Annotated in this window: 43 protein-coding genes and 1 pseudogene (1 of these 44 running past the window's edge); 16 read left to right on the forward strand and 28 right to left on the reverse strand. The window is 73.7% G+C overall.

Translation table 11 applies throughout. The annotated features are described in order from the left end of the window. Positions 1–88 precede the first annotated feature (88 nt). A pseudogene (locus tag ACH4SL_RS36035) lies at positions 89–1486 on the forward strand (purine-cytosine permease family protein); the annotation flags it as partial. A gap of 269 nt (positions 1487–1755) precedes the next feature. Further along, positions 1756–5730, forward strand: a complete 3975-nt coding sequence (locus ACH4SL_RS36040) for an Ig-like domain-containing protein (protein WP_398454219.1) — start codon at positions 1756–1758, stop codon at positions 5728–5730. Positions 5731–5801: 71 nt separating this feature from the next. Here the strand turns inward: ACH4SL_RS36040 and ACH4SL_RS36045 are convergent, their stop codons facing one another. Genes ACH4SL_RS36045 through ACH4SL_RS36060 form a run of 4 tightly spaced genes read right to left on the reverse strand, consistent with a single transcriptional unit; the run spans position 5802 to position 8560 of the window. Continuing rightward, positions 5802–6773 (reverse strand): aldo/keto reductase, encoded by a 972-nt coding sequence (locus ACH4SL_RS36045; RefSeq protein ID WP_398454221.1) that lies wholly within the window; start codon positions 6771–6773, stop codon positions 5802–5804. A gap of 30 nt (positions 6774–6803) precedes the next feature. Next, on the reverse strand, positions 6804–7673 hold the full coding sequence (locus tag ACH4SL_RS36050) for a fructosamine kinase family protein (RefSeq protein ID WP_398454223.1): 870 nt from the start codon (positions 7671–7673) through the stop codon (positions 6804–6806). Beyond that, positions 7670–8131, reverse strand: a complete 462-nt coding sequence (locus ACH4SL_RS36055) for a low molecular weight protein-tyrosine-phosphatase (protein ID WP_398454225.1) — start codon at positions 8129–8131, stop codon at positions 7670–7672. Before ACH4SL_RS36055 ends, ACH4SL_RS36050 begins: the two co-directional genes overlap by 4 nt. A 30-nt stretch (positions 8132–8161) precedes the next feature. Next, complete coding sequence (locus ACH4SL_RS36060) at positions 8162–8560, reverse strand: cupin domain-containing protein (RefSeq protein ID WP_398454228.1); 399 nt, start codon at positions 8558–8560, stop codon at positions 8162–8164. A 550-nt stretch (positions 8561–9110) separates the two neighbouring features. Here ACH4SL_RS36060 and ACH4SL_RS36065 point away from each other — a divergent pair. Beyond that, the gene (locus ACH4SL_RS36065) at positions 9111–9782 is read left to right on the forward strand and encodes a helix-turn-helix transcriptional regulator (protein WP_398454230.1); all 672 of its coding nucleotides are present in this window, start codon (positions 9111–9113) and stop codon (positions 9780–9782) included. Then, complete coding sequence (locus ACH4SL_RS36070; RefSeq protein WP_398454233.1) at positions 9779–10207, forward strand: hypothetical protein; 429 nt, start codon at positions 9779–9781, stop codon at positions 10205–10207. Before ACH4SL_RS36065 ends, ACH4SL_RS36070 begins: the two co-directional genes overlap by 4 nt. A gap of 215 nt (positions 10208–10422) precedes the next feature. Here ACH4SL_RS36070 and ACH4SL_RS36075 read toward each other — a convergent pair whose 3' ends face one another. Then, positions 10423–11220, reverse strand: coding sequence for a uracil-DNA glycosylase (locus ACH4SL_RS36075; protein ID WP_398454235.1), 798 nt, complete (start codon positions 11218–11220; stop codon positions 10423–10425). Between the two features lie 170 nt (positions 11221–11390). Between ACH4SL_RS36075 and ACH4SL_RS36080 the strand changes: the two genes are divergently transcribed. Continuing rightward, positions 11391–11747: a DUF488 domain-containing protein gene (locus tag ACH4SL_RS36080; RefSeq protein ID WP_398454237.1), complete on the forward strand. Its 357-nt coding sequence runs from the start codon at positions 11391–11393 to the stop codon at positions 11745–11747. A 72-nt stretch (positions 11748–11819) separates the two neighbouring features. Here ACH4SL_RS36080 and ACH4SL_RS36085 read toward each other — a convergent pair whose 3' ends face one another. Continuing rightward, the gene (locus ACH4SL_RS36085; RefSeq protein WP_398454240.1) at positions 11820–12257 is read right to left on the reverse strand and encodes a VOC family protein; all 438 of its coding nucleotides are present in this window, start codon (positions 12255–12257) and stop codon (positions 11820–11822) included. A 326-nt stretch (positions 12258–12583) separates the two neighbouring features. On the opposite strand from ACH4SL_RS36085, the gene ACH4SL_RS36090 reads away from it, so the two are divergent. Then, positions 12584–13189: a GPP34 family phosphoprotein gene (locus ACH4SL_RS36090; RefSeq protein ID WP_398454243.1), complete on the forward strand. Its 606-nt coding sequence runs from the start codon at positions 12584–12586 to the stop codon at positions 13187–13189. Between the two features lie 20 nt (positions 13190–13209). On the opposite strand, the gene ACH4SL_RS36095 is transcribed toward ACH4SL_RS36090, so the two are convergent. From ACH4SL_RS36095 to ACH4SL_RS36105, 3 genes are all read right to left on the reverse strand, one after another. After that, positions 13210–13731: an O-acetyl-ADP-ribose deacetylase gene (locus ACH4SL_RS36095; RefSeq protein WP_398454246.1), complete on the reverse strand. Its 522-nt coding sequence runs from the start codon at positions 13729–13731 to the stop codon at positions 13210–13212. 139 nt (positions 13732–13870) lie between these two features. After that, the gene (locus ACH4SL_RS36100) at positions 13871–14305 is read right to left on the reverse strand and encodes a universal stress protein (RefSeq protein WP_398454249.1); all 435 of its coding nucleotides are present in this window, start codon (positions 14303–14305) and stop codon (positions 13871–13873) included. Positions 14306–14419: 114 nt separating this feature from the next. After that, the gene (locus ACH4SL_RS36105) at positions 14420–14668 is read right to left on the reverse strand and encodes a DUF6480 family protein (RefSeq protein WP_398454252.1); all 249 of its coding nucleotides are present in this window, start codon (positions 14666–14668) and stop codon (positions 14420–14422) included. Between the two features lie 208 nt (positions 14669–14876). Between ACH4SL_RS36105 and ACH4SL_RS36110 the strand changes: the two genes are divergently transcribed. Next, positions 14877–16007 (forward strand): N-acetylmuramoyl-L-alanine amidase, encoded by a 1131-nt coding sequence (locus ACH4SL_RS36110; RefSeq protein ID WP_398454254.1) that lies wholly within the window; start codon positions 14877–14879, stop codon positions 16005–16007. A gap of 88 nt (positions 16008–16095) precedes the next feature. Here ACH4SL_RS36110 and ACH4SL_RS36115 read toward each other — a convergent pair whose 3' ends face one another. Next, entirely contained in the window at positions 16096–20274 is a 4179-nt protein-coding gene (locus ACH4SL_RS36115) for a beta-galactosidase (protein ID WP_398454256.1), read from the reverse strand. A 330-nt stretch (positions 20275–20604) separates the two neighbouring features. On the opposite strand from ACH4SL_RS36115, the gene ACH4SL_RS36120 reads away from it, so the two are divergent. Further along, complete coding sequence (locus ACH4SL_RS36120) at positions 20605–22629, forward strand: NPCBM/NEW2 domain-containing protein (RefSeq protein WP_398454259.1); 2025 nt, start codon at positions 20605–20607, stop codon at positions 22627–22629. Positions 22630–22689: 60 nt separating this feature from the next. Here the strand turns inward: ACH4SL_RS36120 and ACH4SL_RS36125 are convergent, their stop codons facing one another. The 6 genes from ACH4SL_RS36125 to ACH4SL_RS36150 form a co-directional block, all read right to left on the reverse strand. Next, on the reverse strand, positions 22690–23628 hold the full coding sequence (locus tag ACH4SL_RS36125; protein ID WP_398454262.1) for a hypothetical protein: 939 nt from the start codon (positions 23626–23628) through the stop codon (positions 22690–22692). 54 nt (positions 23629–23682) lie between these two features. Further along, positions 23683–24651, reverse strand: coding sequence for an SCO2521 family protein (locus ACH4SL_RS36130; protein WP_398454406.1), 969 nt, complete (start codon positions 24649–24651; stop codon positions 23683–23685). Positions 24652–24655: 4 nt separating this feature from the next. Beyond that, positions 24656–25672: an SCO2522 family protein gene (locus ACH4SL_RS36135; RefSeq protein WP_398454264.1), complete on the reverse strand. Its 1017-nt coding sequence runs from the start codon at positions 25670–25672 to the stop codon at positions 24656–24658. Continuing rightward, complete coding sequence (locus tag ACH4SL_RS36140) at positions 25669–26586, reverse strand: SCO2523 family variant P-loop protein (RefSeq protein ID WP_398454266.1); 918 nt, start codon at positions 26584–26586, stop codon at positions 25669–25671. Before ACH4SL_RS36140 ends, ACH4SL_RS36135 begins: the two co-directional genes overlap by 4 nt. A gap of 3 nt (positions 26587–26589) precedes the next feature. After that, the gene (locus ACH4SL_RS36145) at positions 26590–28431 is read right to left on the reverse strand and encodes an SCO2524 family protein (protein WP_398454269.1); all 1842 of its coding nucleotides are present in this window, start codon (positions 28429–28431) and stop codon (positions 26590–26592) included. Between the two features lie 79 nt (positions 28432–28510). After that, complete coding sequence (locus tag ACH4SL_RS36150) at positions 28511–29326, reverse strand: SCO2525 family SAM-dependent methyltransferase (RefSeq protein ID WP_398454271.1); 816 nt, start codon at positions 29324–29326, stop codon at positions 28511–28513. 299 nt (positions 29327–29625) lie between these two features. On the opposite strand from ACH4SL_RS36150, the gene ACH4SL_RS36155 reads away from it, so the two are divergent. Further along, entirely contained in the window at positions 29626–30192 is a 567-nt protein-coding gene (locus ACH4SL_RS36155; RefSeq protein ID WP_398454274.1) for a GNAT family N-acetyltransferase, read from the forward strand. Positions 30193–30223: 31 nt separating this feature from the next. Here ACH4SL_RS36155 and ACH4SL_RS36160 read toward each other — a convergent pair whose 3' ends face one another. The 4 genes from ACH4SL_RS36160 to ACH4SL_RS36175 form a co-directional block, all read right to left on the reverse strand. After that, positions 30224–30973, reverse strand: a complete 750-nt coding sequence (locus tag ACH4SL_RS36160; protein ID WP_398454277.1) for a hypothetical protein — start codon at positions 30971–30973, stop codon at positions 30224–30226. Continuing rightward, the gene (locus ACH4SL_RS36165; RefSeq protein ID WP_398454280.1) at positions 30970–31893 is read right to left on the reverse strand and encodes a hypothetical protein; all 924 of its coding nucleotides are present in this window, start codon (positions 31891–31893) and stop codon (positions 30970–30972) included. Before ACH4SL_RS36165 ends, ACH4SL_RS36160 begins: the two co-directional genes overlap by 4 nt. A 70-nt stretch (positions 31894–31963) precedes the next feature. Beyond that, positions 31964–32476, reverse strand: coding sequence for a peptide-methionine (S)-S-oxide reductase MsrA (gene msrA / locus ACH4SL_RS36170; RefSeq protein ID WP_398454282.1), 513 nt, complete (start codon positions 32474–32476; stop codon positions 31964–31966). Between the two features lie 64 nt (positions 32477–32540). Further along, a complete protein-coding gene (locus tag ACH4SL_RS36175) occupies positions 32541–33659 on the reverse strand; it encodes an isoafricanol synthase (protein ID WP_398454284.1) in 1119 nt (372 codons plus the stop codon). Between the two features lie 357 nt (positions 33660–34016). Between ACH4SL_RS36175 and ACH4SL_RS36180 the strand changes: the two genes are divergently transcribed. Further along, on the forward strand, positions 34017–36953 hold the full coding sequence (locus tag ACH4SL_RS36180; RefSeq protein WP_398454287.1) for an ATP-binding protein: 2937 nt from the start codon (positions 34017–34019) through the stop codon (positions 36951–36953). A gap of 168 nt (positions 36954–37121) precedes the next feature. Here the strand turns inward: ACH4SL_RS36180 and ACH4SL_RS36185 are convergent, their stop codons facing one another. Further along, the gene (locus ACH4SL_RS36185) at positions 37122–38951 is read right to left on the reverse strand and encodes an adenylyl cyclase (protein ID WP_398454290.1); all 1830 of its coding nucleotides are present in this window, start codon (positions 38949–38951) and stop codon (positions 37122–37124) included. A 758-nt stretch (positions 38952–39709) separates the two neighbouring features. Between ACH4SL_RS36185 and ACH4SL_RS36190 the strand changes: the two genes are divergently transcribed. Then, complete coding sequence (locus ACH4SL_RS36190; protein ID WP_398454409.1) at positions 39710–41035, forward strand: dicarboxylate/amino acid:cation symporter; 1326 nt, start codon at positions 39710–39712, stop codon at positions 41033–41035. Positions 41036–41105: 70 nt separating this feature from the next. Here the strand turns inward: ACH4SL_RS36190 and ACH4SL_RS36195 are convergent, their stop codons facing one another. Further along, positions 41106–42029 (reverse strand): EamA family transporter, encoded by a 924-nt coding sequence (locus ACH4SL_RS36195; RefSeq protein WP_398454292.1) that lies wholly within the window; start codon positions 42027–42029, stop codon positions 41106–41108. 79 nt (positions 42030–42108) lie between these two features. On the opposite strand from ACH4SL_RS36195, the gene ACH4SL_RS36200 reads away from it, so the two are divergent. Then, positions 42109–42999, forward strand: coding sequence for a LysR family transcriptional regulator (locus tag ACH4SL_RS36200; protein WP_398454411.1), 891 nt, complete (start codon positions 42109–42111; stop codon positions 42997–42999). Between the two features lie 179 nt (positions 43000–43178). On the opposite strand, the gene meaB is transcribed toward ACH4SL_RS36200, so the two are convergent. The 3 genes from meaB to ACH4SL_RS36215 are packed head-to-tail and all read right to left on the reverse strand — an operon-like array spanning position 43179 to position 48221. Next, positions 43179–44183: a methylmalonyl Co-A mutase-associated GTPase MeaB gene (meaB, locus tag ACH4SL_RS36205; RefSeq protein WP_398454294.1), complete on the reverse strand. Its 1005-nt coding sequence runs from the start codon at positions 44181–44183 to the stop codon at positions 43179–43181. A gap of 7 nt (positions 44184–44190) precedes the next feature. Beyond that, positions 44191–46383 carry a methylmalonyl-CoA mutase gene (scpA, locus tag ACH4SL_RS36210; protein ID WP_398454297.1) on the reverse strand — a complete coding sequence of 731 codons (2193 nt, stop codon included), beginning with the start codon at positions 46381–46383 and terminating at the stop codon, positions 44191–44193. Then, positions 46380–48221 carry a methylmalonyl-CoA mutase family protein gene (locus ACH4SL_RS36215; RefSeq protein ID WP_398454300.1) on the reverse strand — a complete coding sequence of 614 codons (1842 nt, stop codon included), beginning with the start codon at positions 48219–48221 and terminating at the stop codon, positions 46380–46382. Before ACH4SL_RS36215 ends, scpA begins: the two co-directional genes overlap by 4 nt. Positions 48222–48415: 194 nt before the next feature. Between ACH4SL_RS36215 and ACH4SL_RS36220 the strand changes: the two genes are divergently transcribed. Next, positions 48416–49534, forward strand: a complete 1119-nt coding sequence (locus tag ACH4SL_RS36220) for a HesA/MoeB/ThiF family protein (RefSeq protein WP_398454303.1) — start codon at positions 48416–48418, stop codon at positions 49532–49534. A gap of 189 nt (positions 49535–49723) precedes the next feature. After that, entirely contained in the window at positions 49724–52588 is a 2865-nt protein-coding gene (locus ACH4SL_RS36225) for a carbohydrate-binding protein (RefSeq protein ID WP_398454305.1), read from the forward strand. Positions 52589–52649: 61 nt separating this feature from the next. Here the strand turns inward: ACH4SL_RS36225 and ACH4SL_RS36230 are convergent, their stop codons facing one another. Both ACH4SL_RS36230 and ACH4SL_RS36235 read right to left on the reverse strand, forming a co-directional pair. Further along, on the reverse strand, positions 52650–53285 hold the full coding sequence (locus ACH4SL_RS36230) for a maleylpyruvate isomerase family mycothiol-dependent enzyme (protein ID WP_398454308.1): 636 nt from the start codon (positions 53283–53285) through the stop codon (positions 52650–52652). 493 nt (positions 53286–53778) lie between these two features. Continuing rightward, positions 53779–54357 carry a DoxX family protein gene (locus tag ACH4SL_RS36235; protein ID WP_398454310.1) on the reverse strand — a complete coding sequence of 193 codons (579 nt, stop codon included), beginning with the start codon at positions 54355–54357 and terminating at the stop codon, positions 53779–53781. 148 nt (positions 54358–54505) lie between these two features. Here ACH4SL_RS36235 and ACH4SL_RS36240 point away from each other — a divergent pair, with 148 nt between their 5' ends. Next, complete coding sequence (locus ACH4SL_RS36240) at positions 54506–55387, forward strand: oxygenase MpaB family protein (RefSeq protein WP_398454313.1); 882 nt, start codon at positions 54506–54508, stop codon at positions 55385–55387. Positions 55388–55610: 223 nt separating this feature from the next. On the opposite strand, the gene ACH4SL_RS36245 is transcribed toward ACH4SL_RS36240, so the two are convergent. Then, on the reverse strand, positions 55611–56618 hold the full coding sequence (locus ACH4SL_RS36245) for a MerR family transcriptional regulator (RefSeq protein WP_398454315.1): 1008 nt from the start codon (positions 56616–56618) through the stop codon (positions 55611–55613). 174 nt (positions 56619–56792) lie between these two features. Here ACH4SL_RS36245 and ACH4SL_RS36250 point away from each other — a divergent pair, with 174 nt between their 5' ends. Beyond that, on the forward strand, positions 56793–57671 hold the 5' portion of the coding sequence (locus tag ACH4SL_RS36250; RefSeq protein ID WP_398454317.1) for a serine/threonine-protein kinase. 759 nt of this gene lie beyond the right edge of the window; the window shows 879 of its 1638 coding nt (coding positions 1–879); it begins with the start codon at positions 56793–56795; its stop codon lies beyond the right edge, outside the window.

A 57671-nucleotide genomic window follows, 5' to 3' on the forward strand; every position in this document is an offset into this window, starting at 1 on the left:
CCGCCCTGCGCGTACCTCACGAACCCAGAGCTACCGGAGCCCACCCACCGCCGTCAGGCGAACGGCTCCGACATCACTCAATCAAGTTCAGTACTCGATCGACATGGACCTGCTGACCCGGGGCGCCGGATTCGGCTATCTCGGCTCCACGCTGACGTCGATCATCTATGCCAGCTTCACCTTCATCTTCTTCGCCCTCGAAGGCTCGATCATGGCCCAGGCGCTCGACCTGGGTCTGCACATCCCGCTGGCCGTCGGCTATCTGATCTGCGCGCTGATCATCCTGCCGCTGGTGTTCTACGGGATGACCGCGCTGTCGAAGATGCAGGTGTGGACGCAGCCGGTCTGGCTGGTGCTGATGGTGGCGCCCTTCGTGTCGATCGCGGTCCAGGACCCGCACGCCTTCTCGCGGTTCACCCACTTCGCCGGCAACTCGCCGACGGGTTCGTCGGTCAGCCTGCTGGGGGTGGGCGCGGGCGCCGGTGTGGCGCTGTCGCTCATCGCGCAGATCGGCGAGCAGGTCGACTACCTGCGCTTCATGCCCGACAAGACGGCCGCCAACTCCCGCCGCTGGTGGAGCGCGGTGCTGGCCGCGGGGCCGGGCTGGGTGGTGCTGGGCGCGGCCAAGCAGATCGGCGGCGCCTTCCTCGCCTTCTACATCGCCGGGCACGTCGGCCTGAGCACCGCGAACGAACCGATCCAGCAGTTCGTCTCGGGCATCCACACCTTCGCCGCGCCGGTCGCGCTGGGGCTGGCGACCTTCTTCGTGATCCTCTCCCAGATCAAGATCAACACGACCAACGCGTACTCCGGCTCGCTGTCCTGGTCCAACTTCTTCTCCCGGCTCACGCACCGCCACCCCGGCCGCGTCGTCTACATCTTCCTCAACGTCGGGATCGCGCTCGCCCTGATGGAGGGCGGCGTCTTCGGGTTCCTCAACACCGTGCTGGGCTTCTACTCCAACGTGGCCATCGCGTGGATCGGCGCGGTCGTCGCCGACCTGGTCATCAACAAGCCGCTCGGGTTCAGCCCGTCCTACGTCGAGTTCAAGCGCGCGCACCTGTACAACTTCAACCCGGTGGGCTTCGGTTCGATGCTGGTGGCCTCCGCCGTCTCCATCGCCGCCTACTTCCACGCCTTCGGCGAGTACGCCAAGGCCTTCTCGCCCTTCATCGCGCTGCTGGTCGCGATGGTGCTGTCGCCGCTGCTGGCGGTGGCCACCAAGGGCCGCTACTACATCGCGCGCGTCGACGACCAGCCCGAGCCGCTCTTCGCCGAGGACGGGCTGCTGTCGGCGGTGACGCTGACCTGCTCGGTGTGCGCGGAGGACTTCGAGCGCCCGGACGTCGCCGGCTGCCCCTTCCACGCCGGGGCGGTGTGCTCGCTGTGCTGCAGCCTGGAGAAGGACTGCCACGACATGTGCAAGTCCGCCGGGCGCGGCGGCGGCCCGGTCGACCTCGGGATGCCCGCACCCGCCGGCGGCTGACCGCCCCCGGCGAGACCGGCTCCCGGACGTCCGACGTGCCGGCCCGCGGCTGCTGCCGCGGGCCGGCACTTTGCTTGCGTCAGGGGTCTTTACGGCGTCCCCGTCGATGGTCTAGAACGACAGTCATCCGATGTTATGGCAGTCGCGTCGCCCGTTTGGGCACACGGCTGCCGTACCGCGCAGGGAACCAGTCAGGAAGCGGGCACATTCATCGGACAACTACGGCATCGCCGTAGACCGAGAGCCGTATCGACGCCCTGGAGGGCATCGTGCAGATATCACCCCGCCGCCCCCGGCGGGTTCCGTACAGACGGGCCGTCGCGCTCTGCACGGCCGCGCTCACCGTCCTCGCGGGCGCGGCCGTGCTGGACGCGGGCTCCGCCGCCGCGGCCACCGGGCCCACCACCGCGTGGCAGCACGGGCAGTTCGCCCTCGACCCGTCCGGCGTGGTCAGCCGCTCGAACCTCGTCCTCGGCGCGCCCAACCTGAACCCGACCGCGTCGGTGCCGCTGGGCAACGGCGCGCTGGGCGTGGCCGCGTGGGCGGAGAACGGCTTCACCGCCCAGCTCAACCGCTCCGACACCATGCCCGACCGCAAGTCGCCGGGCCGGCTCACCATCCCCGGCCTGTCGGTCATCTCGCACGCCGCCGACTTCCACGGCGAACTCGACCTCACCGACGGGGTGCTGCACGAGTCCGGTGGCGGCATGTCGCTCACCGCGTGGGTGTCCACGGACAAGGACGAGCTGGTCGTCGACGTCTCCGGCGCCGACCCGGCCGTCCCGCAGACCGCGAGCATCAGCCTGTGGTCGCCGCGCAAGCCCGCCGCCGCCGTGTCCGGCACCGTGGGCACCCTCGCCGAGACCTGGACGGACCAGGCCCCGCCGATCGGCACCGGCAAGACCTTCGGCTCCCTCGCCGCGATCACCGCCGGCGGCCGGCAGGTGAGCACCTCGGTCGCGAGCCCCACCGAGGTGAAGGTCGGCTTCACCCCGCACGCGGACGGCACCTTCCGGGTCGTCGTCGCCTCCCCCGGCTGGACCGGCGGCACCGCGAAGGACGCGGCGAAGACCGCGGCCAAGATCCTCGGCAAGGACGCCACCGCGTCCACCAAGAAGCTGCTGAAGAGCCAGGACCGCTGGTGGGGCGACTTCTGGTCGCACACCGGCCTGATCTCGATGACCTCGGCCGACGGCAGCGCCGACTACATCGAGAACCTCCGCACGCTCTACCTCTACGAGGAAGCTGCGTCGATGAAGGAGGGCATCCTGCCGGGCAGCCAGGCCGGCGAGGCCGACATGTTCGCCTGGAACAAGGACGGCCAGACCTGGACCCCGTCCGCGTACTGGCTGTGGAATCTGCGCACCCAGATCGCGTCCAACATGAGCAGCGGCAACTACCAGCTCAACACGCCGATCCTCGACATGTACGCCGCGGACCTGCCGGCCATCGAGGCGTGGACGAAGCAGCAGATGGGCGGCCGCCCCGGCGCCTGCGTGCCGGAGACGATGCGCTTCAACGGCAACGGCATCTCGCCCGGCCCCGGTGAGAACGGCTCGTGCAGCGAGCCCGGCAGCCCCAACTGGAACGCGCTGGACATCTCCTCCGGCCCGGAGATCGCCCTGTACATGTGGGAGCAGTACCAGGGCACCGGGGACAAGGCCCAGCTGAAGCGCTACTGGCCGTTCATCAAGTCCGTCACCGAATTCCAGCTCGCCTACCAGAAGCCGGGCGCCGACGGCCTGCTGCACGCCAACGCCAACGCGCACGAGACGCAGTGGGCGGTGCAGGACCCGACGACCGACATCGCCGTCGACCGCGCCGTCTTCCCGCTCGTCGGGCAGATCGCCGGCATCCTCGGCACCGCCAAGGGCGCCGACAAGGACCTGGTGTCCCGGGTCGGCACCGCCCTCACCCAGATCCCGCCCTACCCGCGCACCGACCAGGCCACCCGCAGCAAGCTGCTCAACCCCGGCTACACCGAGGCGGAGACGGCGGCGGCCGACGCGACCGGCACGGACATGATCGCGATCTCGTACGAGCCGGCCGCCGAGCGCCGCAACGGCGAGAACATCGAGCTGGAACCGCTGTGGCCGTGGAACACCGTCAGCGACCAGGACCCCAACCTCTTCGCGCTGGAGCAGCGCTCGTACGACCACCGGCCCAACAAGGGCGGCAACGACTGGTCGATGGACGCCATCGACGCGGCCCGGCTCCAGGACCCGGCCGAGGTGCGCGCCGCCCTGATCTCGATCACCGAGGGGCACCAGGTCTACCCCAACGGCTTCGCCGACCTGGGGAATTCGGTGGGCTTCCAGCCCTACATCGAGCAGGAGTCCGGCGCCGCGACCGCCGTCGCCGAGGCCCTGGCGCAGAGCTACGACGGCATCGTGCGCTTCGCGCCCGCCTGGCCCGCCGACTGGAACGGCGCGGGCAGCGTCTACCTCCAGGGCGGCGGCAAGGCGGACGTGCAGGTGCAGGGCGGGCAGCTGACGACCGCCGCGATCGAGGCCGCCGCCACCGGCAGCCTGACGGTCAAGAACCCGTGGCCGGGCAAGGCGACCGAGGTCGTGGACGGCAAGAAGGGCAGGACGGTCGTCAAGGCGAGCACCGCCGGCCTGCTGACCGTACCGGTCAAGAAGGGGAAGACCTACGTGGTGCAGCAGGCCGCCGCACCGACCGCCGGCCTGCCCTTCGCCCCCGTCACCGGCACCGCCCCCGCGGCGGCCAAGCACCTGGGCGGCGTGCAGCTCGGCCTGGACGCCGGTGTGACGTCCGGCAGCGCCACCGTCGGCACCGTGCTCGGCGGCACCGACCGGGAGTTCGGCCTCTCCCTGACCGGCGCCACCACGGCGGCCCCTGGCGACGTCGCCGGGCTCACCGCCCGCACCGCGGACACCGACATGGCGTTCGACGTCGGCGACGACGTGGCCGCCACCGGCTCCTACGGCGCGACGGTGAACGTCTCGTACTACGACGCGGGCAGCGGCTCGCTGTCGGTGCAGTACGACGCGGGCGCCGGGGACCGCTACCACGAGGCCGGCACCATCGCGCTGACCGGCAGCGACACCTGGAAGTCCGCGAAGGTCACGCTCGACGGGGCGTGGTTCGGCGGCCTCCAGGCGGGCGGCGGCGACCTGCGGCTGCACTCGTCGGCCGGGCCCTTCAGCGTGCACAGCGTGGGCCTGACCGTCACCGGCGCCTGGGTGCCCGACCGGCACGCCTTCCCGCCCGCCCCGGCCATCACGACCCCGCGCACCGGGGCCACCGTCAAGCTGGCCTCCGCGGTCTCGGGTACGGCGATCCCGAACGGCACCGTCACCGTGCAGGAGGCGTCCGGGCCGCTGTGCACCGCGACCGCGGACGACACCGGCGCCTGGAGCTGCGCCCCCGAGGGCGGCTTCACACCGGGGCGGCAGAGCGCCACGGCCACCGTCGCCGACCCGTCCGGCCTGACCGGCGACGCCTCGGCCGCGGTCGCCTTCGACGCCTCCGACCTGCCGCCGGGCACCGCAGTGGTCGGCGCGGTCGTCGGCGAGGACAACCACGCGTACGGCATGAGCCAGGACGAGCGGCCCTCGGGCGGCTTCGACGGCCCGACGACCGCCTCGGTGACCGGCGGACTGTCCGCGCGCACCAGCACCCAGGGCAACATCTACTTCGACATCGACGACTCGATCGCCCACGCCGGCTACTACTCGGCCGCCTTCACCGTCTCCTACTACGACCAGGGCACGGGGTCGTTCTCCGTGCAGTACGACAACGGCACCTCCGACCCGTACAAGTCGACCGCGGGTATCCAGCTGACCGGCAGCAACACCTGGAAGACCGCCACCGTGACCGCCGACGACGCCTACTTCGGCGGGCAGCAGCACTCCGCCGCCGACTTCCGGCTGCGCAACGGCGGCGGGCAGGTGACGGTGCACAGCGTCGCGGTGCGGATCAGCGGCGACGGGGTGCCCGACAGCACGCTGTTCGCCCCGCCGGTGACCGTCTCCTCCCCCGCGGCGGGCGCCACCGTCGGCGCCACCCCGGCCGTCGCCGGGACCGCCGAGCCGGGCTCGCAGGTCGCCGTGACGGCGGACGGGGCGGCGCTGTGCACCGCTGCCGCCGGCGCCGACGGCAGCTGGACGTGCACCGCGGGCGAGCCGCTCGCCGCCGGCCCGCACACCCTGAAGGCGACCGCCACCGACCCGACCGGCACCCCCGCCGCTCCGGCCACCGTGGCGGTCACGGTGACCTGACACACCGACAGCAGGGAAGTGCGTACCCGACGCGGGGGCGGTCCGGCCGGACCGCCCCCGCGTCACGCGTCCTACGCGTGGCCGGCGATGCCGCGCGGGCTGTAGTGCTCCTCCAGCCGGCGGCAGTCGTCGTCGCTCAGCTCCACCGCGACCGCGGCGACCGCGTCGGCGAGGTGCTGCTGCTTCGTCGCCCCGACGATCGGCGCGCTCACCCCGGGCTGCCGCAGCAGCCAGGCCAGCGCGATCTGCGCCGGGCTGACGCCGTGTTCGGCGGCGACGGCCGCGACCGCCGCGACGATGTGCCGGTCACCGTCCTGGTAGAGCGTCTTGCCGAACTCGTCGGTCTCGCTGCGGGCGCTGGTCGCGTCCCACGGCCGGGTCAGCCGGCCGCGCGCCAGCGGGCTCCACGGGATGACGCCGACGCCCTGGTCCGCGCACAGCGGCAGCATCTCCCGCTCCTCCTCGCGGTAGAGCAGGTTGTAGTGGTCCTGCATGCTGACGAAGCGCGTCCAGCCGTGCCGCTCGGCTGCGTACTGCATCTTGGAGAACTGCCAGGCGTACATCGAACTCGCCCCGATGTAGCGGGCCTTGCCGGCCTTCACCACGTCGTGCAGCGCCTCCATCGTCTCCTCGACGGGGGTGTGCGGGTCGAAGCGGTGGATCTGGTAGAGGTCGACGTAGTCGGTGCCGAGCCGGCGCAGGCTGTGGTCGATCTCGGTCAGGACCGCCTTGCGGGACAGGCCGCCGCCGTTGGGGCCGGGCCGCATCCGGCCGTGCACCTTGGTGGCGAGCACGATCTCGTCGCGGGAGGCGAAGTCGCGCAGCGCCCGGCCGACGATCTCCTCGCTGGTGCCGTCGGAGTAGACGTTCGCGGTGTCGAAGAAGTTGATCCCCGCCTCGACGGCCTGCCGGACGAACGGCCGGCTCGTCTCCTCGTCGAGGGTCCAGCTGTGGTTGCCGCGGTCCGCGACGCCGTAGCTCATGCAGCCGAGGCAGATACGGGAGACATCGAGTCCGGTGGTCCCGAGCTTCACATAGTCCATGGCCGGAAGCCTACGTTCCCGCCTCCCGGGTCAGGTGGCGAGTGCCGCGCGGGCCGCGGCGCCCGCCTGCCGGCCGTAGCCGGCGCCGAACAGGACGGTGTGGACGAGCAGCGGGAAGAGCTGGTGCAGCGGGATGCGGGACGCGTCGCCGAGGGCGAGCGGGGCCGCCTCGGCGTAGGCGGCGAGGACACGGTCCAGGTGCGGGCAGCCGAACAGCCGCAGCATCGCGAGGTCGGTCTCGCGGTGGCCGCCGTGCGCCGCCGGGTCGATCAGCCGCACCTCGCCGTCCGCGCCCCACAGCACGTTGCCGCTCCACAGGTCGCCGTGCAGCCGGGCGGGCGGCTCCGCGGGCCCCGCGACCTCCGGCAGCCGGGCGCACACCCGCTCCACCGCGACGGCGTCCGCGGCGCCGATCGCCCCGGCGTCGACGGCCGTGCGCAGATACGGCAGCACGCGGTGCTCGGCGTACCAGCGCGGCCAGTCGGCGCGCCCGGCGTGGGGCACGTTCCGCATCGGGGCGGCGCCGATGTACGCCTCGGCCGGCCCGCCCGGCGGCGCGGCGCCGAACGCGGGGGCGCCCGCCGCGTGCAGGGCCGCGAGCGCGCGGCCGAAACGCTCCGCCCCGGCGGGGGTCGCCGGGCCCTCCGCGACCCGGTCGGTCACCAGCCACTCCGCGTCGCGCCCGCGGACCGCGGGGATCCGCACCGCGCGGGCCGCCGCCAGCCACTCCAGGCCCGCGGCCTCGGCGGCGACCGCGCCGGGGGCGGTGGCGTGCTTGGCCATCACGACGCCGCCGCCGTCGAGTTCGACCTCGGTGAGGGCGCCGGACACCGGGCGCCCGGCGGTGACCCGCCGCCCGGTGAGCCGGGCGACGGCGGTGGCGGCCGGGCCGCCGCTCATCCGTCCAGGTGCTCGCGCACCCAGTCCAGCAGGCCGGGAGAGGCGTCCTCGATCATGGCCAGCACCGCGTCGAAGCCGGCCGGGCCGCCGTAGTACGGGTCCGGTACGTCGGTGCCGTCGGCGTCCGGGTCGAACGAACGCAGCAGCCGCACGCGTGACGGGTCGTCGACGAGCGCGCGCAGCGCCTTCTCGTGCCCGCGGTCCATCGCGACGAGCAGATCCGCGCGCAGGTGCCCGGTGCCGACCTGGGCGGCGACGTGCTCGGCGGGGTAACCGTGCCGGACGAGCGCCTCGCCGGCCCGCTCGTCGATGCCCTCGCCCTCGTGCCAGTCCCCGATCCCGGCGCTGCTGACCCGCACCCGGTCGTCGAGGCCCGCCTCGCGCAGCTTCTCCCGGAAGACCAGTTCGGCGGAGGGTGAGCGGCAGATGTTCCCCGTACAGACGAAGCAGATGTGCACGGGCCTCAGCCTACGACGGGCCGCCCGGTCTCAGCCCGGCGGGCGGTGGCCGATCGTCATGCCGGGGCGGCGGCGGTGGACGGTCAGATACGTCAGCCCCGCCCCGCCCGCGGTGAGGGAGCGGCGGGCGCCGTGCGGCAGCCAGGCGAGGGAGCCCTCGGCGAGCGGCTCGGGCGCGTCGCCGCCCGCGAGTTCACCGCTGCCGCCGAGGACCAGCACGAGCACGTCGAGGTCGGACTCGACGTGCGGGGCGACCCGCGCGCCGGGCGCGAGCCGTACGACGTTGGCGTCCAGCTGCCGCCCCGGCTCGCTGAGCTTCCACACCACCCCGCCGGACTCCCCCGCACCCCCGGCCGCCGCGCGGGCGTCACCGAGCACCCGGGCCCGCTCGGTTTCCGCTCCGGACGGTGGTTCGGACGGTGGCGCCATCTGTGCCTCCCTGAGCCCGTGGACAGTCGCCGAATTATTACATGTAGCATTCGTGAAAAACCTGGGCGGGTCCCGTGCGGGGTTCCGCGGAGCGGAAATGGGCCGGCGGGAGGCGCGGTCCGCCGCGCCGCCCCCGGGGCAGCGGGGGTTCACCGGCAGGCTCCCTACGGGCAAGCCGGTGAACGGGCGAGGCCCGTACGGAGCCGCCGGGCGCCCGGCGGAGGCGGCAGGCGTCCGCCCGGCACGACGGGCCCGGTGCGGGACTGCGCGGGAGCGGAGGCGGGCCGCCGGAGCGCCGAAGGGCGTACCCGGTGGCTCACCGGCAGGCTCCGTACGGAACCGCCCCGCCCGGCGGAAGCGCTCCCGGGCGCGCCCTGCGGGACCGGCGGGCGGCGCCGGGTACGGGCGGAGCCCGCGGGGCTCCGTGCGGCTACGCCGGGTCGGACGGTGGCAGCGGCAGGCGGCGCGCTGCGGACGGTCCCGTATGCGGCGCGCCGCTGAGGCAGCCGGGGGGAGCGACTCCCGGGGCAGGGAACGGAAGGAGGCCGGGGTGGTGGATGCGGCGGAGCCCGTACGGGGTGCGCGGCGGCGGGCCGTGCTGGACGCGGTGCGGGACGCGGCCGAACCGCGGGGAGTCGAGGAGCTGGCCGGCGCGCTCGGGGTGCACGCCAACACCGTCCGCTTCCACCTGGACGCCCTGGTCGCCGAAGGTGCCGTCAGCCGCCGTACGCAGGCCCCCGCGGGGCGCGGGCGGCCGCGCACCGTCTACACCGGCGCGCCCGGGATGGACCGGGGCGGCGCCCGCGGCTACCGGCTGCTCGCGCAGGTGCTGGTCGGCGGACTCGCCGCGAAGGACGCGCAGGGGCGCGGGGACGCGGAGGCGGCGGGACGCGCGTGGGGCGGCTTCCTGGTCGACGCGGCGCAGCCCCCCGCGACGACCGGCGCGACCGCCGTCGCCCGGCTCACCGCGCTGCTGGCCGACCTCGGGTTCGAGCCCGCCGCCGAGCGGGGCGCGATCCGGCTGCGGCACTGCCCCTTCCTCGAACTCGCCGAGGAGCACGGCCAGGTGGTCTGCTCGGTGCACCTCGGCCTGATGCGCGGGGCGCTCGCCGCGATGGACGCCCCGCTGACCGCCGATCGCCTCGAACCCTTCGCGGCGCCCGACTCCTGTCTCGCCCGTCTGGCCCCCGTGGGGCCCCGCCCGGAAGGAGCGCCCCGATGACCGCCGGTTCGGCCGCCACGGCAAGCGCGTTCGTCTTCGTCTGGCTCGGGATGGTGCTGGCCGTCTCGTTCCTGGAGGCCCCGCTGAAATTCCGCGCCCCGGGAGTGACGGTCCCGATCGGGCTGGGCATCGGCCGCCTCGTCTTCCGCGCGCTCAACGCCGTCGAGGCGGCTCTCGCGGTCGCGGTGCTCGCCACGCTGGCCTCCGGCGGCGCGCCCGCCGCCCCGACCGCCCTCGCGGCGGCGGTCGCCGCCCTGCTGGCCGTCCAGGTGGGCGTGGTGCGCCGCCGTCTCGCCCGCCGCTCCGACCGGGTACTGGCCGGCGAGGTGATCCCCCGCTCCCGCGGCCACCTCGCGTACGTGGCCTTCGAGGTGGTGAAGGTGGCCCTGCTGGTCGCGCTGGGCGTGGCGGCCGCCGCGGCCTGAGCGGCGGGGAAGGCATCGGGCCGCGAGCGGCGCCGGTCCGGACCGGGTGGTGAGGACCGGGGCGCCGGGCGTTCACGCGTCGCGGACGGGCAGGCCCGCTTCCCGCGCCGCCGTACGCAGGACGTCGCAGTGCCGCGTCCTGAGCGGCGGGGAAGGCGTCAGGCCGCGAGCGGCGCCGGTCCGGACCGGGTGGTGAGGACCGGGGCGCCGGGCGTTCACGCGTCGCGGACGGGCAGGCCCGCTTCCCGCGCCGCCGCACGCAGGACGTCGCGGATCATCGCCGGGGTCACCGTACGGGTGGAGATGTTCCGCCGGCTCGGGTGGTAGCACCCGAGCAGCACCAGCTCCCCGTCGCCGTCGGCCGCGCGCAGCCGCACCCGGGCGCCGTGGCCGAAGGCGGGGCGCGGGCGGGGCAGCGCCCAGCCCGCGGCGGCGAGCACGGGCAGCAGCGCCTGCCAGCCGAAGCCGCCGAGCACGACCGCGGCGCGCAGCGTCGGCCTCAGCAGTTCCATCTCGCGGGCCAGCCAGGGGCGGCAGGTGTCGCGCTCCGCGGTGGTGGGTTTGTTGTCGGGCGGCGCGCAGTGCACGGGTGCGGTGATCCGCACCCCGCGCAGGGTGAGCCCGTCGCCCGGCGCGACGGCGGTGGGCCGCGAGGCGAGGCCCTCGGCGTGCAGGGCCGCGTAGAGGACGTCACCGGACGGGTCGCCGGTGAACATCCGCCCGGTGCGGTTGCCGCCGTGCGCGGCGGGGGCGAGGCCGACGACGGCGAGCGCGGCGTCCGGCGGCCCGAAGCCGGGGACGGGCCTGGCCCAGTACGTCCAGTCGAGGTACGCGCGGCGCTTGACGCGTGCCACCTCCTCGCGCCACGCCACCAGCCGCGGACACGCCCGGCACCCGCTGACCCGCGTGTCCAGCGCGGCCACGTCCGCGGCGGAGGCGGCCGCCGCGGCGGGGAAGCCGGGGGCGTCCGGGGGCGGCGCGGCTTCGTCGTCCCGCCGTGCGCTCGGCTCCATGCCCTGGCCCGCCTCTCCGGTGCGATGTCCGCGCGGCCGCGCGCTCCGGGGCCGGTCCACCGCCCGCGCGCGCCGATGCCTCGCCGGTGCCCCGCCGGTAAAATGAACATGCCGCCCGACAGCGGCGCCCGTGCCCCGTGGGGGCTCCGCGCCTGCGAGAGGTGTCGCCCATGACCGAGCCGATCGGCTACCGCCGAGTCTACGAGGAGAACGCGCCCGGAGACGGCCACCGGGTGCTCGTCGACCGCGTCTGGCCACGCGGCATGCGCAAGGACGACGCGCGTTTCGACGAGTGGCTGCGGGATGCCGCGCCCTCGTCCGAGCTGCGCAAGTGGTACGGCCACGAGCCCGGGCGCTTCCCCGAGTTCCGCCGCCGCTACCGCGCGGAGCTGCGGGACCCGGGGCATCAGGAGGCGGTGTCCCATCTCCAGGACCTCGCGGGCCGGGAGCGGCTGACCCTCGTGACGGCCACGAAGGATCTGGCCCACAGTCAGGCCGCGGTCCTGGCGGAGTGGCTCGCCGGGTGAGCATCCCCGGGGGCACGGGAAGCCGCTCGCCCTGGCCCGCGCGCGGCGGGATGCGCTCGCCCCCCCCCGGGGCTACCACGCGTAGATGCGGGCCATGATGTCGTGGCGGGCGGCGCCCTGGGGGCCGGGGTGGGAGATGACCACGGGGAGGCCGTCCGGATCGCGGCCCTCGATCATCCGGACCCCGTCCTCGCTGTCGCGCGACGACACATGCGCGGCGCGCTGCTTGAGGACGCGCTCGCAGCGGTCCAGGTCCTGCGGCCCGTCCGCCGTCCAGATCACGTACTGGACGCCGATCGCCCCGAGCGGATGCTCGCCGCCCGAGCCCATGACGCGCAGGTAGAGCTGCGCGTCACCCGCTCCGACGAGCAGCGCCGCGGTCGCGGTGCGGACGGATTCGGTCATGAGGAGCAATTCCCGGTAGAAGTCCACCGACTGGTCGAGGTCGCGGACGAACACGACCACGGAGGCCAGCCGGGGGCCATGGTCGGCCGACGCATCCGATGCCATGCGGACCCCTTCGCGCGCGTTCGGGAATGCTCGTTTTCACGCTACAGGCGCCCCGTTCGGATCGCCCGGCATGTGCCGGGGTCCGGGACCGCGGCCGGGGCCCGAAACCGCCGGTCGCCCGTCGCGGCGCGCCGGAAGGTGTTTCGGACGGGCCGCCGCTGCCGCCCCCTGGCGTCCGGACGGCGGGTCCGGGGCGAGTGTCCTGGTGCCGGGCGGGGTGCCGGGGCGCTACCGTCGGGGGTGTAGCGGAAGCGCGGTCGCCGGACGCCGCCCGGGTGACGGGCGGGGACGGGGGCGGCGCCGTCGGCCGAGCCGGGAGTGCCCGCATGACCACACCGCAGGACGTGCTGATCACGAGCCTGGACGTGCCGTCCAGCCGCCCCGTGGAGTCCGGCGACCTCTCGCTCGTGCTGGCCGGGGCGGAGCTGATCGATCTGCTCGGCGACGGCTCCGTCACGCTGGACGGCGAGCTGATCGTGCCCGGCCTGGCCCGTACGCCCGCCGACCGGCTGCTGGTCGACGCGGCGAGCGCGCTGGTACGGCGGCCGCCGTACGAGTCGGCGCAGGACTGGCTGTGGCGCCGCGGCGAGGGCCTGGCGGCGGTCTACCTGGCCGTCATGGAGGAGGCCGGGCAGGTCGCCCGCAGGCACCGCCGGATACTGCCGGGCCGCCCCGGGCCCGCGACCGCCACCGACACCCCGGCCCGCCGCCGCGCGGCCGAGCGCTGGCGCTCCGGCGACCCGGTGCTGACGGTGCTCGCGGGCGCCCTGGGCATCCAGCCGGGACCCGCCGCCGCGCCGCCCGAGATCAGCGACGACTCGGTGGAGGCCGTTCTCGTGACGGTCGGCGACGCGGTCGTGGAGCTGGACGCCGTGCGCCAGCGGCGGAAGATCGAGCAGGCGGCTTTCGACAACATCTGGCGCGGCGGCTGACCGGCCCCGGGCGGGCGCTCCTAGCCCTCCCCCGCCGCGTCCTCCGCCAGCGCGGCGGCCAGCACCTTGCGGGCCGTGTTGTCGAAGGCCACCAGGAGGACGCGCTCCACGGCGGTGGGGCAGGACCGCAGCGTGGCCACGGCCACCCGGGCCGCCTCCTGCGGCGGGTAGCCGAAGATGCCGGTGGAGACGGCGGGGAAGGCGACCGTGCGCGCCCCCACGGCGTCGGCTTCGGCCAGGCTCGCGCGGTAGCAGGAGGCCAGTGTGGCGGCCTCGCCGCGGGTGCCGCCGTGCCAGACGGGTCCGACCGTGTGGATGACGTGCCGGACGCGCGGTTCGAGGTCGAAGGCGGGCGTCGTGCGTGCCTCGCCCCGCGGGCACGGCGCCAGGGCCCTGCCCGCGGCGGCGAGCCGGGGGCCCGCCGCGTGGTGGATCGCGCCGTCCACCCCGCCGCCGCCCCCGAGCGACTCGTTCGCCGCGTTGACGATGGCGTCCACCTGCAACTGCGTGATGTCGCCCTGCACCACTTCGATCTCGGTCATGCCCCGATCCTCGCACCTGCGCCGGGCCCCGGTCTTCTGACATTCGCCAGGGCGCCGGGGCCCGCGCCGCGGGCGACCGCGAGGCCGGCGAACAGGGCGGTCGGCGAGTCTGCGGCCGGGGACCGGGCGGACCGGGTGGTCAGGCCTCGGTGCGGACCAGCAGCACGGACACGGGCGCGGTCTTCGCCACGCCGCGGCTCACGCTGCTGTGCAGCAGCGCGGAGATGCCGCTGTAGTGGCCGGGGCCGACCGCGATGAGGTCGCTGCCGAGCGCGGCCGCGCGCTCGACCAGGATCGCCGCCAGGTCCTCGTTCAGGCCCTCGTCCACCTCGCCGTCCGCGGTGACGCCGTCCGCCCGCAGCCGGGCGAGCGCGTCCTCGACGACCTGGCGCCCCTCGGCGGGCTCCTCCGAGGTGTAGACGCCGCCGGATATCCCGTCGGTCACGACGTGGGAGGGCCGGACGTGGATGACGTGCACCGCGGCACCGGTGAGCTTGGCCAGGGACGCGGCGGTGTCCAGCACCCCGGTGCCGTGCGGGGTACCGTCGACGGCGGCGAGGATGTTCTTGTACATGAATCAACTTCCTTGTCCGAAAGGGCCCCAGGGGTTCGTGGCCCGCCCTCATGGGTCAGCTTCCGGACACGGGCGCGCATTCCCCCCGGCGACGTGACGACGGCCACGTCGCCGTCACCGCATCAGCTCGATCGCCATGCCCAGCACGCCCGCGGCGAAGACGGCGACGACGAGCAGGATCCAGACGAGCGGCCCCGTGGTCCACCCGCGGCTCAGCGCCACGCGCTCGGGCGCGTCGAGCGAGGAGACCCCGGACTCGGCGGGCGCGCTGTGCCCGGCGGCCTGCACGGAGTCCTCGGGGACGCTCAGGCCCTCGTCGGGCAGATGCGGGTTCACGGGCTGTGGTGCGTGGGTGACCGCCATGGTGGCCTCCGGTCGTTCCGGTTCCTGGGTCCGCACCTCGGCTACCCGCTGCCGCACGGGTGAACCGCGCCGGGCGCAAAGGGGATCTTCCGCGGCAAGCGCGGCCCGTTCCGCGGAAGTCCTGGCTGCGCGTCAGCTTGCTCAATATTCTCCGGAGGTCATCGGCAGCCGCGATCCGGCTGCCGCCCCTCTCCGTTGCGGAGTGTGCATGACCCGACACGAGCACGAGGTAGAACGCCGAACGCTGTTCAGAGTCGGCCTGGGCACCGCGGTCGCCGCGGTCGTCGGCACGGAACTCGCGCTCCCCGGCGCCGCGCAGGCGGCGCCGTCCGGCGAGTTCCCCTGGATCATCGACTGCGACAGCTGGGGCGCGCGGCCCCCGTCCAGCCCGATCCAGATCACCGGCAACACCACCAACAAGATCATCCTCCACCACATGGCGTTCCCCAACGTCACCGACTACTCGCGCGACCACGCGCTCCAGCTGGCCCGGGACTGCCAGGACCTGCACATGGACACCAACGGCTGGGCGGACACCGGCCAGCACTTCACGGTGAGCCGCGGCGGCTACGTCCTGGAGGGGCGGCACCGCAGCCTGGAGACCCTCGACGCGGGCGAGCACCAGGTCACCGCGGCGCACTGCCCCGGTGAGAACGGCAACGCGATCGGCATCGAGAACGAGGGCACGTACATCACCGAGACGCCGCCCAAGGCGCTGCTGGACTCGCTCGTCGAGCTGTGCACCGCGGTGTGCCGCCAGTTCCGGCTGAACGCGTGGGACATCTTCGGTCACTGGGACTTCCGGGAGACGGACTGCCCCGGCATCGCCTTCTACGCGCAGTTCCCGATGATCCGCACCCGGGTGTTGCACGCGCTGGGCGTCCCGGCGTCGGCGGCGCCGGCCCGGCGCTGGCCGGACATCTGGCGCTTCGTCGACAGCCCGGTCGTCCAGGTCGGCCAGTACCTGCTGGACGCGGCCGGCTACACGCTCACCGCCGACGGTGTCTTCGGCTACGACATGAACGACGCGCTCGCCGACTTCCAGACCACCCGCGGCATCCCGGTCACCCCGGACGCCACCTTCGACACCACCACGTGGGAGGCGCTGGCCCCGCCGCTCGACAAGCACGCGACGGGACTGCCCGTCACCGCCCTGCAGTTCATGCTCGCCCGCAAGGGCTACGCGGACGTGACCGCGAGCGGCGCGTACGACCACGCCACGATGAAGGCCGTCCAGTCGATGCAGCGCCTGCACGGGCTGCACCCGAACGGCAAGGTCGACCTGAGCACCTGGTGCGCGGTGGTCGGCGGCACGGTGCGCGAGTCGCTGTGCCGCTGAGCCGGTAGAAACCGGACCCGTGGGGCGCGGGCCGGCCGAGGGACACCTGTCCCTCGGCCGGCCCGCGCCACCGTACCGCCTGTGGCGGCTAGCCGCAGGTCAGTGTGGGCGCCCCCCAGTCGCCGTGGTCGTTGCCGTTGCCGTCGCCCGCGTCGCCGACCTTGAGGTCGAGGACCTGCGCGCCGGTGATGTCGACGTCGATCGGCAGGGCCGCCTCCTTGCCGCGGACCGTCCGGGTGGTCGTCAGCACCTTGCCGTCGGCGACCACCGAGAAGGTGACCGTGCCGCCGCCGCCCGTCTCGTCGTCGACGCCCACCTCGGCGGTCAGCCGGGTGCAGGTGCCGGCGAGGTAGAGCTGGACGTCGCTGACGGCGTTGGTGCCCAGGCCCTTGGCGTAGGACGTGCCGGCGATGCTGAGCGGCTTGCCGTCGCCCGCCGCCTGCTCGCCGACGCTGGTGTCCCGCTCGACGGGGCCCCAGCCGTTGCTCGACGCCAGGAAGGGCAGGTCGCTCACCGCGTTCTGCCCGGCGGGCGGCAGCGCCGGGATGGCCTTGACGATGCGCTCGTCACCGACGGTGGCCACCTTGCCGCGTTGCAGTCCGTACGTGGTCAGCTTGACCGCGGAGGCGTCCGGCAGCGTCCCGGCGGGCGGGGTGACCGTCCAGCGGATCGTGGCCGACCGCCCCGGCAGGACCAGGAGGACGGCCGCGGGCTGCGCGGCGCTCGCCTTCCAGCCGGCGGGCAGCGTGAGCTTGCCGGTCAGCGCGGCGACCGGCGGCTGGTTCGCCGGTACGGCCACGGTCGCGGTCGCGGTGAAGGCCTTGCCCGCCTGCACGGTGCCGGGCACGTCGAGGGAGACGTCGGTGCCCGGCGCGGCGGGCATCGCGTACACCGCGCGGTTGTAGCGCGGCGCGGCGTTCTGCGCGACCTTCAGCGGCGAGGTGTAGCTGCCGTAGTTCGTCAGCTCCACCGTGCCGAGGCCGCCGGTGCTGCCGTCCAGGTTCCACACGGCGATGGCCACGGTGTTGTGGCCGTTGGGGTCGAGGATGCCGTTGGGGATCGGGAAGGAGTGCTGCGGGCCCAGGTAGTTGACATAGTTGCCGACCTGCCAGCCGTTCACGAAGATCGTGGCGCGGTACTGCCGCTTCGGGTCGTCGGTGAAGGTCAGGCCGACCGAGGTGTCCTGGCCGCGCGGGAGGTCGAGGGCGACGTCGGTGCGGTACCAGGACACGCCGGCGCGGGTGTCGGTGGCGGGCAGCGAGACGTTGCTCCAGGACGTGTCCGGGTAGCCGGGCAGCGACCAGCCGGCCCGCTCGCCGTACAGGCCGCCGTTGTTGAGCGGGCCGCGGGCGGTGTCGAGCAGGTTCTCGCCGCCGCGGACGCCCTGGACGCGCCAGGTGACCGGGGTGAGCGGGGCGCCGGTCAGGGCGGCGCTGGTCAGACCGCGGGCGGTCTTGTTGCCGTTCGAGGAGTTGTAGTCCTCCTCGTGGCCCATGTTGACGGTCAGGACCGACAGGACGTTGTCGGCCTTGTCGCCGGTGGCCTTGAGCGCGCCCGCCGGGAAGGTGAAGTCCGCGCTGCCGGTGGTGGAGCTGCCGAGGAAGGTGCCGTTGAGCCAGGCGGAGAAGGCCTGGGCCTTGCCGCCGGAGTCGGACACCAGGTGGATGCCGGTCTCGGAGCCGGAGGTGCGGAAGCGGCCGCGGTACCACGTGTTGCCGGTGTGGAAGCCGTAGTCGTCGGCGTAGAGCACGGGCAGCGAGTTGACGCCGGAGGAGCTGTTGGTGGTCGTCCTGTCGGCCACCTGCCAGCCGGAGTCGTCGAAGCCGGGTGCGGTCTCGGGGGATTCCTCGGTGTGCTTCCAGTTCGTCAGCGCGGGCAGCTGCACCGCCTGGGCGGTGGGGATCTGCCCGGTGCGGCTGCCGGTCGCGGTGGAGCCGGTGTGCACCGCCTTGCCGTTCCAGGTGACCTGGCGGGCCGACGTGAAGACCTCGATGTCCTTGGCGTCGGCGTTGTCACCGGTGAGGGCGACGGTCGCGCCGCCGTCCCGGCTGGTCGCGGTGCGCAGCAGGTGGCTGCCGCGCACCAGCACCGGGCCGGCCGCGGTGTCCTGCCGCCAGAACGTCTCGGCGGTGGGCTTGTCGCCGACCAGCAGCAGCGCCGGGCGGGAGCCGCCGCCGCTGAGGGAGATGCGGATCAGGCCGTTGTGCGTGTAGTTGAGCCGCAGGTCGCCGGTGGCCGGGTCCCAGGTGGTCGTGACGTCGCCGCCGCTGCTGGTCACGGTGGGCTTCGAGGCGTAGCGCAGCACGGTCTCGCCGTCGCTGCCCTTGTCGCCGTAGAGCACCGAGACGTCCCGGTCGCCGATGGCGGCGGTGGTCATGATCTCGGAGGTGGAGTACTGCAGCTGGGTGCCGCCGAGCTTGTAGTTCGCGACGATGACGTGCGAGTCGCGTCCGTCGAGGGTGATCGCGGTGCCGGGCTGCTGCGGGACGACCGGGTAGGTCGCCTCGGTGGCGCCGCCCACGGGCACGTCGACGGCGTCGATCGAGACGAAGTTGTCGGTGGAGCCCGACGCGTGGCTGCCGGTGACGACGATCTTCAGGGTGTGCGGGCCGTCGGACAGGCCGCTCTTGGAGAAGACGACCGCCTGGTCCTCGCCGCCGGAGTCGTCGACGGTGGCTTCCTTGGTGCCGTCGATGTAGACGTCGGCGTAGCCGTGGTTGTTGGTCTTCGAGCCGATCCAGCGCACCGCGGTCCCGTCGAAGGGCACGGTGACGGAGTCGCCCGCGGTGTTGGAGAAGGACTCGGTCTTCTTGTAGTCGCCGCCGGTGTAGCTCTGGTCCGCGACGTGCGACCAGGCGCCGGTGTAGCTGAGCGCGGTGTCGGTGTCGTCGTGGGTGTAGGTGGTGTCGGCGGACGGCTGGGCGTTGAAGTCCAGCGCGATGTGGGTGGTGTCGGTCGTGGTCGCGGTGGAGTCGCCGTGCCGCAGGACGTGGAACTGCGTCTTCGTGTCCGGGTTCATCCGGGCGGTGTCGACGGCCTTGGTGTTGTCCGGCGGGGTGGACTTGATCTGGTCGGTCTTGGTGAGCGGGGCGACCGACTGGGTGAAGTAGCCGATCAGCTTGTCCTCGTCGAACTTCGGGTCGAGTTCGCGGGTCTCACGGATCGCGGCGCCGTAGTCGTAGGAGGTGTAGTTCTCCGGCATGCCCAGCCAGCCCCAGTTGGTGCCGCCGTAGGTCATGTAGAAGCTCTGGGCGGTCGCGCCGACCGCGATGTTCTGCTTGTAGAAGACGTTCGCGAACTGGTCGTCGATCAGCTCGGCGCACTTGTCGTAGCCCGGGCCGCCCCACGGGTCGAAGGCGCCGCCCTGGAACTCCGGGGTGTAGAGCGGCTTTCCGGCCGGGTGGTCGTAGCTGATGTTCGGGACGCCGTTCCACTGCGACGGGTTGGAGCAGTTGAAGCCCTGCGGGTAGGCGTCGGGGCCGTCGACGTCCAGGGCGCCGTCACCGGAGTTGAAGGTGCCGTTGTTGTTGCCGGTGAGGGGCACGGTGATGCCGTCGGCGCGGGCCTTGGCCTCCAGGTGCTGCATGTACGAGCGGGCGCTCGCCGAGCCGTTGTAGAACTCGTTCTCCACCTGGTAGGCGATGACCGTGCCGGTGCCGTTGGTGAGCTGGTGCCGGGCGATGATGCGGTCGATCTGGGTGAGCCACTCGTCGGAGTACTTCAGGAACTCCGGGTCGTCGGTGCGGTTCTGCTCCTTCTTGGTGGTGAGCCACCCGGGCAGCCCGCCGCTGTCGACCTCGGCGTTGATGTACGGGGCGGGGCGGGCGATGACGTACAGGCCGGCCTGCTGCGCCATGTCCAGCAGCTTGTCGACGTCGCGGACGCCGGTGAAGTCGTACACGCCGGGCGCGGGCGAGTGGTAGTCCCAGTCGAAGTAGAGGGACGTGGAGTTGAAGCCGGCCGCCTTCATCTTCTGGAAGATGTCGAGCCACAGGTCGGGGCTCGGCAGCCGGAAGTAGTGGAACTCACCGGACCACAGGTAGGTACGGTCGCCGTCGACCATGAACGAGTAGCCGTCGAAGGTCACCTTGTGCGCGGTGCCCGCGGGTTTCGCCTGCGCGGGGGCCGCCGGGGCCTGCGACGCGGCGACGGCGGGCACCGCGGGCACCGCCGTCAGGGCGAGCGCCGCGGCTGCCGCGACGCCCGCCCACCACCTTCTGTGCCGGCCGGCTCTGCCGACCGCCGAACCGTCGGGGTTACGTCGCACTGCGCCCTCCAGGCTTACCGAGGATGTCAATCCCAAACAGATTCAATCGAAGTCGCACAATAGGAGGGTGGGCCTGACGGCACAATAGGTCGGACGAAGGTCGTCCTCTTTCCGCAGTGGAAAGACACATACCTGCACATACACCTCGTCCCGCTGGGGCGATGAGCGCCGGATGGCAGGTACACGCACCGATGAGTTCACGTCAGATCCCTTGACAGGTCCCACACAGGAGGTCTGTCATGTCGCCAACTGTTGAGTTGCGTCGGATTCTGTGGCGACCGCGTCGGCTGCCGCACCGGTGCTCTCTCCGGAACCAACGATGGGACTCGTATGCCGATCACCCGCAGGATCCTGTCCTGCGTCACCGCAGGCGCGTTGTGGGCAGGCGGTCTGGGCGTGGCCGCGATCACCGCCGGGGTCGCCACGGCGCCGTCCGCGGCCGCCGTCGACAACGGCCTCGCCCTCACCCCGCCGATGGGCTTCAACGACTGGAACTCCTTCGGCTGCAACGTCAGCGAGCAGCTGATCAAGGACACCGCCGACTACTTCGTCAGCTCCGGTCTGAAGGACGCGGGCTACACCTACGTCAACATCGACGACTGCTGGATGACCCACACCCGCGACGCCGACGGGCGGCTGGTCCCCGACCCGGCCAAATTCCCCGACGGCATCAAGGGCACCGCCGACTACGTCCACAGCAAGGGCCTCAAGCTCGGCATCTACGAGGACGCGGGCACCGCGACCTGCGCGGGCTACCCCGGCAGCCTCGGCCACGAGGCCACCGACGCCCAGTCCTTCGCCGACTGGGACGTGGACTACCTCAAGTACGACAACTGCAACAACAAGAGCGACGGCACCATGGCGGACTTCCTGAGCCGCTACACCGCCATGGGTGACGCGCTCAAGGCGACCGGCCGGCCGATCGTCTACTCGATCTGCGAGTGGGGCCAGCTCCAGCCCTGGGAGTGGGCCGGCGACATCGGCAACCTGTGGCGCACCACCGGCGACATCAGCGACAACTGGGGCAGCCTGAAGTCCATCACGGACGCCAACCTGCCGCTGTCCTCCTACGCCCGGTCCGGCGCCTGGAACGACCCGGACATGCTGGAGGTCGGCAACGGTGGGATGACCGACACCGAGTACCGCACGCACTTCTCGCTGTGGGCGATGATGAACGCCCCGCTGCTCATCGGCACCGACCTGCGCAAGGCCACCCCGGCCACGATGGACATCCTGCTCAACAAGGAGGTCATCGCGCTCGACCAGGACTCGCTGGGCAAGCAGGCGAGCGTGCTCGCCTCGACGGACAGCGGCACCAAGGTCGTCGTCAAGCAGCTCGCGAACGGTGACCGCGCGGTCGCGCTGTACAACGAGTCCGACCAGCCGCAGCACATCTCCACCACCGCCAAGGCCGCCGGCCTGCCCGCCTCCGTCACCGGCTACAAGGTGCGCGACCTGTGGCAGCACCGCGACTACCAGTCGTCCGGCACCCTGGCCGCCACCGTCCCCGCGCACGGCACCGTGCTGCTGCGGGTCTCCCGGGACGTCCGCGCCCTGCTGGACCCGGCCCTGGTCGACGCCGGGGTCGGCGGGACGTCCGTGCACATCCAGCCCGGCAAGGGCGCGGACGTCACCGCCTACGCCACCGACCTCGGCACCCTGCCGTCGCTCCAGGTCTCGGTGAAGCTCGACGCCCCCGAGGGCTGGTCGATCCGTCCCAAGGGCCGCACCAGCACCCCGGCGCTCCCCGGCGGCCGCACTCTGAGCACGACGTGGCACATCGACGTCCCCGCGGGAACGGCCACCGGCACCTACGCCCTCACCGGGACCGCGACCTACCGCGGTGTCGGCAAGGACAGCGCCGTCAGCGTCCCGCTGAACGGCCAGGTCTCCGTCGCCGTCCCGCCGCCGGCCGGCACCTCCTACCTCAGCGACCTGTCGTGGGAGTCGGCGAGCAACGGCTGGGGCCCGGTCGAGCGCGACAGCAGCAACGGCGAGACGGGGTCCGGCGACGGCAACCCGATCACCCTCGGCGGCACCGTCTTCGCCAAGGGCCTGGGCGCCCACGCGCCCAGTGACGTCGCCTACTACACCGCCGGGAGCTGCACCTCGCTGACCGCCACCGTCGGTATCGACGACGAGAAGAAGAACAGCAAGGGCTCGGTGGAATTCCAGGTCCTCGCCGACGGCAAGCAGGTCGCCGACAGCGGCGTCGTCACCAGCACCACCGGCGGCCACCCGCTGACCGCCGACGTCACCGGCGCCCAGGAGGTCCACCTGGTCGTCACCGACGGCGGCGACGGCAACGACAGCGACCACGCCGACTGGGCGGACGCGAAGATCACCTGCTCCTGATCCCCGCTCCCCCGCTGCAGAACGGCCGGTGCCCCCGCGGAATTCGCGGGGGCACCGGCGTCAGCGGCCCGCCTCCCAGAGCGTCCGGAAGCGCTGCACCCGCTTGGCCACCCGGTCCGCCCGCAGGTCCATGAGCGTCTTGGTGTTGACGCCCCGCAGGTCGGAGCCGATCTCGTAGGACAGCGACTCGTCGAAGACGATGAAGTCGTTGGTCTCGTCCATGCGCGCGATCGGCGACAGGTCCGACAGCGCCAGCACCTTGACCTCGATGCCCAGGCTCTGCTGGTCGTCGCAGAGCTGGCCGAGGTCGATGGTGTTGTCCTCCGGCTTCTCGATGATGAACAGCCGCCGGATCCGCACCCCGTGCGCGTCGATCGCGTCGCGCTGCGCCCGCAGATAGCGCTGGCCCAGCTCGCTGGGCCAGAAGTCGCGGTCGACGGCGGTGCTGGTGGCGTCGATGGTGTCCACCGCGCAGCCCGTCAGGGTGACGATCCAGTCGTGGTCCTCGCCCTCGTAGTCGACGAGTTTGGCGTTGAGGTTCTCCATCAGGTTGGCGAGCTCGGCGACCTCGGCGCGTGCGAAGGCCTGCATGATGGCGGGCGACCCGGTGCCGACCTTGCTGGCGCCGCGGATCAGCCGGGAGACGCCTTCGGGCGGCAGCGCCGACCGGTCCACCAGGCCGAACAGCTCGGTGGCCTCGTTTATCCGGGCGAAGCCGTTGGCGACCAGCTCCTTCATCTCCGCGTTGTGCGCGGAGATGGTGTGCTCGACGGAGGTGAGCCGGCGTTCGAAGTCGGTCATGTACTGGATGATCAGGGCCGCCCCGCCGAGGAAGATGGAGGAGGTCAGCTTCCACACCTCGGGCTGGTTGGTGGCGTCCGTCAGCAGATAGGTGGCGCCGCCGACGAGTGCGGTCAGCAGTGTCTTGAACAGTACGGGCGGTACCATCCGGGACGGCGCGGTCTGCGCCCCCGACCCGGTCTCCAGCGATCCGGCCATGTCGTCATCTCCCCCTGGTGGGTTCGTGCGCTTACGAGCCCGCGGGCGGGCAGGTCATGGCTGCTGCACATGCGCGGAGACGGCCAGCAGCGCGAGCTGGTCCCTGATCCGCTGCACCAGGATCTGCCACTGCCGGCTGAATCCCGGTTCCCGCTCCAGCACCTCCCACAGCGGGTGCAGCAGGCGGTCCACCCGCGCGGCGGGCATCCACAGATGCAGCAGATGGTCGACGGCCGGGCGCAGCGCGGTCACCGCGACGCGCCCGTCGACCGAACCGAGCCGGCTGCGCTCGACCATCCGCACCAGTGTGGTCAGCAGCCAGTCGTGCAGGGCGAGGTCCTCGCAGAGCCTCGCCGCCGCGGCTGTTCCCGTGCTCCCCGCCAGCCGCAGCTCCACCGTGCGCAGACCGTCCTGCGCGAGGGTGAAGTTCTCGATGGACGGCTCCGCGCCGTCCGGGGCACGCAGCGCGACCCAGCGCAGCCGGGTCACCTGGGCCCGGAAGGGCGCCGCCTGGTCCAGTACGGGATTGCGCAGCACCGTGCGGAGCAGGTGCTCGGCTATGGCGCCCAGGTCCAGCTCGCCGGGCCGCGCCGGGCCGCCCAGGCAGCCCGCGGCGACATCCCGGTCGGGCAGCTTGCCGAACGGCTCGACGATGCCGGGCCGGGCCAGGTAGTGGCCCCAGGGGCGGCGCCGCTCGGGGCCGTCGGCCGTCGCGGTGCAGAAGGCGTCGGTCTGCAGCAGCCGGCCGCCGGTGAGGGCGGCCCGCGAGGTGACGGTGCCCACCGCGCGGACCCGGGCGCCGGAGGCGGTGGGCAGCCGGCAGTCGACGCCGGTCAGCACGTCGGGCGAGAGCGCGTACGCCCCCGGCCGCTCGGACTGCAGGACCCGGCGCCCGGCGCGCAGCCGCAGCAGGCCGGCCGCGGCCGGCGAGGGCAGCGCCTGCGCGTTCTGCAGCAGGCAGGTGCGCACCTCACCGCAGGCCAGCACCGGTGGAGCGAGCGCCGTCGTCCCGCCGCCCGGGATCACGTCACCCGCCCGCGTACATGACGTAGGAGATGCGGTCGGTGATCTCCTCCGGCACCGGCATGCCCTCGCTCAGCGAGCGCCGCGCGACCTGCGCGAGCGCCTCGGCGTCGATGTCGACCTGGTCCAGGATCACCCGTACCGCGTGCTCGACGGTCAGGAAGCGGGCCGGCAGCACGGAGCAGGTGCGGTACGCCGAGAACGGCGCCGCGGCGGGGTTGAGCCGGATCACCGGCGGCAGTTCGTCCCAGTCGCGCGGGAATTCGGCGGCGGTCCAGGGCACGGGCTGCAGCACCGCTTCCCCGGCGTGCCGCAGCAGGCCGAGCCGGGCGAGCTGCCAGACGGCGGCCAGGAAGGGGCAGGCCCACCAGCGGCGGCCGTCCACCTCGTCCCACAGCTCGACGTCGACGAAGACGGAGTGCCGGCGCGCGGCCGTCTCGGCGGGCGGGTGCCAGGGCTCGGCCCCGGCCATCGCCTCGGTGAGGCCGCCGACGGGGCTGCGCTGGCCGTTGGCGAGCCAGCCGGTCTGCACCGCGGGCGGGCGGCTGCCGTCGGTGCCGGGGGGCGGCGACTCGACGAGGCGGGCCTGCACCTCCTCGGCCACCGCCGTGCCGTCCGCGACGGCGCAGCCGGACTCGCGGGCCAGGTAGTCGATCGTCAGACCCGCGCGCCCGGCCTCGGCGATGACCATGGGGAGCAGTTCGGCGGGGGTGGAGAAGCGGGTGAAGTAGTCGTCCACCAGGAAGCAGGTGCTGACCCGGGCCCGCCGGCCCCCGGCGGCGGCGAGCACGCCTGCGGCGTCGGCCCACGGCTTGACCTGGGTGAAGTGGGTGCGCAGCCGTTCGGGACCGGCTTCGAAGTCCTCCATGTAGAGGTGGCCGAGCTCCAGCGACAGCTGGGCGAGCGGGACCGACTGCACCCGCGGCTCGGCCGTGGTCTCCCGGAAGACGGCACGGGGGCCCGCGCCGCTCCCGGTGTCCGTGACGGGCACGGTGGTGGCGGCCGTTCCGGTGTCCGTCATACCGGCCCCCACGCCTCGTCGTCAGTGAGCTTGTCGGCGAGGTCCTGGAGTGCCACCAGTGTCTCCAGGTTGGCGATCCGGCTGGAGAGCACGTCCTCGTCGGTGATCAGTTGCTCGCGCCACTGGAGGACGGGTTCCAGCGGTACCACGCCGATGGCGGCGCTGAAGCCGACCTCCCGGTCGGCGGCGAGCCGGTCGAGGTCCTGGTCGCACTTGCGCATCCACGAGGACTGCGCGGGCGGCACCAGCGACCACGGCGGCGCCTCCGGGTCGGGCACCGCGGCCCGGACGAACCGGATGGCCGAGCGCAGCTCCTCCTTGTCGTGGCCGCGGGCGACACCGCCGGCCAGGATGCCGCGCTGGCCGAAGACCAGCCCGGAGGCGGCGATCACATGCTGCCGCGTCCAGCGGTGGTAGACCAGCCAGCGGGCCCGCACCCCGCGCATCTCGGGCCGCGCGGTCACCTCGAGGGCCATGTCCATCGCGTAGCTCCGGCCGGCGCTGAGGTCGACGATCACGACCTCGAACTCGCTGTTGAGCCGCAGGAAGAGGTCGATGCAGCGGCTGACGGTGTCCTTGCCGACGGCGAACTCGCCGCCGCTGCGGTCGCCGGGGAGGAGCACCAGGTTGCCGGAGTTGGCCGGGCGGTCGCGCAGCAGCTGGTGCTCGGTCTCGGCCCAGACGTCCAGCCTGGAGGGCTCGGTCGCCTTGCCCTGGAGGTAGGAGTGCAGACCGCCCTGCTCGATCCCGCTCATCGCCTTGGGCACGTCGAAGACCGCGGCGGCGGTCGGCGAGCCGAAGTCGAAGTCCAGGTAGCACACGTCGTCCCCGCCGAGGGCGCGGCGGAAGGCGAGGTTGGCGCTGGTGACGGAGCGGCCCGTGCCGCCCTTGTCGGAGGCTGCGAAGACGAGCACCGGTCACACTCCCCGCGAAGCGGTCTGTCTGGCCAGGGCCAGCCCGTCGAGTTCGCCGAGGATCTCCATCGTGAGCGCCACCGCGGTGCCCGGCTGCCGGTCGACGAGGTCCCGGGCGCGGTTGAGTTTGACCTCGACGCCCTTGAGAGCGAGCCCGCGGGAGGCGTCGAGGGCCGAGGTGGGTTCGAGCTGTTCGTTGCCCAGCAGGTGGGTGGCCTCGCTGAGCAGCCAGGAGGCGTAGTTGATCAGGTCGGAACTGCGGATCGGGGACTGCACGTAGAGCTGCCGCCCGGCGACCATGCATTCGATGACGCGCTCGGTCACGCCCCAGGACAGCTCCATCGGGTCGACGTTCGCCTCGGGGAAGACGGAACCGACGTTGTCCCACAGCCCGGTGCCCACGCCGGCGTTGATGCGGCGCTTCCACATGTGGTCGAAGATCTTCTCGGCGAGCCGCAGCAGCCGGTCGTGCGAGGTGATGTTGCGGGACAGGGTGCACAGCTGGATGCTGCGCTTGAGGAGCATCGCGGAGAAGTCGCCCATGGTCCACTGCATGGGGTTGCCGGTCTCGCTGCTGCCCTGCAGCGGCAGCCGGATACCGGGGCTGTGCAGGTGGACGGCCTTGTCGCCGACCATCAGCCGGCTGCTGATCCGGCCGCGCTCGGCGAGGCGTTCCATGACGGCGACGGTACGGGTCAGGTCGTCGTCGGTGGCGCGGCGGCGTACCAGGTCGTGGACGAGGATGGAGGCCACGCAGAGCGAGAAGTACTCGGACTCCAGCCGCTGGCCGGTGGTCCGCCAGGGGATGTCCTCCAGCGGCCAGGTCGCCTCGTTGAAGCGGGCGATGCCGGACCAGTACTGCTGGGTGATCTCCCAGCGCAGTCGTAACGCCTCGGCCAGGCGCTGCTGTTCGGCGGTGAGCAGGCCCAGGGTGAGGGTGCGGTCGCTGAACAGGTCCTGGATGCCGTCGAGGGCGACGACGGTGAAGTACAGGTACGGGATCGGCCGGGCGGTGCCGATCGGCTGCGGGCCGATCGGCTCGGTGGTGTCGACCGGCGGGGCCTCCTTGACCAGGGTCCACGCCCAGCCGCACTCGAAGAGCTGGTTCTCGTCCTTGAGGCGGTCGGCGATGTCGACGCCGAGGGTCAGGCTCTCGCCGATGGTCGCGCGCAGTGCCTCGAAGCGGCGCTGGAAGCGCTCGACGACGACGCGTTCCGACATCCGGCCCTGCCCGAGCACCCCGCACAGCGTGCGGCCCTGCGGCTCGTCGGGGTCGAAGACGTTCACGGTGAAGGAGCGCAGCAGGCTCACCATGGCGGCGGTCAGCCGGGTCTCGGTGGCGGCGCGCAGCTCCTCGATCTGCGCGCGCACGTCGGTGCGGCGGGTCTTGCCCGAGTAGACCTTGAGGAAGCCGAGGGTGGCCAGGCACAGGGTGATCGACATCGAGAAGGAGTCGACCACGCCGATGCTGCGCTGCTCCTCGGTCAGCTCCAGGTCCGGGTCCGCGGAGACGAAGTAGTGGCCGCCGGCGAAGCTGGGGCGCTTGTCGTCGGTGGTGTGGTTGTGCATGAAGTCGCCGAGGATGCTGACGAGTTTCGCCGGGATCTCCACCCGCCCGCCGGCGTTCTTGAGCGCGGTCTGCACATCGCGCTCGGTGGTGTCCGGGTCGTCCAGCCGGAAAGCCGGGATTTCGGTGGCGGGATACATCAGGCAGAGCAGCCGCTCGGCGTCGGCGACACTGCTCCTGCTGTCCGGATCACCCCACTCCCAGCTGCCGGCGGCAAACGAATGGCGTGAAATGGCCTGCCAGATGTCCAGCAGGTGCTGCCGCGGCTTGATCTGCATTCCCCACCCCTCCACCAGGTGCACCCTTGCACTTCCCTGTGGTGCCCGGACACACCCCGGTCGGATTCCTCCGTACGTGTTATGCGGGCCCGCGCCGCCCGCAGGCCACGATCATTCCCTCGTATCCTTCGCGCAACGCACCGCCGGGCATTCCGACCGGAGTGATCGCGACGTCCTCGCCTTCCGCGAACGGGCTCAGGCTCCTGCGCACATCGGCCGTCGTCACACTGCACGCGGGGAAGAGGGTGTCACCGACCTGGTATCCCAGCGAGCCCTCCATGAAAGCCGCGGCGAACGGAGCGCCCGGTTCCAGGACCCGCATGAAGCGCTCGACGGCGAGCAGGAACTCGGCCTCCGACGTGGACAGCGACTCGGCGACGAAGAACATCGTGCCGATCTGCCAGCGCTCGCTGCGCTCCCCCAGATCGAACAGGTTTCCCTGCTCGATCCGCGCGGCGCGGGCGAACGCGGCCCGCGGGTCGGCCACCCGCCGGGCGTAGACCTCCTGCTCGCACAGGGCGTCCCAGAACTGGTCCCAGTGGGCGTCGTAGGACTCCCGCTGGCCGCGCAGATAGCCGACGTTGGCGGCGGAGTGCTCGTACAGCGTGATGGTCTCGCACCACGGGAGCATGGACATCGACGGGTACAGATTCGCCCCGGGGCCGACGTCGATTCCGCGCAGCCGGGCGCCGGTCGCGTCGAGGGTGTCCCGGAAGTGGTCGGCGAAATGCTTGCGCACGACTTCGAGGATCTTCGCATCATCGGAGCGCAGTCGACCGTAATTATGATCAACGTAGGCCTGAGGATCGAACGCGTCCCAGGGCGCGTCCGAATTCAGCCGTGGAGCAGGCGGGCGCGCAGCGTCATTCGCCGTTCGGGGCGTTCCGAGATCCATCTCTCCATAATAGCCGCGAACTTGGTGTCCGGAGTCCACCGTGCGAACGGCTGGAATGACGCAGGGCGCACGGAGGGCGCGTGGCAGCATACGCGCATTTCATCCGTATCCCACCTTGAACAGCGGGTAAACGCAGCTGATCCTGGTCAGATCCGGTGAACACGGCGCCGGCTCCACCTTACGCACGCGCGAGAGCCCATGTCAGCCGAACGGGCGAACGCGGCGTCGACCTCCGTACGTCCCCCGGACCGGGTCCCGGACCGGCCCGCCGTCCCCGTCCCCAGCTCCCGAGGAGTGGCATGACGATCCATCTGCCCGACGCCGGCAGCCCGCGTGTGACGCCGCTGCTGCCGGCCTGCGCGCCCGCGCTCGTCCCGGCCGACGGCGAACTGCCGCCGCGCGTGCGCGCGGTGACCGACGCCGACCTGCCCGAACTGCACCGCCTGGACCAGGAGGTCTTCCAGCAGCACGCCTACCCCTACTTCGTCCTGCGGCAGTTCTACGACCTCTACCGCGACGACCTCCTGGTGGTCGACGACGGCGGCACTCTGCGCGGCTACGTGCTGGCGGGCATCACGTCGGATCCGTCCCGCTGCTGGATACTCGGCCTGGCGATCGACCGGGAGTGCCGGCACCGCGGCCTCGGCCGGCTGCTGATGACCGAGTCGCTGCGCGGCCTGTGCCTGCGGGGGGTACGGGAGGTGTGGCTCACCGTCGAGCCGGCCAACGAGGCCGCCCTCGACCTGTACCTGTCGCTGGGCTTCTCCCGGGTCGACCGGCGCAGCGACTACTTCGGGGCGGGCTCGGACCGGGTTCTGATGGTCCTTCCGCTGGCGGGCGCGGTCGCGCTGCCGGCGGAGGCGTAGGCCGGGCGCGAGCGCGGGCGAGGGGGGCGGTTCAGCCGGTCAGCAGGCCGGCGATGCGGTCGCGCACGCCCTCCTTGCCCTCCAGCCGCTCGGGGACCAGCCGCTCCTGCCGCCCGGGGTCGCGGGCGAGCACGTGCAGCCGCCCGTCCCGCCGGGCCAGCACCAGGTCGGTGCTCTCGCCGGCGATCTCCGCCGAGCCCTCGGCGGTGTAGTGGGTGACGGTCACCAGCGCGGAGCGCTCGGCCGCGGCGAGCAGCGCGTCGGTGTCCGGCGTCCGGTCGCGGTCGGCGGCGCTGCCGCGCGGCAGCCACTCGGTGAGCATCCGCAGGGACTCGTCGAAGGTGTGCAGGCTGATCTGGTGGACGCCGAGCGCGTCGATGCGCACCATGAGGCAGATGTGCTCGGGCTGCGGGAGCAGCAGCACCCGCCAGGGCTCCCCCGGCTGCGAGCCGGTGATCCGGGCGTCCAGCACCATCCGGGCGCGCTGCTGGAAGGCCACCGCGATACCCAGGTCGCCGCGCACCTGCACCTGCTCCCCGCCGCTGCCGGCCAGCAGCAACTGCCGGGCGGCCAGCGAGCGTACGGCCTCGGTCAGCTCGTCCTCGGAGGGGCGGGCCTCCAGAAAGTCCACGATCGCGTCCACCGCCGTCAGTTCGGCGATGGTGTAGGCGCCGAGCAGCACCGGGCCGGTGTGCACCATGTTCACCACGGCGGTGACCAGCCCCTCGGGTACGGCCGCCGCACCCGGCTGGTCCGCGGCGCCGGCCGCCTGCGCGTTCACTGCGCCCCTCCGCCGGGACGGGCCGGATCCGGCCCGGAGGCCTCGTCGCGGCGCTCGCGCAGCACCCGGGCGGCGATCCGCGAGGGCGTCTGGGTGACCCAGACCTCGGAGCTGCCGAACAGCCCGCGCCCGCCGCGGCCCGTCAGGGCCTGCCCCAGCTCTGCGCCCGGGTCGGCCCGCTCGGGGGGCGGGAAGCGGCCGGCCAGCTCGCCGGAGACGGAGGTGGTGTCGTCCGACTGCTCGATCCGGCGCAGCGTCGTGGACAGGGCCCCGGCGACCGGCGCGGTCAGCGCGGTGGGCACGGCGACCAGCGGCGAGAGGTACATCGGGCGCCGCTCGGTCATCCGGGACAGGCCCCAGGGCCCGACGTTGCTGCCGGTGCAGCGGTAGACGACGTAGTCCATCAGGTGCCGCAGGTCGTCCAGGCTCGGCATCTTGCTGCCGCCGAAGGCCGCGGGCGTCTTCTCCAGCTGCACCCAGGTGCCGGTGGCGGTGCGGCCGTGCAGCTTCTCGCGCACCACGTGCCCGCGCATGCCGATGTCCGGGTAGCGCTTCTTGTCGATGTCGCGGTGGTGGCTGGAGATCCGCGGGTGGCTGCCCTTGCCGGCCCGCCAGCGGTCGTACAGCCCGGGGTCGTCGACCAGGACGTGGCCGCCGCACAGCACGTCGTGCATCTGCGGCACCTGGAGGCCGTGCTCCTCCAGGTCGGACAGGATCTGCGCCTCCTCGGGGCTGAGCCGGGAGACGGCGTGCAGCAGCCCTCGGCGGTACTCCCCGGCGCGGGCGGTGATCTGGATCATGAGCCGGACCCGCTCGCGCTGCCGGTCGGCCTGCCGGGCGGCGCGGCCCGCCGCGCCGGACCGGCCCGCGTGGCCGTGTCCGGGGCGCAGGGACGGCATCGCCGGATGCTTGCGCTCCATACCGGCCAGTACAGCACGGCGGGCGCCGCCCCGCAGTGCGGGGCGGCGCCCGCGCGTCCGGCCGCGGCGGTCAGCTCCCGCTGCGGGCGGGCAGCCGCCAGTTCGGCCGCGGGTAGTGGCAGGTGTAGCCGTCCGGGTAGCGCTCCAGGTAGTCCTGGTGCTCGGGCTCGGCCTCCCAGAAGGGGCCGACGGGCTCGACCTCGGTGACGACCTTGCCGGGCCACAGGCCGGAGGCCTCGACGTCGGCAATGGTGTCCTCGGCGACGCGCTTCTGCTCGTCGTCGGTGTAGTAGATCGCCGAGCGGTAGGCCAGGCCGATGTCGTTGCCCTGGCGGTTCTTCGTCGTCGGGTCGTGGATCTGGAAGAAGAACTCCAGGAGCGCGCGGTAGTCGGTCCGCTCCGGGTCGTAGAGGATCTCGATGCCCTCGGCGTGCGTGCCGTGGTCGCGGTACGTCGCGTTCGGGACGTCACCGCCGGTGTAGCCGACCCGGGTCGCGGTGACCCCGGGGAGCTTGCGGATCAGGTCCTGCATCCCCCAGAAGCATCCGCCCGCCAGAACCGCCCGCTGTGTCTGCGTGGCCATCTCCGTCCTCTCCTCGCGTCTGGTCCTGCGTCTTCCCGGTCCCCGCGTTTTCCGGGCACAGGTGTCAACGCACCGAGGGGCCGCAGGATTCCGCCGGGCCGGGGGCGACCAGCAGGCTCCACGGGCGGCGGCGCCCGCCGCTGACGGCGGCGACGCCCGCCTCGTCGTAACGCGCGGTGGCGAGCGACCACGTCAGGTTGCCGGCCATGAGGTGCCGCATGCCCTCCACGTAGTGGTCGACGTGCGCGCGGTCGGCGCCGTCCAGGCGCAGCCCGGACAGGGCGCGCGGCAGGTCCGCGGCGAGCCGGACGAAGCGGGCGGTGCGCGCGTTGGCGAGCCCCGCGATGTGCGCGACGGACTCCTCGACCGTGCAGCCGCGGTGCGCGCGGTGGACGACGACGCTGTTGTTGACGTCCCCCGCGGCCAGCTCCTTGACCAGCGACACGATGTCGTTGACGAAGATCACCACGTCGCAGGTGATCTCCCGCATCTCACTCAGCGCCGGGGCGCGGTGGACGTCGTCGGGCAGGCTGTAGCCGCCGCAGCGCTCGGTGAAGTCCAGGCACGGGCGCACGCCGATGGTCTCGCGCCGGACGGTGAGGAAGTCCGCCAGGTCCGGCAGCCGGTCGGCGTTGCGGTGGCGGGCCTCGCCCTCGTGCGCGCCGAGGTAGGCGCGCCAGTGGTCGCGGAAGCGGATCCGCCAGTGCCGCGGGGTGCCGTCGGTCGAGCGCCGCCAGATGTCGCGGAAGGAGCGGACCAGCGGGCCGTCGGGCTCCGGGCCGTCCGCCGGGGCGTGCGGCTCCAGCGCCATCGTGGCGGACAGGTCGGCGACGAGCCGGCGGATGCGCTCCGGCTGGGCGCCGAGCAGCCCGTCGAACTGGTCGTCGAAGATGAAGAACCAGGCGTTGAAGTCGGCCGACAGCTCCAGGTCGGCGGCCCCCGCGTCGGGGTAGAAGTACGCCATCAGCCGTTCCAGGCGCAGCGCGTCGTACTCGGCGGCCGAGGTGTCGCCGGTCAGCAGGCCCATGCCCTGCGCCCACTGGAGGGTGTGCTGCCTGGCCCGCTCCGCGTGCGGGTTCAGCCGGGCCGGGAAGGGGATGCGGACGGCGGCGGTGCGCCGGGTGGGGTCGGCCGGGTCCGGGAGGACGGGACCGGGGGGTGCGGCGACGGGCTCGGGTGACATAACGCCCTCCTGAGTGCCCGGCGCGCCCGGTGGCGCGGGCGGGCGCGGGTGCGATCTGACATACGGATCTGCGTACGGGTGGCGTGCGTGAGTTCGAGCGTAGGCGCAGCGGCCGCCGGCGGACCAGACCGCCTCCGGGCGGGCTTCGGCGCGCCCGGCGCACACGGCGGGTGGCACGCGCCCCGGGCGCTCCCCCCGAACGGGGGTGGGAGGGTACCGTTTCTTGCTCGGCCGCGCGGCAGATGACGCCGAGCCGGTGCAGAAACTCCCGAGGGGGACGTCGCCGCGTCGCCGGGTGCGTACGCTGAGCCTGCCGGGGACGCGCGACGGAGCCACCACACGTTCAGGGGAAACGACATGGCATTCCGAGGGGACCGGCCGGGACGGTCGCGGCGGCTGCTGCTCGAACGCGAGGCGGAGACCGCCGCGCTGGAGAGCCTGCTGTCCGATCTGACCGGCGCGGCGCAGGGCGCCGAAGCGGCCGGCACCGGAGGCTTACTGGCCTTCGCCGGGCCCGCCGGGCTGGGCAAGACGACGCTGCTCGCCGAGGTGCGCAGACGGGCCGCGGCACGCGGCTGCACGGTGCTGTCCGCGCGCGGCGGCGAGCACGAGCAGGGGGTGGCCTTCCAGGTCGTACGCCATCTGCTGCAGCCGCTGCTGGCGACCGCGACCGAGGCCGAGCACCGCGCGACGCTGGGGAGCTGGTACGACATCGTCGCCCCGGCCGTGGGCCTGGTCGCCGGGGCGGCCGACGCCGCGCCCGACCCGCAGGGCGTGCGCGACGGGCTCGACTGGATGGTCACCCGTTTCGCCGTGCAGCACGCCCCGTTGGTGGTGATGCTGGACGACGCGCACTGGGCCGACGCCGAGTCGCTGGCCTGGCTGACCGGGTTCGCGCCGCGCGTCACCGAGCTGCCGCTGCTCCTGGTGGTGGCCTACCGGCCCGACGAACTCCCGCACGACGCCGCCGCGTTCGGCCGGCTTGCGGAGCGGCACGGCTCGCGCGCCCTGGACCTGGCGCCGCTGACGCCGGGCGCCGTCGGACGTATCGTCAGGGAGACCCTGGGCGAGGACGCCGACGAGGCCTTCTGCCGGGAGACCTGGGCGGTCACCGGCGGCAACCCCTTCGAGGCGGTGGAGCTGGCCGCCCGGGTCGCCGACCGCGGGCTCAAGCCGCAGTCGGTGCACATGCCGGAGCTGCGCGAGATGGCGTCCGCGGTCAAGGGCGGCGGGCTCGTCGAGCGGCTGGAGAAGATGGGCACCTCGGTCGTCCGCTTCGCGTGGAGCGCGGCGGTGCTGGGCGCCGACGCGTCCCGCAGCCGTGCCGCGAGCGTCGGCGGCCTCGGCGAGGCGGAGTCCGAGGACGCGGTCGCGAAGCTGCGCGAGGCCCGTATCCTCGCCGATCCGGCCCGCGAGGGGCACGTCACGGACGACGGCCGGCTGGAGTTCTTCCACCCGCTGGTCGCGACCGCCGTCTACCGGGCGATCCCGGCGGCCTTCCGGGTCGCCATGCACGGCCAGGCCGCGGCGATCGTGTCGCAGGCGGGCCTCGGCGTCACCGCGACCGCCCGGCATCTGCTGGAGACCCATCCGGAGAGCGATCCCTGGGTGGTGCAGCAGCTGTCGGACGCGGCCCGCGAGTACCGCAGGGCCGGCGCCCCGGACGCGGCGCGGCGCTGCCTGGCGCGGGCGCTGCGCGAGCCGCCCGCCATGGAGGACCGCGCGCAGGTGCTGTACGACCTGGGCTGCTCGGCGCTGCTGACGGAGCCCGCGATCACCGTCAACCACCTGCGGGCCGCGCTCGACGAGCCGGTGCTGTCGCCCGGGCTGAAGGAGGCGATCGTCTACCGGCTGGCGCAGGCGCTCGGGCACTCCGACCGGATGGCGGAGGCGGCCGAGACGGTCGCGGAGGCCGCGCGCTGGGCCACCGACGCCAAGACCCGGCTGCACATGCAGGCCGAGCAGTTCATGTGGAACGCCTTCCGGGCCGACGAGCGGGATTCTGCCGCCCGCTCCCGCAAGCTCACCAAGCTCGCCGACCACCTCAGCGGCCGCGGCCTGGCCGAGCGCTACATCCTGGGCCTGCGCGCGTGGGACGCGATGGTGCGCGGCGAGCCCGCGCCGACCGCGCTGGACTGGGCGGAGCAGGCGCTCGGCGAGGGCCTGTCGTGGACGGACGAGCGCTGGGGCTTCGAGGTGCCGGTGCTGGTGGCCCTCACCTTCATGTACTGCGACCAGCCGGGGCGGGCCGAGGAGCTCTTCAGCCAGGGGATCGTGGAGTGCCAGGACCGCGGCTGGCGCGGCGCGCACCTGTCGTTCGGCTGCACGCTGCTCGGCTACATCCGCTACCGGCGCGGCCGGCTGAGCACCGCGGAGTCCATGGTCCGCGACGGGCTGCGGATCGCCGACCGGGTCGGCTACCAGGTGCCCGCGCAGTACTTCGCGGTCGGCATCCTCATCGAGATCCTGCTCGCCCGCGGCCGGACCGCCGAGGCGCAGGAGCTGGCCGCGTCGTACCGCTACGGCGAGATCACGCCGAGCGCGGTGGTCTATCCCGACTCACAGACCGTCTACGGCGAGCTGCTGCTCGCGCTGGGCCGCAACCGCGAGGCCGAGTGGCAGCTCACCCGGGCCGGGGAGCGGCTGGACGCGCGCGGGATGCGCAATCCGGCGTGGTGCCCGTGGCAGCTGGACCTGGCCCGGGCGACCGAGTCGTCCGACCCGGTGCGGGCGGCGGCCGTCGCCGAGGAGGCGCTGGCCAGGGCCCGCCGGTTCGGTACGCAGTCGGCGATCGGCCAGGCGCTGCACGCCCAGGCCGCGGTCACCGCGCCGCAGCGGCGCGCCGCGGTGCTGGCCGAGGCGGTCGCCCATCTGGAGCGTTCGCCGTCGGCCTACGACCTGGTGCGGGCGCTGTTCGACCACGGCGTCGCGCTGCGGCGTACCGGTCAGCCCCAGGAGGCGGCCGAGCAGCTGCACCGGGCCCTGGAGGGCGCGGTGCAGTGCGGGGCCGACGCGCTGGCCGGGCGGGCCCGCGAGGAGCTGGACGCGACGGGGCTGTGGCCGCTCCAGCCGCGCAGCACGGAGGCCGCGTCGCTGACCTTGCAGGAGCGCCGGGTCGCCGAATGGGCGTCCGCGGGCTGGACCAACACGCGGATCGCGGAGGCGCTGGACTCCACGGAGCCCGCGGTGACGCGGATGCTGTCGGAGATATACGTCAAGGCGGGCTGCGACCACACCGGTCTCGCGCGGCTGGTCGCGCGGACCGAGCGGTGGGAGCGCAGGTCCGGCGGCTGACGCCCGGTCACGTCCCGCTGCTGCCGCCGATCGGCGCCGGCAGCAGCGGGAGGTGGCAGGCGGCGGCGTGGCCGCCGGCCGCCGCCCCGCCGGACGTACGGCGAACGGCGGGTGCCAGGGCCCCCACGGTCCCGGCACCCGCCGTGCGTACGCGCCGCGCTCCGCCGGTCAGACGGTCGCGACGCCGTTCGAGTACCTCTTCATGTTGTAGACGGCGAAGCCGTTCTGCACCGGGTCGCCGGAGCCGTTGATGGCGTGCAGCATGCCGCCGCCGCCCGCGCCGTTGAGGCACACGGTCATCAGGTCGGTGAAGACGACACCGGGGGTGTCGGGCACCTCGTACGTCCGGTCGGTGTAGATGTCGGCTTCCAGGTTGAAGAAGCAGTAGCTGCCCAGGCCCCACGCCAGGTGGTCGCGGACGTCGTCGGCGACCTTGTAGGACGCGTAGCCCTTGGTGCCGCCGTGCACCCACGCCGTCTGCGTGGGGACGTCGTACGGGTTCTCGTTCTGGAAGAAGTACGTGCGGCCGCTCTCGCCGTTCCAGAGCACCTCGTACTTCTGGTAGTGCTCGACGAAGAGCCCGTAGGTGGTGACGTGGTCGCCGTTGACGAGGATGCCGGTGTCGGCCGGGTTCACCGACCAGCCCACCGTGCCGTCCAGACCGTGGTCGGCGCGCCACAGCCACAGGTGGTCGCAGATGACGTCGTTGCTGTCGATCTGCAGGCTGGTCCCCGCGCCGCCCGCGACGGCCCCGCCGATCCGGGCGAAGACGTCGAAGAGCACGGTCGGGTCGTTGCTGTGCCGGCGCCGGGAGCGGCCCTCGCCGACCCGGACGAGCACCGGGGTGTGCTTGGAGGCGGCCTCGACGAGCACGCCGGCGACCGTGACGCCGTCGACGTCGGCGACCTCGATGAGGGTGTTGCTGTGCGCCGAGCGCAGCGTCGTGTAGCCGAGGCCCAGCACGACCGTGCCGGGGCGGGTGACGCGGATCGGCGAGGTCAGGTTGTAGATGCCGGGCGTGAAGAGCAGGTGCCGGCCGCTGCCGAGGGCGCGGTTGATCTCGGCGGCGGAGTCGCCGGGCTTGGCCACGAAGAAGCGGTCCAGCGCGATGCTCGTGCCAGCGGCGCGGCCGCGGGCCCACGTGGTGCCGGTGCTGTTGCGGCGCAGCCCGGGTACGAAGACCTCGTAGTCGCCGTGCCGGTCCACGGTCAGGAAGGGCTTCTCCCGGACGACCGGGGTGCGGTCCACGGTCGTCATGGGGGGCGTCGGGAAGGACTGGGCGGGTGCGCCCTGCACACCGACGAAGACCATGTTCCAGTTGGATCCGACCCAGCTGCCGAGGGTGTCGTTGCGCGAGATCCACTGCTGCTGCGAGCCGGACTGCACCTCGCCGTCCACCACGCTGTCGGCCAGGTACCCGCCGCTGGACCACCCGTTTCCGGGCGGGCTCGGCATGAGGTTCATGTCGCCCTTGACGTGCACGCGGCGCATCGGCCCGGCCTGGGCGACGGCCCAGCGGTTGAGGCCGTCCGGCGGCACGATGGTCAGGTTCTCGGCGGCGCGCCAGAAGTTCTGCGTGCCGTTGCCGTCGAACCACTGGGCGTCGACCGTGACGTGGCCGTTGATCACGACGTCGGACGGGCTCGCGCCCAGGCCCAGGACGTGGGTGTAGAAGCCGACGTTGATGTCGACGGTGTACGTGCCCGGCATGAAGGCCAGCGCGTAGCGCTCGTCGCCGAACTGGTTGGACTCCTGGATCGCGAAGACGGCGTCGACCTGCGCCTGGATCGCCGCGTCGCCCATCGACGGGTCGAGGACGATGACGTTGTGCCCCAGGTCCGCGCCCTTGTGCCCCTGGTGCCCCTTGGGCGGGCAGGGGTGGTGGGCGGACGGCGCCGCGGCGTGGGCGGTACCGGTGGCGATGCCGCCGGCCAGCGGCACCGCGGCGGCGACGGCCGCCCCGCGGAGCACGGATCGGCGAGAGGGAATGACGGACACGGCTCTCCCTGTGGTGGTGGATCAGGAGGACTGCGCGGTGGGCCGGACCGCAAGAGAGCGCTCTCAGGGCGAGAGTGAATCATCGCGGGTGGGCAGCGTCAATAAGCGTGCGAGCTTCTCCGAAGGTCGCAGGACGGGACGGATCGCGCACCGCGCGGGGGGAGTTGGGCCGCCGCGGGCGGCCCCGGCGGCGCAGGGCGCGGCCTCGCGCAGGAGCGGGGCGCACCGGGCGCGGAGGAAAGGCCCGGAGAATCCGCGGAAATCACTCACTCGCGCCCCAAGAGCGGAAACAGGCAGTGAAATTGATCGACCGTCAATTGCGCGCGGACGCTCGCAGCGCCGTGACCTGCGGCCACGGGAGGGCGGGAAATACGGGTGGCGCGAACACGACAGCTTGTATTTGTGCAATGAATGCATTATCTTCCTGGCCATGTCCAGTGCCCACAGAGTCATCGCGATGCGCGCCGCGGGAGAACCCCCGCTGGTGTGGCGTCTGCATGTCGACCTGTGCCACTGCAACGGCGACCTGTGTATGCGCTGACGCGCGTCCGTCGCTGACGTCCCCGCCGCCGCCCGCGGTCGATCCCGGGTACGGCGGTCTCCGGTTGCCCGGGGTGACGTCGTGGCGTGCCGCACGCCGACGCCTCCACCCGTACCCCGGCCCGGTCGCCCGCTCCTGCTCCTGAGCTGCCGCTCAGTACCGCGTCCGCCCGCACCGCGCCGGCTTTCCGTCCCCCTCCCCGTCCCGCGGTGCCCGGCTGGGTCCGGCGCTGTCACAGGAGTCCCCCTTGCCTGCCTTCCTGAAGAGAATCCCGTTCTGGGCGCAGATCATCTCCGGTCTGGTCCTGGGCGTCGTGCTGGGCCTGATAGCCCGCGACGCCGACGTGCACTGGCTCACCGAGACGCTGACGCGTATCGGCGACATCTTCGTCCAGCTGCTGAAGCTGGCCGTCCCGCCGCTGGTCTTCACGGCCGTGCTGGTCAGCGTCACCAACCTGCGCAACGTCACCAACGCCGCCCGGCTCGCGGCGCGCACCCTGCTGTGGTTCTGCGTCACCGCGCTCATCGCGGTGACGATCGGCATCCTGCTGGGCCTGGCCACCAAGCCCGGTGACGGCGTCCACCTCAAGGCCGGCGCGGTGCCGGACGGGCTGCACAAGGGCAGCTGGATCGACTTCATCACCGGCATCGTCCCGACGAACATCGTGGACGCGTTCGGCCAGCCCAACGTGCTGCAGATCGTCTTCCTCGCGGTCGTGATCGGCGCCGCGTCGCTGTCGGTCGGCGAGAAGGCCGAGCCGCTGATCGACTTCGCGAAGGTCGTGCTGGAGGTCGTGCAGAAGGCGCTGTGGTGGGTCATCCGGCTCGCCCCGCTGGGTACCCTGGGCCTGATCGGCAAGTCGGTCGCCACCTACGGCTGGGATCTGCTCAAGCCGCTGGGCACCTTCACCGTCGACGTGTACGTCGGCTGCGCGCTGGTGATGTTCGTGGTCTACCCGCTGCTGCTGGCGCTGGTCGGCAAGGTCAACCCGGTCAACTTCTTCCGGGGCGCCTGGCCCGCGATCGAGCTGGCCTTCGTCTCCCGCTCCTCGGTCGGCACCATGCCGGTGACCCAGCGGGTGACCGAGCGCCTCGGCGTACCGCGCGACTACGCGTCCTTCGCGGTGCCCTTCGGCGCCACCACCAAGATGGACGGCTGCGCCGCGGTCTACCCGGCGCTCGCGGCGATCTTCGTCGCGGAGGTCTACCACGTCCACCTGGGCATCGGGGACTACCTGCTGATCGCGTTCGTCTCGGTGATCGGCTCGGCGGCGACGGCCGGTCTGACCGGTGCCATCGTGATGCTGACGCTGACCCTGAGCACGGTCGGCCTGCCGCTGGAGGGCGTCGGCCTGCTGCTGGCGATCGACCCGATCCTGGACATGATGCGGACCGCGACCAACGTCACGGGCCAGATCGTGACGCCGGTGCTGGTCGCGTCCCGGGAGAAGATCCTGGACCGCGCCGCCTTCGACGCGCCGCGCGGCATCGAGGACGACGAGCCGGCCGTGGAGTCCGAGACCCGCGAGCTGGTCGAGGTCTGACCCCGCTCCCCCGCCGTACGCCGCGGCCCCGGTCCCTCCCGCGCGGAGGGCCGGGGCCGCGGCCGTACGGTCACCGCCGCCAGGGCCCGCGCGCGGGCGGCGGGAGCTGGCCGCCGACCAGCGCGGCCAGGGCCAGCAGGAAGCCCGCGAGCTGCACGGGCCCGAGCGTCTGGCCGAGCACCGCGGCGCCCAGTACGGCGGCCACCAGCGGCGAGAGCAGCGCGAGCAGGGCCGCCGAGGTGACCTGCAGCGCGGCGATGCCGCGGAACCACAGGGTGTACGTGATGAGCCCGCCGACCAGCCCCAGCCACAGGTAGCCGAGCGCGGCCCGCCCGTCGACCGCGGGCGGCGCGCCCTCGGCGAGGAAGGTCACCGGCAGCAGGAGCAGTCCGCCCGCGGTGAGCTGCCAGCCGGCGAAGGCCGTGCCGCTCACGCCCGCCGGACGGCCCCAGCGCTTGGTGAGCGTCACGCCGAGCGCCATCACCACCGCGCCCGCCAGCCCCGCCGCCACACCGACGCCGTCGAGCGCGGCGTCCGGCCCGATCACCACCAGGCCGACCCCGGCGACGCCCGCCACGCCCCAGCCGATCCGCCACGCCGACAGCCGCTCGTGCAGCACCGGCGCCGCGAGCAGCGCGACGGCCAGCGGCTGGCCGGCCCCCAGCGTCGCGGCCACCCCGCCGGGCAGCCGCTCGGCCGCGGTGAAGAGCAGCGGCAGGAAGAGCCCGATGTTGAGCGCGCCCAGCACCGCGGCCTTCCCCCACCAGGCGCCGCGCGGCAGCGTGCGGGTGAGGGCGAGCGCGACGAGGCCGGCGGGCAGCGCCCGCAGCAGCCCGGCGAAGAGCGGGTGCCCGGCGGGCAGGAATTCGGTGGTGACGATGTAGGTGGTGCCCCAGACGGCGGGCGCGAGCGCGGTGAGCGCGGTACGCGACAGGCCCGGCCCCCGATCCCCGCGGACGGCGCCGCGGGTCCGTGCCATGGATTGCGTGGTCATGACGAAAGTCTCGGCCCGCGAGGATCGATGAGTCCAACACATGCTTGTCACTTCATCGATCGTGATCCACGATGGGTCGATGGAGCTCCAGCAGATGCGGTACGTGATCGCCGTCGCGGAAACCAGCAGCTTCACGCGCGCCGCCGAGCGCTGCCGGGTCGTGCAGTCCGCGCTGAGCCACCAGGTGGCCCGGCTGGAACACGAGCTGGGCGCCCGGCTGTTCGAGCGCACCAGCCGCCGGGTGCGGCTCACCCCGGCGGGCGAGGCCTTCCTGCCCGCCGCCCGGCAGTGCCTGGAGGCCGCGGGACGCGCGGCGGCGGAGGTCGCGGCCGCGGTCGGCGAGGTGCGGGGGCGGCTCGCGGTCGGGTCGATCCCGACCGTCACCGCCGCCGATGTGCCGGGCGCGCTGCGGGAGATCCACGAGCGGCATCCGCAGGTGCGCATCACCCTGCGGGTGGGCGCGAGCGACGAGCTGATCGACCAGGTCAGAACGGGCGGCCTCGACGTGGCCTTCCTGGGCCTGCCCACCACGGCGGTGCCGCGCGGGGTCGGCGTCCGGGAGCTGGCCCGCGGCGCCCTGGTCGCGGTGGTCGCGCCGGGCCACCCGCTCGCCGGGGAGCGCTCGGTGAGCCTGGCCCGGCTGGCGCGGGAGACCTTCGTGGAGCTGCCGGCCGGCACCGCGGGCCGCGCCCAGTCCGAGCAGGCCTTCGCCGCGGCGGGGCTGAGCCGCGACATCGCCTACGAGGTGAGCAGCGCGGAGTTCATCCCGCGGCTGGTCGCCCCGGGTCTGGGCGTCGCGATGCTCCCGGCGGCGTACGCGCCCGGCCTGACCGGCGTCGTCACGGTGGAGGTCACGGACGCCCCGGCGCGCGTGGAGTACGTCATCTGGTCCCGCTCCGGCCCGACCCCGGCGGCGGCGGCCTTCCTGGCGGCGCTGGGGGTCGACCCGGACGACGACCCGCAGGCGTAGGGACCCCGCGGGACGGGGCCGCGCGCCGTACAGAGCCGCCGGACGGGCCCGCAGGCGCAGGCACCCGCGGGGCAAGCCCCCGCACCGTACCGACTCGCCGGGCAAGCCCCGCACCGTACGGGCGCCCAGGCAGGCCCCCGCAGCGTACCGGCCGCCCCGCGGCGCCCCCGCCGTGCCGCTCAGCCGTCCGCGTCGTCGAAGGCCCGCAGCAGGCGTTCCGCGGCGTCCGCCGCCGTGAGGGTTCCGGCGCGCAGGGCCGACTCGACCTCGGGGGTCAGGGCGCGGACCGCGGGGTGGGCGCCGAGGCGGGCCAGCAGCGTGTCGTGGACCGTCGACCAGGCCCATGCGACCTGCTGGGCGCGGCGCTTGGCGACGAGGCCGCCGTCCGAGGTCAGCCGGGAGCGGTGCCCCTCCAGCCGCTCCCACACCGTGTCCAGGCCGGTGGACTCGCGGGCGCTGCACGTGAGCACCGGCGGTGTCCAGGAGGCGTCGGCGGGGTGCATCAGGCGCAGTGCGCCGGCGAGTTCGCGGGCGGCGGCGCGGGCGTCGCGCTCGTGCGGGCCGTCGGCCTTGTTGACCGCGACGACGTCGGCCAGCTCCAGGACGCCTTTCTTGATGCCCTGGAGCTGGTCGCCGGTGCGGGCGAGGGTGAGCAGCAGGAAGGTGTCGACCATGCCGGCCACGGCGGTCTCGGACTGGCCGACGCCGACGGTCTCGACGAGCACCACGTCGTATCCGGCGGCTTCCATGACGACCATGGACTCCCGGGTCGCGCGCGCCACCCCGCCGAGGGTGCCCGCGCTCGGCGAGGGGCGGACGAAGGCGGCGGGGTCGGTGGCGAGGCGTTCCATCCGGGTCTTGTCGCCGAGGACGGAGCCGCCGGTGCGGGTGGAGGACGGGTCGACGGCGAGCACCGCGACGCGGTGGCCGAGGCCGGTGAGCAGGGTGCCGAAGGCGTCGACGAAGGTCGACTTGCCCACCCCCGGCACCCCGCTGATCCCGATCCGCCGGGCGCCGCCGGTGTGCGGGAGCAGCAGGGTCAGCATCCGCTGCGCCAGGGCGCGGTGGTCGGGTCGGGTGGACTCCACGAGCGTGATCGCGCGCGCCACGAGCGCCCGGCGCCCTTCGAGCACGCCCTCGGCGTACGCGTCGGGATCGATGGCCGCGGGTCGGGGCGTGGGCATACCGCGGCTACAGCTCCCCGTGGCCGAGCGCCGCGGCGAGCCTGGTCAGCAGGTCGTGCGCGGCCTCGGGGATCACCGTGCCGGGTGGGAAGACCGCGGCGGCGCCCGCCGCGTGGAGCGCGGGGACGTCCTGCGGGGGGATGACGCCGCCGACGACGATCATGATGTCGTCGCGGCCCTCCGCGGCCAGTTCGGCGCGCAGCGCGGGCACCAGCGTGAGGTGGCCCGCGGCGAGCGAGGAGACGCCGACGATGTGCACGTCCGCCTCGACGGCCTGCCGGGCGACCTCGGCGGGGGTCTGGAAGAGCGGGCCGACGTCGACGTCGAAGCCCAGGTCGGCGAAGGCGGTGGCGATGACCTTCTGGCCGCGGTCGTGCCCGTCCTGCCCCATCTTGGCGACCAGGATGCGCGGGCGGCGCCCCTCGGCCTCGGCGAAGCGCTCGACGAGCGCGCGGGTGCTGTCGGCGGCGGGGGTGCGGCCCGCCTCGTCGCGGTACACGCCGGAGATCGTACGGATCTGGCCCGCGTGCCGCCCGAAGACCTGCTCCAGGGCGTCGGAGATCTCGCCGACGGTGGCCTTGGCGCGGGCCGCGTCCACGGACAGCTCCAGGAGATTCCCGGTGCCCTCGGCGGCGCGGGTCAGCGCGCGCAGCGCGTCCCGGCAGGCCTCCTCGTCGCGCTCGGCCCGCAGGCGTCGCAGTTTGGCGATCTGGCTGGCCCGGACCGCGGAGTTGTCGACGGAGCGGACGTCGACCGGCTCGTCGTCGTCCGCCTGGTATTTGTTGATGCCGATGAGCGGCTGGCGCCCGGAGTCGATACGGGCCTGGGTGCGGGCCGCGGCCTCCTCGACGCGGAGCTTGGGGATCCCCGCGTCGATCGCCCGGGCCATGCCGCCCGCCGCCTCGACCTCCTGGATGTGCTGCCAGGCGCGTGTCGCGAGGTCGTGGGTGAGCCGCTCGACGTAGGCGCTGCCGCCCCACGGGTCGACGACCCGGCAGGTGCCGGACTCCTGCTGGAGCAGCAGCTGGGTGTTGCGGGCGACGCGGGCGGAGAAGTCGGTGGGCAGGGCCAGCGCCTCGTCGAGCGCGTTGGTGTGCAGCGACTGGGTGTGGCCCTGGGTCGCGGCCATCGCCTCGACGCAGGTGCGGGTGACGTTGTTGTAGACGTCGCGGGCGGTCAGCGACCAGCCGGAGGTCTGCGCATGGGTGCGCAGGGACAGCGACTTGGGGTTCTCCGCGCCGAACTGCCGGACCAGCCGCGCCCACAGCAGCCGGGCCGCGCGCAGCTTGGCGACCTCCATGAAGAAGTTCATGCCGATGCCGAAGAAGAACGACAGCCGTGGTGCGAAGGCGTCCACGTCCAGGCCCGCGGCCTGCCCGGCGCGCAGGTACTCGACGCCGTCGGCGAGGGTGTAGGCGAGCTCCAGGTCGGCCGTCGCCCCGGCTTCCTGGATGTGGTAGCCGGAGATGGAGATCGAGTTGTAGCGCGGCATCTTCCCCGAGGTGTAGGCGAAGATGTCGGAGATGATCCGCATCGAGGACTTCGGCGGGTAGATGTAGGTGTTGCGGACCATGAACTCCTTGAGGATGTCGTTCTGGATGGTGCCGGCCAGCTTTTCCGGGGGCACCCCCTGCCCCTCGGCGGCCACGATGTAGAGCGCGAGCACCGGCAGCACCGCGCCGTTCATGGTCATCGACACGGTCATCCGGTCCAGCGGGATGCCGTCGAAGAGCTGCCGCATGTCGTAGATCGAGTCGATCGCGACCCCCGCCATGCCGACGTCACCGCTCACCCGCGGGTGGTCGCTGTCGTAGCCGCGGTGGGTGGGCAGGTCGAAGGCGACCGACAGGCCCTTCTGCCCGGCGGCGAGGTTGCGCCGGTAGAAGGCGTTGGATTCCTCGGCGGTGGAGAAGCCCGCGTACTGCCGCACCGTCCAGGGCTGGTTGACGTACATCGTCGGGTACGGGCCGCGCAGGAAGGGCGCGATGCCCGGGTAGGTGCCGAGGGTCTCCAGGCCCTCCAGGTCGCGCGCGGTGTAGAGGGGCTTGACCGCGATGCCCTCGGGCGTCTCCCAGGCGAGGTCCACGGCGCTGCTGCCGGTCGCCTCCTTGACCGCGGAGGCCCAGCGCTCCTCGGTCGCGCCGGGGGTGTCGCCGTCCTCGGTGAAGGGGATGCCGGTGAAGTCCGGGATGCCGCTCATGCCGCCACTCCCGCTCGGTCGAGTACGAGGGTCAGGGCGGCGACGGCGTCGCAGCCCGCGAACACGTAGCCGTCCAGGCCCGGCAGGGTGTCCGGGCGGCCTGCCAGGTAGATCCGGTGGGCGCCCGCCGCGCGCAGCGCCGCGACGACGGCGGGCCCCTGCTCGGCGTAGAGCGCGTCGGTCGAGCACAGGCAGGCGGCCTGCGCGCCGCTCGCGGCGAAGGCCGCGGCCGCCGTGCCCGCGTCCACGGACACCGGGTCGTGCACCGGCTCGACGCCGCCCGCCTGGAGGATGTTGGCCGCGAAGGACGCCCGCGCGGTGTGCGCGGCCGCCGGGCCGAGTGCGGCGAGGAAGACCTTCGGGCGCGCGCCGGTCGCCGCGAGGTGGGCGTCGGAGCGGGCGCGCAGCGCCTCGTACGCCTCGTCGCGGCGCACCCGGGGCAGACCGCCGGAGGGCGGTGCGGGCGCCGGTGCGCGCTCCACGGGGCGCTCGGCGAGGTCGGGGAATTCGCTGACGCCCGTGACGGGTTCGCGGCGGGTGGCGAGCCGGCGGCGGCGCGCCGCCCACGTCGCGGCGATCCGCTCGCCGAGCAGGCCGGAGGCGAGGGCCCGCTCCTGGCCGCCCGCGGCCTCCAGCTCCTGGAAGAACTCCCAGCCGGCGCGGGCCAGTTCGGCGGTGAGCGACTCGACGTACCAGGAGCCGCCCGCGGGGTCGGCGACCCGGCCGAGATGCGCCTCCTCCAGCAGGATCGCGGAGGTGTTGCGGGCGATGCGGCGGGCGAAGGCGTCCGGCGCGCCGATCGCGGTGTCGAAGGGCAGCACGGTGACGGCGTCCGCGCCGCCCGTCCCGGCGGCGAAGGCGGCGAGCGTGGTCCGCAGCAGGTTCACGTACGGATCCCGGCGGGTCGCCATCACCCTCGAGGTGACGGCGTGCTGGCGCTGGCCGGCCGCGGCCGGGGCGCCGCAGGCGCGGGCGACGCGGGCCCACAGCCGGCGGGCGGCGCGCAGCTTGGCGGTGGTCAGGAACTGGTCGGCGGTCGCGGCGAAGCGGAATTCGAGCTGGCCGAGGGCGGCTTCGACGTCCAGGCCCGCGCCGGTCAGCAACCGCAGGTAGGCCACGCCGGTGGCGAGCGCGGCGCCCAGCTCCTGCACCTCGGAGGCGCCTGCCTCGTGGTAGGGCAGGGCGTCCACGGCGAGCGCCCGCACCCCGGGGTAGCAGCGGTGGACGCGGGTCGCGAGCGCCACGGCGTCGTCGGGGGCGGCGGCCTCGCCGGTACGGGCCGCGTGCCCGAGCGGGTCGGCGCCGAGGCAGCCGCGGACGGCGGCCGGGTCGACGCCGCGGGCCTCGTACAGCCCGATCAGCTCGCGGGCGGCGGAGGCGGTGTCGGGGCCGGCGTCCAGGACCACGGGGGCGAGGTCGAGGAGGACGCCGTCCAGGGCGCGGGCGAGGCCGCCGGGCGGGAGGGCGGGGCCGCGGACGGCCAGCCACAGCGAGGTCGCGCCGTTCTCCAGGTCGTCGAGCACGGCGGCGTTGGCGGCCGCGGGGTCGGCGAAGTCCAGCCGCGCGCGCACGTCCCACCCGCCGAGCAGGGCGCTGCCGCGGACATAGGGCGGGAAGCCGGGCAGGCCCGGGTCGGGCGCGGTGTCCTGCGCGGTGTAGAGCGGCCGCACGGTCACCCCGCCGTCCAGCACGGTCGTGAGGGCCGCCTCGGCCTCCGCGTCCGGCAATTCCCGACCCGACTTGCGCAGCACTCCCGCGACCAGCTGCCGCCACTGCGCGCGGCCGGCCTCCGGGAACGGGGCGGCCGGTGAGATCCCCTCGTCAGGCAGAACCGTCATACAGCGCAGGGTAGGGACGGCGCCTAAAGCCCGTCTGCCCCTAAAACCCGGGACCCCACCCCTAAGGGGTGCCGGCCGCGCGCCGCCCGGACGGCTCAGGACTACCGCGGCGGCCGGTTGACGGGCAGCCGTGGATGCATGTGGACTGCGGGGTGTCAGGCGTTCCGCCATTTGAACGGAGGCGAATCCTCCGCATGTTACGGCCGCGCGTCAAACCCGAACATTCCGGCTACCGCACCGTCGACGGGAAGGTCCGGCTCGGCAGTGTGGTCTACGGGATCGGTGTGGAGATCGACGATCCGGACGGCTGGGTGTGGGCGCTGGTGGAGGCGCTGGACGGCAGCCGTACGGCCGGCGAGGCGGCCCGGCTGGTGGCCGCTGCGCATCCGGCGGTGACGGCGGCCGAGGCCGAGCAGGCGGTCGCCGAACTCGCCGAGGCCGGGCATCTGGAGGACCTCGCCGCGCCCGCCCCCGCGCTCTCCGCGCGCGAGCAGGAGCGCTACAGCCGGGGCGTGCCGCTGCTGCGCTGGCTGGACCGGGGGCCGCGGCGCAGCGCGTGGGAGATGCAGGAGCGGCTGTGCGCCTCCCGGGTGCTGCTCGTCGGCCTGGGCGGGACGGGCGGCTACGCCGCGCACGCACTGGTCGCCTCGGGGGTCGGGCACCTGCACTGCGTGGACCCCGACACCGTCGAGCTGTCCAACCTCAACCGGCAGCCGCTGTACCGGGAGAGCGACCTCGGGCGTCCCAAGGCGGAGGCGGCGCGCGAGGCCCTGCGGGCGGTCAACTCGCAGGTCGAGGTCAGCTGCGGGCGGACCCGCGTGACAGGGCCGCAGGACGTCACCGCGCTGCTCGGCGCGCCCGCGCTCCCGTACGACCTGCTGCTGCTGTGCGCCGACCGGCCGCCGGAGATCCGCCGCTGGGCGAACGCGGCCTGCCTGGCGTCGGGCACACCGTGGATCGACGGCGGCTACCGGGGCCCGCTGGCGTCGATGGGGGTGTACGTGCCGGGGTCGGGGCCGTGCTGGGTGTGCCTGCGGGCGGGCGAGGTGGAGCGGCGCGAACTGGCCCTGGCACCGGGCCAGGACGAGGAGGCCGCGTCGCCGCGGATGCCGTGGAATCCCGTCACGGCCGTGACCGCGGGTCTGTCCGGGCTGCTGATCGCGCACGCCGCGACGGCGCTGCTCACCGGCGCCCCGCCGATGGAGCCCGGCTTCCGCTACGGCATCAACCTCGCGGCGCTGGAGGAGCCCGACGTCGAGCGCCACCCGCGCCGCCCGGACTGCCCGGCGTGCGGCGCGGGCGCGTCCGGCTGACACGCGGACCCCGTCCGGGGACGGTCGCCGCTCCGAGGCCGTCCCGATTCCGCACACCCTTCGCACTGCGTCGATCTTCCAGCCGTTCGTGAAATTTTTTCTTTACTCGATCGCAACCTTGCGGCGATTCCTTCGTGCTCTGTACGGTCGGGGCGCCCTTTCCCCCCACCGTTTGTGAAGGAGCATCAGATGCGGGTGTTGACCATCCCCCCGCGCGGCGCGCGCAGCGCCGGGCGGAGACTTCCGGCGGCCCTCGTGGCCGCCATGACCGTGGTGGCCGGCGCCGCCGCCACCGGGCTGCTGACCGGCGCCGCCGCGAACGCCGCCGCCCGTACGCCGGCGGCGGCGACCGCGGCGCAGGCCGCGCCCGTACCCGGCAACGGGGTCGGCGCGACCGTGCCGTTCACCGAGTTCGAGGGCGAGGCGGGTGTGCTGGGCGGCGGCGCCGGGACCGTCGCGCTCACCGCGGCGCCCACGACGCAGTATTCGAGCGCCGCGCTGGAGGCGTCCGGGCACGCGTACGCCCACCTCGGCGGCACCGGGCAGTCGGTGCAGTGGACGAACACCACCGGCTCGCCCATCAGCTTCCTCAACGTCCGCGCCAGCGTGCCCGACTCGGCGTCCGGCGGCGGCACCGCGACGACCCTGGACCTGTACGTCAACGGCGCCTTCCGGCAGGCGCTCCCGCTCAACTCCAAGCAGAGCTGGGTCTACGAGGGCAACAACAACTACAACACCAGCGACAACCAGAACCCGGCGGACGGCAGCCCGCGGGTCTTCTGGGACGAGGCGCACGCCTTCGTCACCGGCGCTCCGATCCCGGCCGGCGCCACCTTCTCGCTGGTCAAGGACGCCGCCAACAGCGCGGCGTCCTACGACGTCGACGTCGTCGACGCGGAGAACCCGCCTGCGCCGCTGCCGCAGCCCGCGAACTCGATCTCCATCACCAGCTGCGGCGCGGTCCCCGACAACACCCCCACCAACGGCGCCGCCGACGGCGCGGCCACCGACTCCGGGCCCGCCATCCAGAACTGCATCAACCAGGCGCAGTCGCAGGGCAGGACGCTGTGGATCCCGCCGGGCACCTTCTACGTCAAGGGCACCACGGGCCTGCGCGCGCAGGGCATCACGATCGCGGGCGCCGGCATGTGGTACAGCACCGTCTACCGCGATGTGCCGGTCCCCAACAGCACCCCGCTGGCGGCGCTGTTCGAGGTGACGTCCTGCCATGTGCAGAACTTCCACATCGACGCCAACGCCGTCAGCCGCAGCACGATCGGCGGTGACGGCGGCGCCATGGACACCACCGGCACCAACTGGTCGGCGGACGGCATCTGGACGCAGCACACCATGTCGGGCTTCTGGGCCTCCGGCACCGGCGGCAGCGTCAAGAACAGCCGGCTGACCGCGATCTGGGCCGACGGCATCAACGTCAACAACGTGTCGTTGAACGGCGGCAAGGGCAGCGACCTCACCGTCAGCAACAACTTCGTGCGCGGCACCGGCGACGACGCCATCGCGATCAACTCGGTGGACTACAACACCAACGGCGACGGCTCGAAGACGTACTACACGCCGATGGCCAACGTCACGGTCAGCAACAACACCTCGGTCGCGCCCTGGGGCGGCAAGGGCGTCGCCGTCTACGGCGGCAGCGGGCACCACGTCACGAACAACTACGTGAGCGACACCGCGCGTTACATCGGCCTGGGCGCCGGGCGCTTCGGCGTCAACGGCAACGACCTGCTCTCCGCGACGATCACCGGCAACGTCGTCGTCCGCTCCGGCGGCAACGCCTACAGCCAGGGCCAGCCCGCGATGCACATCGGCAACGGCGGGGACGGCCAGAACACCGGCACGGTCGACAAGGTCACCGCGACCGGCAACACCGTCGTCGACTCGCTCTACGACGGCATCGGCTTCTCCACCTCGACCAACTCCCTGCTCCAGGACAACACCGTCACCGACCCCGGCCGCAACGGCGTGGTGGTCTCACCGCCCTTCTACCCCGCGCCGACCGGCTCCGCGACGCTCACCCGCACCACCGTGACCGGCGTCAAGCCCGGCAACGCCGCCTACCTGAACAACTCCGCTGCCTTCACTGCCACGCTCAGCGGCAACAGCTGGCAGGGCGGCACCACCCCGCCGCCGGTCGAGGGACCGTACGGCGGCACGCCCGCCGCGGTGCCCGGCACCGTGCAGGCGGAGAACTACGACACCGGCGGGCAGGGCACCGCCTACAACGTCGGCTCCGTCAACGGCAACGGCACCGCCTACCGCGCGGACGGCGTCGACCTGGAGTCCACCTCCGACACCGGCGGCGGCTACGACCTCGGCTGGAGCAGCGGCGGGCAGTGGTTCCGCTACACCGTGAACGCTGCCTCGGCAGGCACCTACACCGTGGCCTTCCGGGTGGCCGCGCCCGCCGCCGTCAGCGGCGCCCTGCACCTTGCCGACGCCTCGGGCGCCAACCTCACCGGCGCGGTCGCCATCCCCGCGACCGGTGACTGGCAGGCCTGGAGCACCGTCACCGCCACCGTCACGCTGCCCGCGGGCAAGCAGGTCCTCACCCTCGTCGAGGACAACGGCGGCTGGAACCTCAACAGCCTGGCCTTCACCGCCGCCGGCGGCCCCGGCACACCGTCGAACCTGGCGGCGGGCAAGGCCACCGGCGAGTCCAGCCACATCGACGTCTACGCGTCCTCGCGCGTCACCGACACCGACCGGAACAGCTACTGGGAGAGCGCCAACAACGCCTTCCCGCAGTGGGTCCAGGTCGACCTCGGCGCCGCGCGGAGCGCCTCCCGCGTCGTGCTCAAGCTCCCCTCGGGCTGGGGCGCCCGCACCCAGACGCTGGCCCTCCAGGGCAGCACCGACGGCTCGTCCTTCAGCACACTGAAGGCCTCGGCCGCCTACACCTTCGACCCGGCGAGCGACAACACCGTCACCCTCACTTTCCCCGCCACCGCCGAGCGGTACTTCCGCGTCACGGTCACGGCGAACACCGGGTGGCCGGCCGGCCAGCTCTCCGACTTCCAGGTCTGGTCCTCCTGACCTGCCCCCGCGGGCCCGCCGAGGTGCGGCGGGCCCGCGGGCCCGGGGCGTCCCCGGGGCGTCACAGCGGGTCGCCCGCCAGGCGCCCCGGCGGCAGCGTACGGCCGGTGAGCGCGAGGACCAGGTCCTCGGCGGTGCCGCTCAGCACGGGCCCCGAGCCGAACGACCAGTCCAGGTCCGTCGCTTGCAGGCCGCGGCCGTCCAGCCGCACCCCGAAGTTCGCGGCGACGCCGCCTCGGGTCAGGCCGTCCAGCACGGCCGTGACCGTGGCGGGCGGGACCCGGCCCGCGGCGCCGAGCGGCACGGCCATGTCGAGGCCGTGGATCACCGCGTGGCTGAGGGCGCCCTGCCAGCCGCCGTCGGGCGACGTGAAGTGGTGGAGGGTGCCGCTGCGCAGCCCCGCGAGCAGTTCGGCCGTGGGCAGTGCGGCGTCCCGCGCGGCGATCTTGTCCGAGAGCGCGCCGAAGTCGTAGGAGCACGCCCGCAGTTCGGCCGTGAAGCGCTCCTGGTCGTAACGCGCCGGCATGGTCACGTGCGCGGCGACCTCGCGGATCCGCCAGCCGGCGCAGAGCGAGGGGGTGTCCCACTCCTCCTCGGACAGCGGCTCCAGCAGCGCCGCGAGCGCCAGGTACTCCGCCTCGACCGCGGGCTGCAACTCCGCGCCGCTGCCTTCCCCGTGGCCGTTGTTCGTCGTCATCGTCGGGCTCCCTCGTCGTCGTGCGGTCGGCGGACGTGCGTCCACCGTGCAGGACCGGCCGGGCGGCCGGAACTCATCGGCCGCGAACGGGATTCGCGGCGCGGGGAGGAGTGAGGGGGCCGCGGCGGCCGGGCGGGGGTTCGCGCCTGCGGGCACGGTACGCGGCGGCGTCATCTGGCGGCGGTTCGCCGCCGGGGCCACCGGTTCGCGCGGAGGGACCACCGGCCCGATGGCGCGCTCCACGGGGCGGTCAGGTCGCGGCGGGGGGATCGCGCCGTGGTCGGCCTGCGCGGGAGCCAGGTCACGCGGCGGGTCGGGTCGCGCGGCGGTCAACTCCCGACCGGATCACCGCGGGGGCGGATCACGCCACGGTCGGCCGCAGCCGGGTCACGCGACGGTCAGCTCAGGGTCAGTTTGGGGGCGGATCACGCCATGACCGGCCCGCGCCGCAGCCGGGTCGCGCAGGCCAGATCGTCCCGCAGCCGGGACGCGGTCAGGTCGCGGACGGGTCCGTCTCGGCGTCCGGGTCCGTGTCCGGGGCCGACCGCGCCGCTTGCTCCTGCGCTTCGGCCAGCACCGCCGCGCGGCGGTTGACCACGACGGTGGCCGCGGCCGCGCTCAGGGCGAAGGCCAGCAGCACCGTGCCGGGGCGGTTCAGGCGGTCGCCGGTCAGCGCGTCGAGGGAGAGGCAGCCGGGCCCGGCCAGGCCGAGGCCGGCGGCCACGAAGCCGAGGAAGGCCGGGTATTCGAAGCCGCCCTGGTGCGCGAAGAAGCCCGCGGGGGCGTGCACGGACACCGCACCGGCCATCGCGCCCGCCGCTGCCGCGCCCGCGACCGGCGTGGCCAGGCCCAGCGCCAGCAGCGCGCCGCCGCCCGCCTCGCCGAGCCCCGCGGCCAGCGCGCTCTCCCGGCCCGGCCGGAAGCCCATCTTCTCCATCACGTCCGCGGTGGCGTCGAGGCCGGACCCGCCGAACCAGCCCAGCAGTTTCTGCGAGCCGTGGGCGAGCAGCGTCCCTCCTGCGCCGAGGCGCAGCGCGAGCAGGCCGATGTCCTTGCGACGGCTGAACGGCATGAGCGGCCCTTCCGCAGGCGGGGCAGTACGCGGTCCGCGGCCCATCCTGCCCCGGCCCCGGGGCTCCCGCACCCGCTCGCCGCCGTGCGGGTGGACCCGTGCGCGCCCGGCGCGGCAGGGGCGTGCGCCGGCGCCGTAGAGTGGGGGTGTGGTGGCCTATCCCGAGATACCCGGGCTCGGCGCGGTGCGGCGGCGCCTGGGCGCGGAGCTTTTCGCCAGGGTGGCCGGGCCGGAAGGGCCCGCCACCCGGGCGCGGATCCACGACACCCCGGGGCCGCGCTGGTTCGCGCCCGACCGCCCGATCCGTACCGTGCACGGCGACGCGTCGATGTTCACCGGCGGCCTGTCCGCGCTGCTGCTCCAGTCGCTGCACCCGCTCGCGATGGCGGCGGTCGCCGCGCACTCCGGCTACCGCGGCGATCCGTGGGGGCGGCTCCAGCGCACCAGCGGCTTCCTGGCCGTGACGACGTTCGGGACCGCCGCGGACGCCGAGCACGCGGTCGCCCAGGTGCGGCGCGTCCACACGCGGGTCAGCGGCACCACGGCGGACGGCGAGCCCTACCGCGCCTCCGACCCGCACCTGCTGGCGTGGGTGCACGCGGCCGAGGTCGACAGCTTCCTGCGCGCGCACCGCCGGTACGGTGCCCGCCCGCTGGACGGCGCGGGTTACGACGCGTATGTCGCGGACACCGCCCGGGTCGGCGCCGCGCTCGGCGTGGTGGACCCGCCGCGTGACCAGGCACAGCTCGCCGCCGTCCTCGACGCGTACCGCCCGGAGCTGCGCGCCACCCCGCAGGCCCGGGAGGCAGCGCGCTTCCTGCTGCTCACCCCGCCGGTGCCGTGGGCGGCCCGGCCGGGCTACGCGGTGCTCACCGCGAACGCGGTGGCGCTGCTCCCGTCGTGGGCCCGCGTGCCGCTGCGGCTGCCGTGCCTGCCCGTGACGGAGGCGACCGGTGTGCGCTGGGCGGGCCAGGGCCTGACGCGGGCGATCCGCTGGGCGATGACCCCGCCACCCACGGGCGGCGCCTGAGGCGGCTCGGACCGCGCGGACGAAGCGGCGCGCCGTACCAGGTCCCGGCGCAGCCCCAGCCGAGCAGGCCCAGCGGCGGCACGCGCGGTCGGCCAGGATCGGCCGCCTCATGCCCTCGGCGCCCCCTCCCAGGGCTCCGGTGACGGCGGCCGCCGGGCAGCGGCGGGCCTCGGTGTCCCGCGCCAGCGGCGCGTACGCGTACCGCCAGAAGTAACGGCCGGGTTCACGGGCGCGTACGCGCGGACGCGAGCCACCGCACCACCTGCCCGGCGTGCTCGCCGGGCGCGTCCACGGGGTGGAAGACGTGCTCGACCACGCCGTCCCTGACGATCAGCGTGAGCCGTACGTACAGGCGCTGCCCGCCCGCCTCGAACGTCGGCAGGCCGAGCGCGGAGGCGAGGCGCAGTCCGGGGTCGGACAGCATCGCGAACGGCAGCCGCAGCCGCTCGGTCACCTCGCGCTGGTAGCCGGTGTCCTGGCCGGACAGGCCGTACACGGCGGTCGCGCCCGCGGCGGTGAGGTCGTCGTGGTGGTCGCGGAAGCCGCAGGCCTCGGCGGTGCAGCCGCGGGCGCCGGGGATGGTGTCCCACCCCGCGGGCAGGTCGGCGTCGGGGCGGCCGGTCAGCGGGTAGAGGTAGAGGACGGTGCGTCCGGGGCCCAGGCCGCCGAGGGCGACCGTGCCGCCGTCCGTCGCGGGCAGCGCGAGCCGCGGCAGGCGGAGCCCCGGCAGCCGGCCGCCGAGATCACCGGGCGCGGGCGGGGGCGCGGCGACGGGCGCGCCAGGCACGGCGGACGCGCCCGGCACAGCAAGCACCGCAGGCACGGCAAGCGCCGCGGGCCCGGCAGGTACCGCCTCCCGCGGCGCGTCCGCGCGGGTGGTGCGGTACGCGGCCTCGGTGAGGCGGGCGGCGATCCGGTCCCGGCGGTCGGTCAGCTCCGTGATGCGGGCGCCCAGTTCGTCGATCGCGGCGCGGTATTCGGCCAGCGAGGACGGGCAGTCGTCGGCGTCCGGCGCCCCGGCGGCCAGGCACTCCAGGAAGGGGCGGGTCCGCTCGGCCGGTATTCCCAGCTCGCGCAGCGCCCGCAGCTCGCGCACCGCGCGCACGTCGTGCTCGCTGAAGGTGCGGTAGCCGTTGGGCAGCCGGCTCGGCGCGACCAGCCCCAGTTCCTCGTAGCGCCGGATGGCCTTCGCACTCACTCCCGCGCGCCGTGCCACCTCGCCGATTTTCATGTCCTCCACCTCCCGGGCGGCCCTCCACTGGCAGCCGCTGCGAGCGTAGACCTTGCCCCCGGGGGCAAGGTCAACCGCGCGCGCGGCCACTCCGCGCACCGCCCGGGTCACACCTTCGCCACAGCCCCCGGTCCGCGCCCTTCCGGCCGGGGCGGAACTGGAATGATGCGCCCCATGGCAACGAACGGGGGCACGGGCGCGGAGCCCGCGCGCGAGGGCACGCGTCCGACGACCAGCTACGAGCTGAAGCCGCCCGGGCCCGCCGCCGCCGACGTCCCCACCGCTCCTGCGCCCTCCGCGCCCGCCGGCCGTACGGACGCCGCCCGCGGGGGCGGGAGCGGCGCGGCGCGGCTGCTCGGCGGGCGCTACCGGCTGCTGGAGCGGCTGGGCTACGGCGGGATGGGCACGGTGTGGCGGGCGCACGACGAGGTCGTGGACCGCGACGTGGCGGTCAAGGAGCCGCGGGTGCCCGACCACATGACGGGCGCCCAGCGTGAGACGGCCCATCTGCGGATGCAGCGCGAGGCGCGCGCCGCCGCCCGTATCGACCACCCCTCGGTGGTGACCGTGCACGACGTGGTCGTGGAGGACGGCCGGCCGTGGATCGTCATGGAGCTGGTACGCGGCCGGTCGCTCGCCGAGGTGCTGGCCGAGGGCACGCTCCCGCCGCGCGAGGCGGCCCGGATCGGGCTCGCCGTGCTGGGCGCGCTGTCCGCCGCGCACGAGGCGGGGGTGCTGCACCGCGACGTGAAGCCGGCGAACATCCTGCTCGGGCGGCACGACAGGGTGGTGCTCACCGACTTCGGCATCGCACAGGTGGAGGGCGAGGAGCCGCTCACCGAGACCGGCGCCTTCATCGGCTCCCCCGAGTACATCTCCCCCGAGCGGGTGCTGGGGCACCGGCCGGGCCCCGAGTCGGACCTGTGGTCGCTCGGCGTCGTCCTCTACCAGGCCGTGGAGGGCGTGTCGCCCTTCCGCCGCCAGGCCACCCCGTCGACCTTCCAGGCGGTGCTGCTCGCCGACCTGCCCGCGCCGCGCCAGGCGGGCGCGCTC

The organism is Streptomyces sp. NPDC021020 (assembly GCF_044333285.1).
Taxonomy (GTDB): Bacteria; Actinomycetota; Actinomycetes; order Streptomycetales; family Streptomycetaceae; genus Actinacidiphila.

Bases quoted from the DNA above. Each gene is read 5' to 3' on its own strand.
- ACH4SL_RS36045 (WP_398454221.1), bottom strand. From the start codon at position 6,773: ATGGACTATGTGAAGCTCGGGACCACCGGACTCGATGTCTCCCGTATC.
- ACH4SL_RS36050 (WP_398454223.1), bottom strand. From the start codon at position 7,673: ATGAGCGGCGGCCCGGCCGCCACCGCCGTCGCCCGGCTCACCGGGCGG.
- ACH4SL_RS36060 (WP_398454228.1), bottom strand. From the start codon at position 8,560: ATGGCGCCACCGTCCGAACCACCGTCCGGAGCGGAAACCGAGCGGGCC.
- ACH4SL_RS36070 (WP_398454233.1), top strand. From the start codon at position 9,779: ATGACCGCCGGTTCGGCCGCCACGGCAAGCGCGTTCGTCTTCGTCTGG.
- ACH4SL_RS36075 (WP_398454235.1), bottom strand. From the start codon at position 11,220: ATGGAGCCGAGCGCACGGCGGGACGACGAAGCCGCGCCGCCCCCGGAC.
- ACH4SL_RS36080 (WP_398454237.1), top strand. From the start codon at position 11,391: ATGACCGAGCCGATCGGCTACCGCCGAGTCTACGAGGAGAACGCGCCC.
- ACH4SL_RS36085 (WP_398454240.1), bottom strand. From the start codon at position 12,257: ATGGCATCGGATGCGTCGGCCGACCATGGCCCCCGGCTGGCCTCCGTG.
- ACH4SL_RS36090 (WP_398454243.1), top strand. From the start codon at position 12,584: ATGACCACACCGCAGGACGTGCTGATCACGAGCCTGGACGTGCCGTCC.
- ACH4SL_RS36095 (WP_398454246.1), bottom strand. From the start codon at position 13,731: ATGACCGAGATCGAAGTGGTGCAGGGCGACATCACGCAGTTGCAGGTG.
- ACH4SL_RS36100 (WP_398454249.1), bottom strand. From the start codon at position 14,305: ATGTACAAGAACATCCTCGCCGCCGTCGACGGTACCCCGCACGGCACC.
- ACH4SL_RS36105 (WP_398454252.1), bottom strand. From the start codon at position 14,668: ATGGCGGTCACCCACGCACCACAGCCCGTGAACCCGCATCTGCCCGAC.
- ACH4SL_RS36110 (WP_398454254.1), top strand. From the start codon at position 14,877: ATGACCCGACACGAGCACGAGGTAGAACGCCGAACGCTGTTCAGAGTC.
- ACH4SL_RS36120 (WP_398454259.1), top strand. From the start codon at position 20,605: ATGCCGATCACCCGCAGGATCCTGTCCTGCGTCACCGCAGGCGCGTTG.
- ACH4SL_RS36125 (WP_398454262.1), bottom strand. From the start codon at position 23,628: ATGGCCGGATCGCTGGAGACCGGGTCGGGGGCGCAGACCGCGCCGTCC.
- ACH4SL_RS36135 (WP_398454264.1), bottom strand. From the start codon at position 25,672: ATGACGGACACCGGAACGGCCGCCACCACCGTGCCCGTCACGGACACC.
- ACH4SL_RS36145 (WP_398454269.1), bottom strand. From the start codon at position 28,431: ATGCAGATCAAGCCGCGGCAGCACCTGCTGGACATCTGGCAGGCCATT.
- ACH4SL_RS36150 (WP_398454271.1), bottom strand. From the start codon at position 29,326: ATGGATCTCGGAACGCCCCGAACGGCGAATGACGCTGCGCGCCCGCCT.
- ACH4SL_RS36155 (WP_398454274.1), top strand. From the start codon at position 29,626: ATGACGATCCATCTGCCCGACGCCGGCAGCCCGCGTGTGACGCCGCTG.
- ACH4SL_RS36165 (WP_398454280.1), bottom strand. From the start codon at position 31,893: ATGGAGCGCAAGCATCCGGCGATGCCGTCCCTGCGCCCCGGACACGGC.
- msrA (WP_398454282.1), bottom strand. From the start codon at position 32,476: ATGGCCACGCAGACACAGCGGGCGGTTCTGGCGGGCGGATGCTTCTGG.
- ACH4SL_RS36175 (WP_398454284.1), bottom strand. From the start codon at position 33,659: ATGTCACCCGAGCCCGTCGCCGCACCCCCCGGTCCCGTCCTCCCGGAC.
- ACH4SL_RS36180 (WP_398454287.1), top strand. From the start codon at position 34,017: ATGGCATTCCGAGGGGACCGGCCGGGACGGTCGCGGCGGCTGCTGCTC.
- ACH4SL_RS36195 (WP_398454292.1), bottom strand. From the start codon at position 42,029: ATGACCACGCAATCCATGGCACGGACCCGCGGCGCCGTCCGCGGGGAT.
- ACH4SL_RS36200 (WP_398454411.1), top strand. From the start codon at position 42,109: ATGGAGCTCCAGCAGATGCGGTACGTGATCGCCGTCGCGGAAACCAGC.
- meaB (WP_398454294.1), bottom strand. From the start codon at position 44,183: ATGCCCACGCCCCGACCCGCGGCCATCGATCCCGACGCGTACGCCGAG.
- scpA (WP_398454297.1), bottom strand. From the start codon at position 46,383: ATGAGCGGCATCCCGGACTTCACCGGCATCCCCTTCACCGAGGACGGC.
- ACH4SL_RS36215 (WP_398454300.1), bottom strand. From the start codon at position 48,221: ATGACGGTTCTGCCTGACGAGGGGATCTCACCGGCCGCCCCGTTCCCG.
- ACH4SL_RS36220 (WP_398454303.1), top strand. From the start codon at position 48,416: ATGTTACGGCCGCGCGTCAAACCCGAACATTCCGGCTACCGCACCGTC.
- ACH4SL_RS36225 (WP_398454305.1), top strand. From the start codon at position 49,724: ATGCGGGTGTTGACCATCCCCCCGCGCGGCGCGCGCAGCGCCGGGCGG.
- ACH4SL_RS36230 (WP_398454308.1), bottom strand. From the start codon at position 53,285: ATGACGACGAACAACGGCCACGGGGAAGGCAGCGGCGCGGAGTTGCAG.
- ACH4SL_RS36235 (WP_398454310.1), bottom strand. From the start codon at position 54,357: ATGCCGTTCAGCCGTCGCAAGGACATCGGCCTGCTCGCGCTGCGCCTC.
- ACH4SL_RS36245 (WP_398454315.1), bottom strand. From the start codon at position 56,618: ATGAAAATCGGCGAGGTGGCACGGCGCGCGGGAGTGAGTGCGAAGGCC.